This is a genomic window from Arthrobacter sp. Dra40, assembly GCF_059091905.1.
Genome location: NZ_JBNHHB010000009.1, coordinates 57,024 through 114,694, shown reverse-complemented (window position 1 = coordinate 114,694; position 57,671 = coordinate 57,024). Strand labels below are relative to the sequence as shown.

Sequence of the window (57,671 nt, the reverse complement as noted above, 5' to 3'; positions counted from 1 at the left end):
GAGTCGGTGGAGGAGGAGTAACTGTGTGTCGCGGATGGCGAGCTTCAATCGGCTGTCATCTGGACCGTAGAGGCCTCGGTCATACCCGAGTCGAGTAGATAGATCGAGTATCGACCGAGATGACCGGCAAACCGCTAGGCATCATGCTCACCATCTGGGTCTATTTGGGGCACGGGTCAGTTCGGCGCCTGCGGTGCCAGCCGGTAACCGACGCCGCGGACGGTCTCCAGCCAGCGAGGCGAGCGCGGATCGTCCCCCAGCTTGCGGCGAAGGTTGCCTATGTGGACCTCGACGGCGCGCTCGTCAGCCGCACTGACAAAGACGCCGGTGTCATAGTGTTGGTCCCTCAGCTTGTGGACCAGGTCCGGCTTGGTCCGGACCACGCGCCCGCTTTGCATCAACTCGTACAGCAGATCGAACTCGGTCCGGGTAAGTTCCACGTCCCGGCCGCCGAGTTGCGCTGTGCGGGTCGCCTGATCCACCACCAGACCATTGTGCATGAGTGCGCCGAGTTCCCCTGCAGCAGACGCCGCCTGTGCCGCCTCCGCAGCCGAGGTCCCGGATTCCGCCGGCTTTGGCACACCGGCGGCATCGGCTCCGGGCTGGCGCGGACGGCGTAGCATGGCAGAAATCCGGGCTCGCAGTTCACGAGGCCGGAACGGCTTGGTCAGGTAGTCGTCTGCCCCGGCCTCTAGCGCCAGCAAAGTGTCCAGCTCTTCGGTACGTGCCGACAACATCACGATGTAGCCGTCGCTGAACTTGCGTACTTGCCGCGCTACTTCGAAGCCGTCAAAATCCGGCAGTCCCAAGTCCAACGTAATGATGTCCGGTTTGTAGCGCCGGACCGCTTCGACGCCGTCGGCACCGTTGGCGGCGGCATGGGTTGCGAACCCTGACTGCTGTAAAACCGATTTCAGAAGGCTGCGGACGTCCCTGTCATCCTCAATAATGACTGCCACACGTTGACTATTCACGCCGCCCCCCGACTTTGCCTGAACTGAACCGTAATGCTGCACCAATAGAGTTATAAGGCCGGAGTATACCCGCCGCGGTGCAGGCAATATTGGGGCTCATCCAAGGCGGCATTGCGGGGTCGGGGGCTTGCCTCAAAGGGGGCAAAGGTTCCGGGAAAGGACAAGGTACGAAATGCCCGCATCCTATAGGCGCTGGCTGGCCCGTAGTGCCATGGGAAAACGCCGCGCCGCATGAACTTTGGCCATCAGCCGCTGGTGGCCTCCGTTGCGATGGTGGCGGCCGCGGCTGTGTTCCATCCTGGGCGGCTAGCTGTATTGACCTGAGAGGTTGAGTACGCGGCTGGCCGGTGGCCGACCTTGAGTGAGGTGTGCCCGCGGTGGAAATTGTAGTCGTGGAGCCAGCCGGCAAAGGCGGCCAGGCGTTCAGCCTCTGACCGGTACGGTTTGGCGTAGGCCCATTCCTCCAGAAGGGTGCGGTTGTAACGTTCGACCTTTCCGTTGGTCTGCGGCCGGTAGGGGCGCGTTCGTTTGTGTTTGGTGCCGGGACCGAGAGCTGCGGCGAAGGCGTGGGAGCGGTAGCAGGAGCCGTTGTCGGTCAGCACGCGTTGAACTTCGATGCCGAGGCCATCGAACCAGGCCGTGGCACGTTCCCAGAAGGCGGCCGCGGTCTCCTTCCGCTCGTCCTCGAGGATTTCGGTGTAGGCCAGGCGCGAGTGGTCATCGACCGCGTTGTGCAGGTAGGCGTAGCCGGGACGCCGGTTGGCGTCGGTGCCGGTCTTGTTCCTGTTCCCGGTTGCCTTCCCGACCATCCGGTGCCCGCCGCCGTCGGGGATCCGCCCGAGCTTCTTGACGTCCACGTGCACCAGATCCCCGGGCGCGGCATGCTCGTAGCGGCGGATCACCCGCCCGGTGGCACGGTCCAGCCAGGCCAGCTTCGCCAGCCCGTAGCGGGAGAGCACCCGGTGCACGGTCGAGGGATGTATGCCCAGCAGGTATCCGATCCGGGCAGGGCCCCAGCGCCGGTTGATCCGCAGCGCGATGATCCGCCGCTCCCGGCGCTTCGGAGTCCTGCGCGGGCTGCGGGCCGGCCGGCTGGACCGGTCCTGCATTCCAACCTCGCCGTGTTCCCGATAGCGATTGGCCCAGCGTGAGGCCGTCGTGACGCAGACCTGGAACCGCTCCGCAGCACGGCGCAGCGGCCAGCCGTCGCCAGTAGGGACAGGGAACACAGCCCGCTACTTAGGACACGATTCGCGTGCGGATCACGGATGCTGGCCTAGCGGCGCCTAGGCTGAAGAACAGGGAGCAGGAAATTCGCTTCCATTGTTTTCCGATGACGCACGGTCATCCACCAAGCCTCCCGCGCTACCCCCTGCACAGTAAACAACCTCGCCATCTGGGCTCATGCCCACCGATCGGCGAAGAGTGACATCGTCGACCAAGCCGCAGCACATTCAGCGGCCAACGAGGGTACGCATTCGAAAATGCATTCCGTTCGCGTTGACCCTGTCCGCAAGCCCCTCGCGACTGCCGATGTCAAGCTTGGAGTAAATCTTGGAGTAAATACAGTAGATGTGGCCCTCTACCGTGCGGACGGAGAGCCCCAGCCGCTCGGCGACCTGCTTTGACTACGTTGGCTACCAGGGCCGCTACGTCGCGTTCCGGATGAGTGAATTTTCGCCACTTGCCCCTGTTTGTAGGGACTGGGGGCGTAACGTCCGGCAGTTGTGCCCGCTGCTCATACAAGAGCGTCGCCGCTAGCTTGGCCAGTTTCTGGTTGCCGTCGCGGCTCGCGGGACCGGGCGCTGAGCCCCCCCCGGCTTCGGTTGCCATTAAATGGAACGGCGGGCTGCCAGGGCCGCCGCTTCAAGTAAGTTCCCGGCATGCCTCTCCCGGAGAGCGCAGGCGTAAGCCGGAGGACTTACGCTTCCGGCCCGTCGCATCGCCCTGCGCAGCGGATGGCCAGCTCCAGCATCTGCCGGGCGGACGCGGCGCAAAGCCCCGCGCGGCCCCATGCCGCCTAGGCTTCTGCGAGCAGCACCAGTGCCAGGATCCGCAGTTCGTTGCTCGCCGAGATGCGCGCCAGTTCCTCCAGTTCCCTTCCGGTCCGGGTGAACTGGCCTACTAGGTGGCGGGCGTTCAGGCGCAGGCGAAGACCCTGCCTGCTGGGGTCATGCCGGCCGCCGGTCTCCCCCCTCGATCCGCTCAAGCGCTCTCTCCCAGTTGTCGGCCAGACCAACAGCTCCGCGTCACCGCCGCCTTCGAGCATGATGAGCTGCCGGCTTACCATGACCGCTTCCGCGAGGACTGCAGGGTCCGTGGCGGCGTTGGGCACCGGCCTGACCGCTGCCGTGGCCAGTTCAAGGCGGCCCTGATACAGGTAGGCGCGCCCTTCCTGCACGGCGGCCCCGTGCCGGCACGCCGGATCTGGAACGACGCCGGCCAGCTGCAGCGCCGTGGAGTGGTCCTAGTTTGCGTTGGCGGGTTCGGGCGGCGGCCAACAGTTCCCCTGCCGGCACCGGTTCGCCGCTCTCCAGTCCCCAGCGGGCAGCCAGCATCCGCTGCTCACTCGACAGCCCGAACCCCTCCTTCCGCCCCCCTGAACTAGGAGTGGATCTTCCTTTTCAGCCGGAAGGTGCCCAACGGGCGGACGGAGTCCTCATTCAGGTGGGCCTTGAGGCGCACGGAACGTCCGCCCTGGCTCGGCTCCGTGTCCACGAGCCCGGCCGTCTCCAGGGTGTCGAGGACCGCGGGCTTGATAAGCGGCTCCGGTCCGGCGATCTCGATGGGTCCGGTAAGAGCCAGCGTCAGCACCCCGTTCCGCTCCGCAGCTGCAACGCGCTGCAACTCGGTTTTGGTCAGGTCCGCCAACGGCCGGCTGCAACGCGGCAGCTCACCGGCCAACAGCCACACGCCGTTGCGCTGGACCAGGAGGCCCAAACGCCGTCCCTCGGCAATCAGCGAAGTCAAGCCCTAAGGGGTCTCTGCGGGCAGCCTCGGCGAGCATCCGGCTGGTTCACGGCAGGACCGGGCCATCCAGCAGAACCTCGCACAGTTGGTCGTGCAGGTGCGCATTGTCCACGAAGCCGATGACTGGCCGACCGTCTGCGCGTTCCCGCAGCAGCTGACTGATTCCGGCAACCACCTGAATGGGATGCCCCAGCCGCTGATCCTCCATCTCGCTGATCAGGTACGTGATGGCGTCGTAGGGCATCGCCGAAACTAGGGCGCCACCGCGAACCGTCTCGATGTGGACGCGGCCCTTGAGCCGGGAAAGTACCCGCCGGGCCAGGGTGGTCTTGCCGTTGCCTACCTCGCCGAGGAGCATTGCGCCGGCGCTGTCCGGTCCGGTCAGGGCGCCGGCGAGCGCCTCGGCTGGGCACCCGCGCTTAGCAGGAAGTGCCCGTGGCGGACGCGCAGGGACGGATCGGAGTATTCTTCCATGTTCGAGACCTAACTAGGACCTTGAGGACTGAACCTGCAAGAAGCCCAGGTATCGACAGGGCACCGCGTCTTGGGTAATACGTACCGGCCAAACCCACTGAGTAACCGCCGGGTAGTCGCGGAACAGTGGAAACGATTTTGGGTACCACCGGAAACTGCGGACGTGGGGGCAGCACTACCCACCCGCCGGCCGTCCGGCGGGTGGGTAGTGGGTAGTGGGTAGTGCTCAAGAGCCGAACATGTCTGGAACCAGGTCCTCACGACGGCTGATGCCCAATTTGTTGAAGGCGCGGTAGATGTGGCCTTCAACCGTCCTCACCGACAGCGACAGTTCCCGGGCGACCTCAGCATTACGCCGGCCCTGGGCGACGAGATGGACGATTTCGCGTTCGCGCCGGGTCAGCCCGACGGCGCCCGGCGACACCGCATTGCCGGATACAGCGTCCGAGTCTGCTCCAGGGCCCGGGCGGTCTCCTCCGCCCGGCTGCTTTCCGCCGCCCCGTCGAAGCAGGGCCAGTTCCTGCAGGGCGGGCACCAGTTCCCGCCCCAGGGACGTGCACGCCAGCTGATCATCGGCCAGCAGTTCCGCGCGTTGCAACGCGTCCAGCGCCAGCATCAGGAGCCAGTCCCCTCCGGCGCCGGAACACAGCTCCCGGAGCCTGACGGAGTCCCCGGCCAGGAGCGCCCTGGCAAAATCGTTCAACCCGGCAGCCCAGTCGGAGTCAGCGTTGTCGGTCACCTTGAGCAGCGTGTCCAAGGCGTCCAGATCCCCGCTCCTCAGTGTCAGCAGCGCCAATTCGATCTCGGTGCTGGTCCACCCCATGCGCCCTGCCTCGTGCGCGGCCGCCCGCAGTTCGGTCAATTCCTCCGGATCCCCGCGAAGCCGGTAACCGGCTGCAGCCACATAGCCGCGACACAGCTGTTGGAGCTGAACTCCGGCTGAGTAGCCCGTTGCGGCGTAACGCTCCAGATAGCCTTCGGCCGTCCGTGCCTCCCCGGCCAGGGCCGCGGTGTACGCGCCCACGGCCAGGGCCAGGGGCAGCAACCGCTGCCTGTCCGACACGGCAAGCCCCTCGACGGACGCCCGCAACGTCAGCAGTCCGGCCTCCTGCCTGCCCTGACCCAGTTGGCTCAGCGCGGTGATGAGACCGACTGTTCCGCCGGTGTGTATCAAGGTCCTCGACCCCATCCGCGCATAATCATCCAGTACCTCAGGCAGTTGCTGCCAGGCACCGCATCGGATCAGTCCCAGCGCATGGATGGGCAGGACCAGCGCGGCATGCCTGCATAGGCGCTCGGGGTGGCGCCGCAGCAGGGCGGCAGACTGCCCGGTCAGCTTCACACCTTCTTCCAGGCGGGCTGTGTGGATCAGCAATTCGCCCAGCATCGCCTTGGCGGACAACTCGTCTTCGGGTGACAGATCGGCCCGGGCCACGAGCCGGCGCAGGTCAGCCTCTGCCTCCGCGTAACGCCCCTGGGCGACCAGGCCGTGCAGGCTCAGCAGCCGGACCCCGGCAAGTGCCGGTTCGAGGTCGACGGGGAGATCGCCGGAGGTGTCCGCGGCGAGGATCCGCTGCATCGTCGCCGCCCACCGTTCGGCGATCCCCGACAAATCCTGCGGATGACCGGCTTCCAGCCGCAAATCGGCCTCGAGCAACGCCGCCTCCCGGGCGACGTCGGAGTCGGCTGCGGCGTCGAGGATCCCCGCCACGGCCAGCCCTGCCTCGGCTTGGTCTCCCTGACTCAAGTGTGCCCGTCCGATTTCCACCTGCACGGCGTGAACGTAGCGGGCGTCCTTGACGGCAGCCGCCGCCCGCAGGGCTGTCCGGCCGTCGAAGAGGTTGTTGGCCAGGCTGGCGGCGCGCAGTAACTGCTGATCCGGGACGGGGAGTCCGCAGTCCAGGGACCAGGCGAGCAGCCTGAGCTGCCTGTCATCGGAAAAGGGTCCGTTACCGGTCAGGTCAAGGGTGCGCTCACGGATCCTTGCGCTGCGGCCCGCCGGAACCAGCTGCCGGACCACTTGCCCATAAAGCGGATGGGACATCCTGACGGTCTTCTGCGGCCCTTCCGAAATGATGATGAGTCCCTCTTCAGCCAGGATGTCCACGTCGGCCCCGGCCGCGGCCTGCAGCAGCACCTGCAGCGGCAGGGGGTCCGCGAGAGCGACGGTTTCGAGCACCTCGCGCACCCGCTCCGAGTGCCGGCCCAGCTGTCCGGCGACCAGGTCCCTGAGCCGGGGATCTGGCGATGGAAGCTCGCCCGTGAGCAGCCACATTCCGTTGCGCTCCACCAGCGCCGCCCTCCTGCGCGCCTGGGCCAGCAAAGCCAGGACGAATACCGGATTGCCACCGGACGCCCTGCTGATCGATTCACTGCTGCTGGGCAGGATGGGTGCGCCCAGAATTGTGCGGCAGAGCTGATCGACTTGGGCGTCGGTCAATGGACTGAGCACATGGCGCTGGAGGATTCTGTCGGTGACCAGCGAGTCGATCTCCTGGGGCGATTGTCGGCCGGCCTTCCCCAGCGCAAGGATCCGGGCAGCGCCGGATGAAACTAGCTGCGCTGCCAGGACTGCACTGTTTTCGTCGAGGTCATGCACGTCGTCGATGACCAGCAGCACCGGGCGGCCGTCTGCGGAGTACTGTCCCACAGTCGCCTTCAGCGAGCGCATCGCCGCCAGTACCGACCCTGACTCCTGCGGGGCCAGGGGTCCCAGATGCGGTGCCAGGGCGCCGAACGGGATCTGCGAGAGCGCCGGGCTCGCATAGATCCACACCGGGTGGACCAGCTCACCGAGCCGGCCGACAACTGACCGGGCAAGGGTGGTCTTGCCCATGCCGGGCTCGGCGACGAGCAGGACCCCTCCGCCCGACCCGCTGACGCTGTCGGCCACCAGGGCGGCGTCCTGCTCTCGGCCCACCAGTTCGTTGGAGCCAAATCCCTCCATCATGACGCCGCCCCGCCAGCCTGGCCCAGTACCTCGCGCAGTTCCGCGCGGCTGGAGACATGCAGTTTGTTGTAGATCCTGCCCAGATGCCAGTCCACCGTGCGGGGCGAGAGATGCAGTTCCCGCGCGAGGGAGGAACTGCTGCGTCCCTGCCCGGCGGCGTAGGCTAGCTTGCGTTCAAAATCGCTCAGCTCCCTCAGCCTCCGTGCTGCACCGTGATGGCGGTGCAGCCTGCGGAAACTCGCGTTCTTGAGGGCGCGGGCGTGACGGGAGCGGGATTGGTCCGAGGCCGTCTTCTCGATGGCAGCGGCAAGCTCGTAGGCGAACAGGTCATTGCCCTCCGCGCTGGCGATCTGTTCGGCCTGCAGGAGCAGCCGGTTGTCCTCACGCAAATGGCCCGCGGCATAGAGGTGATACATCCGCGCCAGCGGCCAGTCCTCGCCTTCGGTATCCGCAAGGAGGCGCCGGACAGCTGCCGGATCTCCGAGCCTGGCGGCTGCGCCCAGCAGCAGCACGCGTGGGCCGTGCGCCCGCCCGGCGGTGCTGTCGGCCAAGGCCTTCAGCTCCCCCAGCGACTCCTCCCGATGGCCGAGTCCCGCGGTGGCCAGCACACGGAAATAGTCCGTCAGGACGGGGCTGCCCCGGGGAGCCGTCCGGTCCAGCCGCTCGCCATCCATCAGGTACTGCTTAGCCCGGGCATAATCTTCCTGCAGTCCCGCCGCATAAGCCGCGGCTGACAGCGCCAGAGGCAGCATGCCGCGCGAATCGGAGACTTGGAGCTGGCCGACCGCGCCCGCCAACTCGTCACGTGCCAGCTGGGCGCGCCCGCTGGCGGCATGCAGGAGCCCCGCGGCCAACTGCCCCAGGGTGCCGGAGGCTGCGGGCAGCGGCTGCCCCGCTTCCGGCTGCAGCAGTTGCGTGCAGCGCTGCCACCTGCCGGCGGTGAAATGGATCTGCCAGATGCCGAAGAGGAATTCTTCGCCGCGGGCGGGCAGGAGGTCCACGGTCGAGAGGATTGCCTGAAGCTGCTCGGCGAGATCACGGGCAGCATCCATGCGCCCTGCTGCGGCATGCGAGTGTGCCAGCAGGCAGCCTGCCCGAAGCCGGGCGTCCACCGGCGCCGCCGGGTCGCCGAAGATCGGACCGACGGCGTCAGGCAACGGCATTGCGCTTCGTCCGGATACCGGGCTTCCGGTGCACACCGCGTTTTCGGCGGCCGCCAGCAGAATGTCCCGCCGCAGGGTGCGCAGGCCGGCGTCCGCCTCGTGCTCCTGTATTGCGGCCCCTGCAGCCTGAAGCTCCCGCAGGAGCGCGGCAGCCTCGCCTGCCCGGCGGGGAATGGCCCGCAGCGCCTGGTACCGGGCCAGGAGCAGGCGCCCCCGGAGCTGCCGGTTCCCCCGATTCCGGCGGCTGATTTGGTCCAGCAAATCCATTGCCCGGGACGGATCGCCCAGGCTAGTCAGGGCTTCGACCTCCGCCAGGCCCAGTTCGGCATGCCGGTTCTGCTCCGGCACACTGCGCGCAAATCGAAGAGCGGCGGCTGGCGCCGAGAGCCGGTTAGCCAGTCGTGCCGCGTTCATTATCGTCTCTGCGGAGACAGTACCGCCGCAGTCCAGGCTCCATGCCACAAACTGGACCAGGGTTTCAGCCGGAACCTGGGCAGCCTGGATGCCGGGTGCGACGGAAGCCCAGAGCTCTAGGCTCCTGCCCGGCTGAACGAGGTCGCGGACCACCCGGGCGACGAGCCGGTTCGAGAGCCGCATCACGGGCTCCCGCCCGGTGACCATTTCAACGACGCCGCGCTGCTCGAGGTCGTCCAAGACGTCGGCCGCCACGCCATTCTGCAGCAGGGCCAGGGGCAGTTCGGCGATGAACGCCAGCAGTTCCACCACCTGCCGCTGTTCAGGCGCGAGCCGGTCCACCCAGCCGCGAAAGACGTCGGCAATCTCGCCTGAATGCACGACGTCGCCAGTCAGCACCCAAACGCCGTCCCGATAAACCAGGGAGCCGGCACTGCGCTGTTCCACGGCGAGCAGCCGCAGGTACAGCGGGTTGCCGCCGGTCACTTGCCACAGCTCGTTGAGGGCGGCACCGGAGACCTGTCCGCCCAGGACACCGGCGAGAAACTGCTTCGCCTCTTCGCGGGTGAAGTTGCGGATGTCCAACCGCAGGAGGCGGCCTTCGGACCACAGATGAATGAACTCGTCGGTGGACCCGGTCGTTTCGGAGATGCCTGCGACGATCTTCGCCGCTCCGGTCCGGGCCAGCTGCGTGATCACCGTGGCAGTCATCGCATCCAGCTGCTGCGCGTTCTCCACCAGGAGGATGAGCATGCGCCCCGCCGCGCTGGCAGCGAGCAGCCGGGCGGCCTCCTGGAGCACCAGCAACGGGTGTCCTAATGCCTCCTCGCGCATGTCACTCAGTAGGAAGCCGAGTGCCCCATATGGTGTTTCCGCCGTGGCGGAGCTGCCTCGCACGGGGACCACGTGTGCTTCGCTGAAGTACTTGTCGAGCACGTGCCGCGCCAGGGTGGTCTTCCCCGCCCCCGGCTCCCCGACGAGCAACAGTCCGCTGCCCGTTTCCGCCTCCAGCCCTTCGCGCGCCATTTTCACATCGTCTGCGCGCCGGATGAAGCCAGGCGGGGAAGGCGCAAACCGGATTTCCGCGGGACCTGCCGCGACCTGCCGCCACTGATTCCGTGTCCCCTGAACTTTGCCAGGAAACATTGCAACATCCGCCATACCACTCCCCCAAGAACGGCTTCTGCACTGGAGATACCATTCAGCGAGGGGCAGCCAGGAAGCCCTGACCACTTAGTAGATTTGACTCATCACGCAGATCATTACGATCGGCGCGCCCCCTCAGTGAAGTCGCTGATCCCAATACCAGTATTGGTTGCCATCCGAGGGTTGGGCGCAAAGAAGACCGAAGTTTCGCTCAAGATTGCCTTCAAGAGGAATACTCGTGCGCTTTTCGCCCTTGAGGGCCCTGAGGCGAGCATCGCGCGTTTGAGGCGGGCAGGGTACTTCGAGACCCGGGAAAGTTGGTGCCATCGCGGAGGATTTCCTCGTCCGCCTCGATGCTCCCGCACAAACGCATGTGCGCGGAGAAGGCGACGAAGTCCACGTCCAGCGCCTTCACGTCCACCGGCAGGTGAGGCACGGACTGGCAGGCATCGAGCACGACTGCGGCGCCCTTCTCCCGGGCCATGCCCACCAGCTTCTACACCTGGTTGATGGTGCCGAGCAACTTCGAGGTGCGAGTGAACGCCAGGACCTTGGTTCGCGACCCGATCAGGCGCGCTGCCTCCTCGAGGCGCAGCGCGCGGTCGTCGTCCACGGGCATATTGCGCAGGGTGGCGCCGGTGCGGAAGGCGAGTTCCTGCCATGGAATCAGGTTGGCGTGGTCCTCCATGTCGGTGACCACGATCTCGTCTCCGGCCCTCAGGGCGAAGCGCTCCGCTGCCTCGCCGCCGCGGCTGGCACTGGCGTTGGAGAACGCGTAGGTGACGAGAGTGAGCGCCTGGGCGGCGTTGGATGTCCAGATGATCTCGTTGGTCCTGGCGCCCACGATGGCAGCTACGGACCCGCGGGCGGCCTTTAACACGTCGGTGACCCCCACGGCCCAGGGTATGGGCGCCGCGATGCACCGCGGCATTGTGCTGCTCGTAGAACTCCTGCTCGGCCTTCTGCACGCACTGCGAATTCTGGGATGTCGCGCCGGAGTCCAGGTAGACGAGCGGATGCAGTTGATCTTCTGGTCCAGAATGGGAAAGTCGTTGCGGATGCGGGTCTCGATACGGAGCAACCGTATCGACCAGCGGGGACTCTGGCGCCGCGGGGTTTGCCCGTCTCAACGGACCTCAGAAGCCAGGGGCCGGGAGTCGGTAGCAGCAAGCGCCTGGCGCAGTGCCGTACTGGAGGTATGAATTGTGTAGGGAAAATAGACCACTTCCACCCCCACGGTGGCAAAGCGGCGCTCCAAGTCCAGCCCTTTCGCAGTGCCGCGCCAGTCATCTCCCTTGAAGAAGACGTTGAACTGCACCTGCCGCCAAGTATCCAGCTTGTCCGGGAGCACTTCCGCAACCGCCTCGTCCACGCAGTTGATGCTGCCGACTATATCCAGCCGTTCGGCCAGTGGGATCACAGGCCGCGTGCCCTTTTTCTGCTCGCATAGTTCATCCGACACCACCCCGGCAATCAGGTAATCGCAGTTGGCCTTAGCCTGCCTGAGGATGTTGAGGTGGCCGATGTGGAATAGATCGTACGCTCCGGCGGCATAACCGATTGTCAATGACACAGTTCATCCTTTGTTAGTAGGTCTGGCTAGTAGGCTCCGACCGGTTTCACCAGCATCCTGGCGGTCCGGAATAGGATCATGAGGTCCATGGTCAGGGACCAGTTCTCCACGTAGTACAGGTCTAGGCGCACGCTCTCCTGCCAGCTCAGTTCCGAGCGGCCGTTGACCTGCCACATGCCGGTCAAGCCGGGTTTGATGTAGAGGCGGCGGTGGGTCGATTTGGTGTAGCCGCTGACTTCGCTTTCCAGCGGCGGCCGCGGCCCCACCAGGCTCATGTCCCCGATCAGGACGTTCCAGAACTGCGGCAGCTCATCCAGGGAGAATTTGCGCAGCCAGCGCCCGCTACGGGTGACCCGCGGGTCCTCCCGCATCTTGAACAGCGGGCCGTCCGCCTCATTGTGCTGGAGCAGGTTCACTAGTTCCGCCTCCGCCGTGACCACCATGGACCGGAACTTGTACATCCGGAAGGTGTGGCCGCCGCGGCCTACACGCTCCTGGCTGAAGAACACCGGACCCGGGCTGTCCAGTCTGATCACCAGGCCAAGCACGGCGAACACCGGCAGTAGCAGCAGCAGGGCGCCGGCGGAAAGCGTCACGTCCAGCAGCCGCTTAAGCAGGTGCTTTATGCCGCTGAACTGGGGCAGCTCCACGTGCATCAGCGGCAGCCCCTCCACCGGGCGGAAGTGGATCCGCGGGCCGGCCACATTGGTCAACCCTGTGGCCAGCACCAGCTCCGTGGCGGACTCTTCCAGCGCCCAGCCCAGATCACGGATGTAACTGCTGCCTCCGCGGACCGGACCGGCAACAATCACCGCCTCCACCTGCAGCCGGGGCAGTGCCTCCACCGCCCCTTCCAGCTCGGCGACAACAGGGACGCTGCGCCCCTTAACGGTCAGGGCCTGGTCCCGGTCCTTTGCCGGCAGGGCAGCGCCCACCACCTCGTAAGCCGTTCCAGGCTTCCTGTGAATTTGGCTGATGACGTACGTGACGTCCTCGAGACGCCCCAGCACCACCACGCGCCAACGGCAGCGCCCCCGGCTCCGTTCGCGTGTCAGTCCGTGGCGCAGTGTCCGCCGTGCGCCCATCAGGCCGGCAAGGCCAACAGGCAGGGCCAGGGCAAAGTAGCCCCGGGAAACGTCGACATCGGATGCCAGCACCACAACCGCCGCCAGACCGAAGGTCAGCAGCGTGGCACGGACAACTCGCTTGTATTCTTCGGAACCGGTACCCAGCACGCGGGTGTCCCGGCTGCGGTAGGCCGCCAGCATGAGGAGCCACGCCGCGCCCAGGCCCAGGGACATGAGGCTGTAACTAAGGTTCTGTCCGTCCCCCGCCAGATCCGACACGCCGAAGCGGACCGACTGCGACAGTAGCAACGCCGCGGCAACAACCAGCACATCGGCTGCGATGAGCATCCGGCGGTACCTGCTGGACCAGTGCGGGCCGGAATCGGTGCCGGCGCGCCGGACAGGCCGGCCGCGGAGGTAGCCAGCACGCGGATACCAGACCTCGGCGCGCAACGGTACCGCGGTAGATAGCTCACCGGCATGCAATTCAGTCACGACTGCGACCCTCCTAGGCAACATCACAACACCGTTCTAGGCGAAGGGGCCGACCGCGACTGGGGGCTGAAGTCCTGGTTTCAAGGGGACTTCGGCGCGGCCGGCCCCGCCTCGGATCCGGGTGGGGGCATCCCGAAACGGCCGCAAGCCGCGGCCCCTGCACGGCGACGGCCGTTCAAGCCCGGCCGGCGCCTAAGAAAACCCTAAGAGCCGCGCCGGTGGCGGGCACGAGTAGCCGCAACCCATCCTCCACCGTGAATACGTGCCCCGATCACCCGAAATACCTAAACCCGGGGCCGGCTACTTGGACCGCCCGAACGCCGGCACTCTACTTTGCCTGGGCGCCTGCTTGACCTGCGGTTTTGGCCGCGAAAAGCGTTGCCCGGCACCGTCTCCGAACCTAGAGTTTGGACCACTTCAGCCGCCTTGGCGGTCTGGAACTATGCCGAGGAGCGTCACCGTGTACGAACATGATTCCCCACCCGACGGACAGGCCGAGGACACGCAGTCCCGCCCCGAGCCGCGCCGCCGGCGACGCCGGGAGGTCATTGCGGGCGCGGCCGTGGTGGCTGTGCTGGCCGGCAGCTGGGCGGTGTCCGCCACTGCCGCGCCAACGCCTGCCCGTCCGGGCGGAGCCGGGCCGCAGGCAGCGCAGACCACCGCGGCCCCAGGTCCCGCAGCAGAAAAGACCGAACCAACAGCGGCGCCTAACCCGGCGCGTGTTCTCTCCTCCGAAAAGCCGGCGCCCAAGGCCACGCCGGAGCCCAAGCGTGCCAACTCTGCCAAGAAACCGGCTCGGGCCGGCGGACTGAAGACACCAGATTCCTGGCCCCGCAACGGCAAACCCATCAAAGCCACGGAGAAGACCGCCGTGGCCGCGTTCTTCAAGAAAGCGGCGGGCATTTCCGCCCCCGCGGAAGACCGCCGCGATGGAGCGCTGCCACCGAAAATCCCTGACTATTCGGCTATTGCCTTCGGCTCGGCCTTGGGCGAACTGGAGGCTCAATTCAACGAGTTCTCAGCCAACCAATGGACTCAGACCGGCACCGTGGCAATAGTCGGGGAACCGAAGGTCGAGCCGATGGACGCAGACGGAGTGCCCATCAAGCGTGTCTACATCTGCCTTGACTCCAGTTCCATAGAAGTCACCGACGCGGACGGCATCCCCGTCTTGGAGGCCGCGAAGCCCGGTACCCGGACCGCGCTGAATGTTTATGACTTGCAGGAACACGACGGCGAATGGCTCGTCAGCTCCCACAGTTTCCCCAACAATCCCGACTGCTAGTTCCTCGAGCAAGGATTTTCCATGAAAAGACACAGTGAGCGGCGGCGACCGCGCAAAACACCCTTCCTGGCCACACTGCTGAGCACCGCGGCCATGGCCGCCGGTTTCCTCACCGTAGCCGGCCCGGCTCCCGCGGCCGAGGCGGTACCGGTGACCTACAACGGGTCCTCCCAGGTCAACGCCGCGGCCTCCTGCTGGGAAATCAAGCAGACCGCGCCGCAGGCCCCCTCCGGCACCTATTGGCTGCTGACCCCGGCCATGCCCGCGCCCGAGCAGTTCCACTGCGACCAGGAAACCGACGGAGGCGGCTGGGTCCTGATCGGGCGCGGCCGTGAAGGCTGGAAGGAACTGTACGAGGGCCGCGGGACCACCGCCCAGGTCCGCAGTGCCGTGACCGGAACTGCAGCCTTCAGCCCTCGTCAGCTGCACTCCCGGATCATCGACCGGCTCCTGAACAACCAGGCACCGGACCAACTCCAGGACGGCGTCCGGCTGCGCCGGGCCATGGACGTGGCAGGCACCACGTGGCAGGAGGCCTCCTTCAAGATGAGCCGCAAGCCGCGCTGGTCCTGGGCCATCTCCGCGGCCACCCCCATTACTTCCTACACTTTCGGTGCCGGCGCCTTCAGCGGCGGCACCAATGCGAACTTCGGCCAGGACCAGCTCTTTAATCGGGTGGTGACGGCCGAGGCCTCCTCCCAGAACTGGACGCAGGGCTGGGCCTTCGGCAGCAGCGCCCGGGGCGAGACCAGCGCCTCCAGTTACCTCTGGTCGGCCAGCGCCACAGTCGGCAATCCCCGCCCGTTCACGCAGATGTTCCTGCGGCCCAGACTCACTCAGGCAACGGTGAGCTTCGCGGCCATCGCGGACCGGGGAAGCGCGGCCAAGGCGCAACGGTCCCTCCAGGAGACCGGGGCGATGCCGACGGTCTGGGGCGTCAACGGGCTGGCCAACGGCCGCGCCGGCGAGCTCAACACCGAGGTGCAGTCCTTCGCGCAGATCGGGAACACCGTGTTCGTCTCGGGTAATTTCCGCTACGTCCAACGGGATTCGGCCGGAACCGGGCGTGTGGAGCAGCCCTACGTCGCCGGCTTCGACGTCAGCACCGGCCAGTGGATCTCCACATTCCGTCCCGTGCTCAACGGGCAGGTCAAAGAGCTGACGGCGCTGCCTAGCGGCAAGCTCATTGCTGGCGGTGAGTTCACCACGGCCAACGGCAGCCCGGCGGTAGGCATAGTGGCCCTGGACCCCGTCACCGGCGCCACTGACAACACGTGGCGGGTGGGCATGGAGAACCGAATCACCGGCAACTCCGTCCAGGTCCGCGGCCTGTCAGTGCAGGGCAACTGGGTATACATCGGAGGCAACTTCACCCACCTCACCGGCGGGACGCTGACCACCCCCACGTATGCCCGGGCGGCGGCGCGGGTCTCGGTAGCCAACGGCACGCCTGACACCAACTGGAACCCGGCCTTCAACGGAACTGTGCTGGATGTGGATGCGAGCGCCGATGATTCCCGGCTGTACGCCTCCGGCTACTTCAATATGTCCAACGACGCGGCGGCGTTCCGGGTGGCCGCGGTCCAGACCACTGCGGGCGCGCCACTAGCCACTCCGGCTTGGAACTGGACGCCGAGTTCCAACGGGGCCAACTTCCAGTTCGGCATCGAGGAGCTGGGCGACAACGTCTACATCGGCGGCTCCGAGCACAGCCTGTTCAGCTTCAAGACAGCGAACTTCACTGCGCACAAGACGCACATCACCTACACAGGCGGGGACTTCCAGGATGTCACCGGAGCCAACGGCCTGATCTACGCCGGCTGCCACTGCGGCTACTGGAACTATACGGACGGGACTTTGTGGCCCAACTTGGGTCCCAGCTGGACCATGGCGGACAAAATCAACCTGACCGGCATCTGGGACGGCGCCACGGGCGAGTACATCCCTGATTTCAACCCCGTTATGAAGGGCCGGGGGGGCTACGGCACCTGGGGCTCCTTCGTGGACAGCCGCGGCGTGCTGTGGACCGGCGGCGACCTGGTTTCCTCGGTGAATTCCAACGGCGGCAGCCAGTGGTCCGGCGGCTTCGCCCGCTTTGCCCTCAACGACTCCACGCCTCCGGGAACACCGTCCAACCTCCGTGTTACCAGTGACGGGGTGACGGACACCCTTAGCTGGAATGCGGCCGGCGGTTCCCCCAGCGTCTACCACGTACTGCGCGGTGACCGGGTAGTGGCCACCGCCACGGGCACCTCTACCTCGGTTCCGGCGCTGCCCGGCGGACGCTACTTTGTCCGTGCAGCGGACGCATCCGGCAACTACTCGGCAAGCACTGCCGTCGTACTGGCTCCCAAGGCACAAGAGCCGGTGGCAACCGCTGAACTTATCGCCGCTGGCGCCCAGTGGCAGTACCGTTTTGACACCGCGGCGCCGGATGCCGAGTGGGCCTCCGCCGACTACAACGCCTCGACATGGCCCACGGGGGCTGCACCGCTGGGCTGGGGCAGTTCCGCGATCGCAACGGAAATGACGGCGGCGGGCACCAAACCACTCTCCAGCCACTACCGCAAATCCTTCTCGATCCCGGATGCGGGCACCATCGAGTCGGTGGAGCTGACCACCCGGGCCGATGACGGCATCGTGGTCTACGTCAATGGCGCGGAGGTGGGCCGGTCCAACATGCCCACCGGCACCATCACCAACAATTCCTACGCCACCGCCGCGCCGTCCACGGCCACCGCCGTGGCGAATCCGCTGACTATCACGGTTCCTGGCTGGGCTTTCCGGGACGGAGCAAATGTGATCAGCGCCGAGGTGCACTCCAACTACCGGAGCACTCCCAACGCCAGCTTCGAACTGACGGCCACCGCCAAGACCGGCACCCAGCCGGCCCCACCCGCGGCGGACCCGGAGCCGGCGGCACCGCTGATCGCGGAGGGAGCTAGCTGGAAGTACCGCTTTGAGGCGGCCGCACCGGCAGCTGACTGGCACGGCATCGCGTACGACGACGGCGCCTGGGCAGCCGGTGATGCACCCCTTGGGTTTGGCACGGCTTCCCTCGCCACCGCGCTGACTGCGGAAGGCACCAGGCCGCTTTCCAGCCACTATCGGAAGGCCGTCACCATTGCCGACACCGCCTCCATCCAGGAGTTAAACGTCACTACCCGGGCCGATGACGGAATTGTGGTTTACGTCAACGGCACAGAGGTGCTGCGCTCCAACATGCCGGCGGGTACCCTCACCAACAACACCTATGCGCTGTCCGCACCTTCAACGGCAAGTGCCGCGGCAAACCCCGTCAGCGTCACCGTACCCCGCGACCTGCTGGTGGACGGCGTCAACGTGATCAGCGCCGAGGTTTACTCCAACTACCGGACTACGTTCAATACCAGCTTCGAGCTGACGGCGGTGCCGGTGAGCGCGGAACAGGCGCAGCAGCAGCTGGGCCGAGCGCTTGCCGGCGAGGGGTGACGGACATGCCGATTGACGAAGCCGCGGCCGTGCGGTTGGCTACCAGCCGCACGGGCCGGCGGGCCTTAGCTTCTCTCCGGGGGGATTTCAGCACCATCCTGGGCGAGCTGAGGTCCGCACAGAAGCCCGGGGCCGGGGTCCCGGCCTATACCCGGTGGGTCAATCGGAGGCTGGCGCGCTTCGCCGCGGCGTTGGCGGCCAGCCTGGGCTGGTCCGCCAACGCCGTCTCGGCGCTGAGTGCGGCGTTCTCCCTCGCGGCGCTGGTACTGATGGTGAGCGTGGCTCCGTCACCCCTGCTGGGCATGACAGTCGCCGTGCTGTTCGCGGTGGGCTATGTCCTTGATTCGGCCGACGGCCAAGTGGCCAGGGTTACCGGGACGGGTAGTCCGGCGGGGGAATGGCTCGACCACGTCATTGACGCCGTCCGCGTCCCGGCCATCCATCTGGCGGTGCTGGTGGGCATCACGGCGTTCACCGGACTGCCCTCCTGGACGGCCTGGCTGCCGCTAGCGTACTGCCTCCTGGCTGTGGGGCATTTCATGAGCCAGATTCTGGCCGAGCAACTGCTGAGGGGCATGCCTGCGCAGCTTGATCCCGCGCAGGCCGGCGCCGCTCAGGCCAGCCCTGCGCCGGGTCCGCTGCGCTCATTTATCCTCCTGCCAACGGATTCAGGCACGATCTGCTGGGTGTTCATTTTCTGGGGGTTCCCGCAGTTGTTCATTGCGGCGTACTCCCTCCTGCTGCTCCTCAATGCAGTGGTCATTGCGGCCTCGGTGGGCAGAAAGTACTCAGCACTGACTAATCACCCGAAGACAAGGACGCAATCATGACTGACCTCGCCGCCAGCCACACGCCCATGGTGACTGTGGTGATCACCACCTGCGGACGCCCGGAGTTGCTGCGCAATGCGGTCCGATCCATTCTTAGCCAAGACTATGCAGGCCAAGTGGAGGTGATAGTGGTGTTCGACAGGATCAAGATCGACCCGCTCGCCGACATCGAGGTCCTGCCGCGACGGCGGCTGCGCCTGCTGAGCAACATGCGCACGCCCGGCCTCGCCGGCGGACGCAATACCGGCATCATGGCTGCCGGCGGCGACTACATCGGCTTTTGCGACGACGACGACGAATGGCGGCCGGGGAAACTGACCAAACAGCTGGCCGCCTGGTCCGCGGATCCCTCCGCGGTGGCCATGGCCAGTGGAATCAGCATTCAGACGGACGAACATAGCTACGACAGGCTGCCCCCGGACCGGGCCACTTTCACGGACTTCCTGGTTTCCCGGGTCACGGAGATCCACCCGTCCACCCTGCTGTACCGGTGGGCGGATCTGATGGGGCGGGTGGGGCTGGTGGACGAGGAGCTTCCGGCGTCCTACGGAGAGGACTACGATCTGCTCCTGCGCGCCACCCGTTACGGCGACGTCCGCTCGGTCCGCGAGCCGCTGGTCCTGGTGCGTTGGGACCGGCCCTCGTTCTTCGCCGGGCGGTGGGAAAACATTGCGGCCGGCCTGACCTACCTGCTCCGCAAGTTTCCCGAATTTGAGCGATCTGCCAAAGGCACCGCACGCGTCGCCGGGCAGGTGGCCTTCGCGCATGCCGCTCTGGGGCACGGCCCCCGCACCAGGGCATGGGCCCGCAGCGCGCTCCGCAGGGATCCGACGCAGCTGCGTGCCTACGCCGCCCTGCTGGTGGGTGCCGGGCTGATCCGCGCCGATGTCCTGCTCAACCTGGTCCAGCGTCACGGTCGCGGGCTATGACCTCTCCACCGTTGCTGCGCCAGGACGGACCCGCGGCCGAAGGCATTCTGAGAGCCGAACCGGGCACCCGGCCGCTCCCGGCCTGGCCGATGCAGGTGTTCCTGTGCGGCTTCCCGTTTTGGTGGGCCGCCGGGGCCGCGCCATTCGTGCCGATCCTCCTCGCGGTGGTCATGGCAGCGCTGATGTTCCTGCGCCGCGGCACGGTGACGGTGCCCGGAATACTTCCCTGGTTCGCGTTCCTGCTCTGGGCGGGCGCCGCCGCCGTGAATCTGCCATCCATCGGCGCGGCTGTGGGGTACGGCCAGAGGCTCGGCAGCCTGATCGCCGTCGGTGTCTTCATGCTCTACTACGTCAATGCACGCGAGCAGCTGACGCCTCAGCGCGTCATCTTCGGGCTCATGGCTGTCTGGGGCACAGTGGTGTGCCTGGGCCTGGTGGCCACCCAGCTGCCCGAATACCGCCTGACCACGCCGGTGGGCGCGTTACTCCCCGCGTTCCTGACCGGCAATGAGCTGGTCCATGATCTGGTCTTCCCGCCGATGGCCGAAATCCAGACCCCTTGGGGTGCGCCGGAGGCATTCATCAGGCCTTCAGCGCCTTTCCCCTACGCCAACAGCTGGGGTGTGGCCTTTGTGGTTTTGACTCCCGTGGCACTGGCGACCGCCGCGGCAACCCGGCGGCGTTGGCTGCGCGCCGCCATCGTGCTGTTCATCGCGCTGTCCTTCGGGCCAGCGCTGGAAACCAGCAACCGGGGCATGTTCATCGGACTCGCGGCCTCCGTGATCTACGTGCTCTTCCGCCTTGCCCTGCGCGGCGACTGGGCCAAGGTGGGTGCGGCACTCCTGGCTGTGGTTGTCGCGGCCTACGCAATGGTGGCCACCGGCGTCGTCGCGGAAATCCTCGGCCGGCAGGAATACAGCGACAGCACCGGCGGACGCCTGTCCCTGTATGACCAGACCTTTGAGGCTGTACTGCGGTCGCCGTTCCTGGGGTACGGGGCACCGCGGATGGAAGAAAGCATCGGCGTTTCCATGGGGACTCAAGGATACGTGTGGATGCTCATGTTCTCCTACGGCTTCGTGGGGTTGGGGCTGTTCACCGTTTTCCTGATCAGCGGCATCTGCCGCACCCTTCCGGTTGAGACCACTGCAGGACTGTGGCTGCACAGTATCCCCATTGCGGCCCTGAGCATCTTGCCGTTCTACAGCTTCGACGTCATGCAACTGAGCACCGTGGCACTGGTTCTGGCCATGCTGCTGAGGGCCCGTTATACCCAGGAAGAACTAGTATGAGCACCCAGCCCGGCCTCGCTCCGACAGGCCTCGCTTCAACCGCTGACTCCCGCCGCCCGTCCGGGAGCGGACGGCACGATGACGTCGGGCACCTGGCGAGGACCGGGCCCCTTACCTTTGCCTGCATTATGCTGGGCGCGGTGATCGCCTTCGGCACCACCATGTTTGTCAGCAACTCCTTGGGTGACGCTGGTGCCGGCGTGTTCTTCCAGATGGTCGCCGGTTTCGCCATCCTCACCAGCCTCTGCGCGTTCGGCGCGGACACCGGCTTGGTGAAGACACTCTCCGCGCAGGCGGCGCTGGGCAACCAGCGACTAATCCCGAAGCTGGTCCGAGTGGCGCTGCTTCCGGTCCTCACGGCAGCCGCGATTCTCTGCGTGGTGCTGTGGTTCGCCGCTCCTGCCGTTGAGGACGCACTGGGTGCCTCCGATGTGGCGGAAGCGGTGCGCATCGCGTCCCCGCTTGTTCTCTTCAGCGCCGCAGCAGCTGTCCTTTTCGGGGCCCTCCGCGGGCTCCACCGCGTGATTTCCTTCACAGTCCTCCAGAACGTCCTGCTTCCCGTCCTGAGACTGGCCGGCGTGGCGTCCGTCATCCTGTTTGGCGCGGGGTTAGCGGAGATGGCTGCCGCGTGGGCGGTGCCGGTGGCCGTGGTAACCGTGATTGCCGTCATCCTGCTGCGCAGGAGCATCGGAGCGGCATTGGACGGCGCCCGGGAGACCGGCGGCAGCCTTCCGCCGGGAACTGCACGGGAGTTTTGGTCATTTTCCTCCGCCCGCGGCGCCAGCGCCCTGGTCGAAGTGCTGCTTGAATGGATCGACGTCATTGCCGTGGCCGTTCTCCTGGGACCGGCGCAGGCTGGAATCTACGGCGTGGTCAACCGGTGTGTGCGCATGGGCGTGATGCTCGACCACACCGCGCGGATAGCCACCGGTCCGACCATCAGTGCAGCCCTGGCCGTGTGCGATACCGCCCGTGCGCGCGTGGTCTTCACCTCCGTCACCCAGGTCCTGGTCCTTGCGGCGTGGCCGTTCTACCTGCTGCTCGCCCTCTTCGGCGAGGCAGTCCTCGGCCTGTTCGGAGACGGTTTCAGCGCAGGCGCGTCGGCCCTTGCCGTCATCTCCGTGGCCATGATGCTTGCCGTTTCCGCCGGCGGAGTGCAGAGCATGCTGCTGATGGGCGGCCGCAGCCGCTGGCAGCTCATGAACAAAGGGGCATCGCTGGCGGTTGCGCTGACCCTGTGCCTTGTCCTGATTCCCGTGTGGGGCACCATCGGGGCGGCCGCGGCCTGGGCTGTATCTGTCCTGGTGGATTACGGGCTGGCAGCATTACAGGTGGGCTTTGCCATGAAGATCCGGAGCTCACCGAGCGCACTGCTGCTGCCGGTGATGCTCGCCGGTGGCGTGTTCGGTCTGGGCGGTGCGCTGGTCCGCATATTTGCCGGGCCGTCCCTGCCTGGGTTCCTGATAGCAGCCTTGGGAGGCGGCGCCCTTTACCTGGTGCTGGTGTTGGCGCTCCGAAAGTCCCTGGGGCTGGAGGCATTTCTACGCCGGCGGAATGGCCGCTGAAGATCTTCCCGCACGCACGCAGACAGGCTCAACGGTGAAAGGCCGTGGAAGGCCTTTGACAGGAGAGTGCTGTGACAGGGCAGGGTAGTGACAGGGCAGGAGCACCTGGAACCGTGCATCCACGGATCCGGGTGCCCCTGCCCCGGGAAGCCCTCTCTCGCAGGGCCTAGGCCAGCCTGCTCCCCTGCCGCTCGGCGCCCGGATGCTGCAGCAGCTGCCGAATCCGTCGGAAGGCGATAGCGCCTGTGGGCACCTTGTCTAAGTGATCGATCGCCTCGTTCAGCTTTGCCGCCGCGAGCCCTGCCTGGGACACCCGTGGCGCTGTCCGTACGCGTTCGGGATGGCGCAAGGCGGCGTCGATGGCCGCCGCCATGGCGTCCTGGCTGGTGGCCATGATAGCCTCGCCGCGCTGGACCATGATTTCGGTGAAGGCAATCTGGTGCGCGTCCACCACTTCGTGGAGTTCAGGGCGACGGGGTATGACGATCGGCAACATTCCCACCTGGCGGGCGTCCAGAATGGAGCCCGGCCCGCCCTGCACGATGACCACGGCGGCGGACTGGTAGAGGGCCAGGAGCTCTTCCCGGGGCATCCGCTCTACGCCCTGCGCATGCGACGGGGGGCGGCTCGCGCCATGCTGTATGAGGCACTCCGGCGGCGATGAGATGGACTCAAGCCACTCATCAACCCAGTCAACAAGGCGGTCGAATCTGTGGTGGTCGGTGCCCAGCGAGACGATGATCTGGGGTGCGGTCTCCTGCGTCCTCACAGCACTGGTCCAATGTTCACGGCATCCGGATAGTAGCGAAGCTGCTCCTCCCATTGGACGCAGAAGACCTTGGACAGCGGGTAGCAAATACGTCCGCTGAGGGTGGGCATATTGATGCGGTCAAAGCATTCGATGTAGACGGTGTGAATCTTCAGCAGCCGGGCTAGGATGAAAAACGGCACGCTCACGCCGGCTCCCACCGAGACGACCACGTCCGGCTTGAATCGTCGGAGTGTTGGCCACGCCAAAAACAGGTTCCGGATGGCGTTGGGAATGTTCCTGGTGGTTGGGTAGTGCGCCCAGGTGACCTCTTCGTCCTTGAGTGCCGCTTCGACCTCGGGCCTGCGGAACGTAACCCAGGACCTGGTGTGCTCTGCCCACCAGTCATCCAATGGCATCAGCTGGGCCAGGTGGCCACCAGCCGATGTCACAAACATGATCCTCATAGCGACTTTTCCTTTCGCGTAAATCAGGTCCCTTGTTGCTTACGCTGCTGTGTCTTTCACAAGTTGGTGCTGCCCGCTGCGGGCGGCACCAACTCAAGATTTTCTTCTGCCTGTTTCGCGCCGGCCTGACCGCTCCCGCCGTCCCATGCGCGCCAGGCAGGCCCATCTACGCCTGCTGACTCCTTGCGGCTCGGACTCCCAGGATTCACGTGCCTGGACCTGCCGTGCCGGAAGAAGCGGATACGGCTCCGGCTGTGGACGAACACGGGCACCAGGGCCTGGGGCGGTAGCGACGAGAGGTCCCGCAGCACCCTCAGGATTTCCTTCATGTCGCTGGACCTGTCTGCCACGAGGACCACGGCATCGAGACGATCCCCCAGCACCGCTATCCGTGCATCGGAGAGATGCCGTCCAACGTCTATCAGGACCAGGTCCTTGCCCTGCCAGCTCTCCCGTACCATTTGCGTGGGCCAACCGACGTCCACAGCTTCCGGGATCACCGACGTCGCCGGCACCGCGGCGACATCCATTCCCTGCGCGAGACCAATCTCGGCCAACGCCGGCATCAGGTCTGCTCCCCGCCTGCCGCACGCAGTAATGATGCCAGTAAGCATCGGTTTCTCCGCTGTCATGGGCCCGATCTGCCGCAGGGAACGTATAAGCCACCGCAGGGCCTCCGAATCCTGACGTCCCGCGGCTGGAAGGACGGCACGGTTAAAGTGCTCCGCCAGCCGGACCAGAAACCGCACCTTCCGGTCCAAACGTTCACGCGCCAGGGCGAGGACCACGCCCAATATGAGGCCCCCGGCAAGACCCGCGGCCAGGAAGGCGGCGAGGCGCAGCGAGGAGGGTTCTTCAGGCGGACTGGCGAATCCGATAATGCGTCCAGGGTTCTCGGCTACCAGGCTGAGTTGAGTTCGCTGCTGCTCCAAGTCCGCCAGGTGCTGCCGCTCCTGGTCCTGGAGACGGGGCTGTTCCCGCAATTGGGCGATTTTGGCATCAAGCTGCTTGAGGTAGCCCGCCGCCACATCCGCTGCTCCCTCGGCACGGAACTTCAGATATGCCTTGGCGACGGCATTGGCATGATTGGCGGCACGCTGCGGATCCGTATCCTTCACGCTGACACGAAGCACTTGTGAGCCTGTCGGTGCCACCGTTTCCACGCTCTGTTGCAGCACTCCTGGCGAGACAGACTCGCCGAGCTCCGCAGCTGCGAGGGCCGCCACCTCGCTCGAACCGAGAATGGCCCGTTCGGTGGTGATGTTGATCTGCTGGTTAACGGCCGCGCTGGAAAACGGGTTGGTGGTAATGGGAGATACCGTCAAGGCCGCTGTGGCCGTGAACTCTTTGGTGACCGTAGCGGCGTAGGCCGCGGACAACGCCAAAGTTATGACCGCAGTGGTCACCACGACAAGCCATCGGCGCCCTGCGCGACCTGCAAGGTCCGATAAGCGGACGGTGGAGCCCTTTGCTTGTTCTGGCACGTCAAAGCTCCTCGCATATTCGGCGGTTCCGTGGCGGAACCCGTTAGTGCTCTCTGACCTGCAACAATTCGTTGCCTTCTAAGGAGCCTAAAGACGGGGAGAATCAGGGACACGCGTAGCTCGAGCCCCCTTTGATGTCCAGCTACCTAGAAGGCTGCGCCCGCATACTCGGTCGTAGGGCAGAAATTACTTGTATCTATGGTTTCGGCCCCACGCCCCAGATGTTTGAGAGTTCTCGTTATAAATCTGTTACCGTTGCTGTTCGGGTCATCTGGACCATCGCACGAGCCGCCAGTCATTGACCCAGGTCTCCGTCTGGAATCGGTTGCGCCGGCTTGGGAGCGGCCCAGTTCCGGACACCGCTGCGCACGGGTTGTCATGTGGCACACACTTGTACGCGGTCAAAGCTTAATCCCGCTTCTCACCGGCAGCGGGCAAATCCGTCCTTGACGGACCATTCAATCCCGTGTGGGCTGCGCGGGGAGTCCAGGACACGGTAACGTGTTCCGAACATACTCCGAGGTATTGATGTGAATCACTGCAAGAAGCCGAAGAATTCCTCCTCCCGGTGTGCGGCGTCGCTGAAACTGGCTGTTGCTCCCGTCCTGCTCTCGCTCGGCATTACCGGGTGCAGCCCCGCACCCCATAATTCCTCCAGCGCTGCTGTGACCGCACCGTCGGCCACGTCGTCGCTCGGGCGGACTATGGAAGTCTCAAAGGCCGCCCGCGACACCGAACGTTTACTGAATCCGGAACTCGCCAGCGACGTCAGGAAGTCCTCGCGTGAAACCCGTGCCGAAAAGCGGTCGAAGATGAGGGTAGAGAGCCATATAAAGCGCGCGGCCCAGCGCAAGACAAGCGAACAGAAGAGCCCTGCGCGGTCCAACAGCTCGCCGGCCGTACTCGCTTCCAAGCAGGCAGTCGCACCGGCTCCTGCACGTCCGACACTCGCCGCAAAGCCTGCACCCGCCCCCGTACAGGCCTTGGCTCCCGCACAGCCCGTACAGGCGACAGCCGCACCCGCTGCCGCCGGCCAGGGTGAACTGGCCGGTTGGGGGAAGCCCGTTTTCCGGGACGAGTTCAATAGCGGCCTGAGCCAGTGGACTGTGCGCGACGACGCCGCACACGGTGTGCTCGCCTACGACCGGGCCATCATCAAGAAGGAACAGGCCCAGGTCAGCAACGGAACGCTCAAGCTGGTAGGCGAGCGGATGGCCAGCCCGGTCAAGAAGAGCGGAACGCGAGCTTTTAAGACCGCGTACCTCGACACAATCGGCAAGTTCTCACAGAAGTATGGCCGATGGGAGATGCGCGCCAAGGTACCGCTGTCGGCCGGTGATTCAAAGGGCGTCTGGCCGGCGTTCTGGATGCGTCCGGACGGCGCGGCTACCGGTGGCGAGATTGACATCATGGAGGGCTACGGAACGCCCAGCTCCGCTAACACCAATTTCAATCCTGCCAACCGCACGGAAGGTACCCTGCACTTCGATCAGACCGGCAAGAGCAAGACCAATTCCTGGATTCCGGTAACCTCCAAACTGGACGCCGGATTCCACACCTGGGCCTTCGAGTGGACCCCGCAGGGAATGATCTGGTTGTTTGATAACAAGCCGTACAAGAAGGTTAAGCGAAGCGATTATGCCGCCTACAACGCCGCCTTTGAAACTGCCGCGAAATTCCATATCCGAGTGAACTTGCAGTTCGGATCACCATACTGGGGCTACCCGGACAACAAGAACGCCAGAATCACCAAGGACCGTTCCGTGTACGAGATTGACTACATTCGCGCCTGGGCGTACCAGAAGTAGTCCAATGCTCCAATGCCCTCCCGTTGACCGGTCGGCGGGAGGGCACTTCTCCTCAGGCGGTCTGCATGTGCTCGGACACGCGAGGTCTGCGGAGTTCCTGACGGCGGGTAACACCCAATTTCCCGTAAATCCGGAACAGGTGACCTTCGACGGTCCGCTGGGACAGGGTGAAGAGGTTTGCTATGTCCTTGTTGCTGTAGCCCGCCTCGACCATCTCCACAATTTCCTGTTCCCGCGGCGTTAAGGCCGTGGCGGCGAGGGCTCCGGCAATGGACGGAATCGTGAGAGTGCCAAGGTCTGTTTGCAAACTCCGCAACTGGTGCAGGACAGAACTGCACTGGCGGTTCTCCCCGCGCTCCCTAAAGGCCCGCGCGGCGTAGGCAAGGCATTCGGCTGCAACCAGGTACTTTTGCGCCGTGCGGGCTTTCCGCGATGCCGCGCACATTTCTGCCGGGTCTTGGGAGGCCACCGCCTTGGCGAACTGGCTGATGACGCCGGCATCGGCCCCTTCCATGGAGGCCGCAAGCCTGGCCAGGCGATCCAACTGCCCGTGCTCGCCCAGCCTAACCAGGATTTCAAGGATGCCCTTCTCAGCAGTGAGTAGTCCCGCCGTATGGGCTTCGTCGCGCAGCTCCTGCAGCCGGTCCAAAGCAGCACTTTGAGCGCCGCGAGCCGCTATGACGTACGCTTTCGCCGTCAGCCATAGATGCGGCGGTCCCGCATAGGCGAGGGAGGCGAAGTCCACAGCGTAGGCAGTGGCGCGGTCCGGCTGTCCTAGCAGGGAGGAGGCATAAGCCGCCATGCCCAGGGCATAGGGCAACAGTTGCTGCGGATCCGAGACGTGCAACGCCTCGACTGCCGGAACAAGCTTTTCCAGGGCTGTCTGGATCCTGCCCTGCCTCCAGTTCACCGCGGCGTCGAAGAATGCCGCGGTACCGCCGACGTAGACCAGCATGTTGGAAGGAGCATCCGCATAGGAAGCGGTCTCTTCCAGGGCTTCCTCGTAGCGACCCGCACTAATGAGCAGGTCCAGGTGGCGGCTGAGAACAAAATCTGAGAGGAAAACCGGTCCGTTTATGTCCGCCGCGAGCCGCGCCACAGCCTCCCTGGTGAACCGGAGGGCTGCCTCTCCTCTGCCGGACGCCCCGAGACATTCCCCCAAAAGGGCCAGCGCCAGCACCTGTACGTCCCTGTCTACGCCAAGACTCGTAGCTAGGCCCCGCAACTCCTGTTCGAAATCGGCGGAACTGAAATCGCCCGTCAAGGACAAGGCAAGCAGCTGCACGAGCTGGACACCCTGCCGACCGCGCTGAATCCGTCTGCGGACCACCGCATCCTCCCCGGCTGCAGCTCCAATCCGCTCGATCGCAGTCAGCCATTCATCCGCCAGCCGGCGGAGGTCCTCGGGCCGCCGGCCGCCCCGCAACGCCAGCTCCGCAGATAAAAGGCCAGCCGCCTTGAGAGTCCCCAGATCAGGGGCGGAACCTAGGATGCCGTCCAGCAGTGACTGTGCCTGGGACGCATTGGACAGGCTGAGATGGGCGCGCGCCATTTCCACCCGCGCCTCGGTGACGTACGCCGGATCCCTCACCGCTGCTGCAAGGCGAAGGGCGAGCCTGGGATCAAATATCCCGTTAGCGGTTTTCGCGCTCTCCAGCAGCACGCTATCTGCGATCTTTTCGCCACAGTCCAATGCCCAGCCAACACGCAGCGGGTCGCCGCCTCCGGGCACCGCGAGGGTATTCATTGCACCCAACACCCGCTGCCGGATGCCTGCGCTTCGTCCCGCGGGGATCACAGTGCGCAGCACCTGGGCGTGAAGCGGGTGGACAAAGCGCACCCCGTCACTAGCATCTGCCGAAATTTCCAGCAGACCGGAGTCCCGCAGCGCGGAAATGCCCCCTTCGTCCACGAGCTGCTTGAGTACCCTGTGCGGAATAGGCTCCGCGAGGGAGACTATCTCCAAAGTTTCATGTTCACGGTCGGACCGCTGGAAAAGAAGGCCCTTGACGAGGTCGATGATCCTTTCATCCGGTTCACCCAGCCCCTCCTGGAGTAGCCAGACGCCCTTTCTCTGGACCAAACTCCCCGTCCTCTGTGCGTGACTGATCAACGCGCGCACGAAGAGCGGATTCCCACTGGACAGCCTTGAGAAGATCTCCGCGGTGGATCGAACAACATCCCCGTTCAGCACACGTCGGCATAGTTCGCCGACAGACGCAGAACTTAGTGGCTGCAATCGGATCTGTGCCAGCAGACCCTGGTCGAAGTACGCACGCAACTCGCTGCCCTGTAGGCCCGCCGTGCGGGCGAGGATCAGCAGACGGACGACGCCGGACATCCCCAGTTGAGCGATGACATGCCGACTCTGCTGATCCAACTCCTGGACGTCGTCGACCACCAGCAGGGCCGTTGATTCTGCCGGCGTCTGTCTGCGCAGCTGTGCAATCAGGGCCCGCAGAACAGCCATTTCGGTCCCCGGCCCCTCGGTTGCCGTGCCATCCAGGTAGCCGCCCAACGCCCCGTATGGCACTTTTGCCAGGACGGACCGCCCGTGAACGTGGAAGGGCTTGACCCTCTCACCGAACTGACGGATAACGGCCTGGGCTAGGGCGGATTTCCCCATCCCGGCTTCCCCGCTGATCATGGCTCCTGCCAGATCCGGATCAAGAACGCTTGCGCGCACGGCTTCCAGAGCATCGCTTCGTCCAACGAGGATCTCATCCGCGGGAAAACGGCTCATTGCGCCACGGCTTCCTGCGCCAAAATGCCCGACAGCTGGCGGCGGTTCTTGACGTTGAGTTTTGCATAGATCTGGTACAGATGACCTTCAACGGTCCGGACGGACACCCCCAGGCGTTCAGCGATCTGGCGGTTGCTGGCACCTTCGGCGGTCCAGCGGGTGACTTCGGCTTCGCGGGAGGTGAGCAGCCGTAGCCAGCCGGTGGATCCTGCGGCATCTTCGTCCCGTTCAGCGCGGTGCAAGGAGCGCCGGAGTATCCTCACCGCCGACCTGTCGCCGGAAGCGGACACGATTTCAAAAGCGGATTTGGCCGCCTCCTTCGCGAACAGGCGGTTGCCCAGAGCCGCAGCCGTTTCCACGGCCTGCATCAGCAGCTGGCTATCCTGTGACAGGATGCCTCGGGCATACACGGTACAGAGACCGGCGAGAGGTCCCTGCTGAGCAGCGGCAATCTGCGCCAGGCGTGGCGCAACCTGAGCATGTCCGTGCCTCAGGGCACCAGTGAGGACCAGCATCTCGTGAGTCAGCGAACCAGTCCTGCGGTCTTCCTCGGCGAGGGAAAGCAATTGGTCGATCGCTTTCGCTTTCGAGGCAGGTCCCAGGGCGCCTTTTGCCATTGCAGCAAAGTAAGCGGCGCCGCTGCCATCTTCCCAACTGCACGCGACTTGATGGTCTTCGGCAATTGCAAGGTATTCGGCAGCCTGCCCATCCTTGCCCTGCAAGCTACAGCAGTAGGCGGCCGCGGCAGCGGCCGCTCCCGCGGCCCCACGCGATTCCCAGGCCTGAAGCTGCCGCAGCGCGGGAACCAACCGTTCCAGTGCGGCCTCGGGTTCGCCAGCATGGGCGTGAAGAATCCCTTCCGCCATTTCAACCGAGCAAGCCTCGATCGCTGGTGACAAGGCCGCCAGCGAGATCCTGTAATCCAGCAGTTCATAGCTGTGCCGCCGTTTACCCGCGTAAAAGAAGACATTGGCAAGGCTTGCGGTCACTTTCAGCGCCGTCCCGATAGGCACCATGGATGACTTCACCTGAGCGAGCAGAGAAGTGGCGAGATCGAGGGCTTCCTGCTGCCGTCCTGTCATGGCCCAGCCTTCGCAAAGCCGGCCTGTGAGTTGCAGCTTCAAATCGGGCAGCCCGTCCCAATATTCTTGGCCCGAACGTTCAAGAAGTTCCGCTAGATCCCCATAGAAGCCCCGGTAAGCGGCGAGATCAGCCTGGGCCAGCAGCAACTCACATTCCAAAGCCTTCACTTCCGCAGCGGACAGCACCCTCTCTCCTGCCGCCCGCTCAGAGTTAAGCCGACTCAGGACGTCATCAAGAATTGACTGCGACCGGTGGCCTTGGCCAAGACGGCATTCAATGCGGCTTTCGCACAGGGCGAGGCGGATCGAGTCCCCAGTCGCGGGTTCCTCCTGTGTTTGGGCACGATAATACGCGAGGGCATCGGCCGCCTCTTCATTATGACCTCCGTTCAACAGCGCATGCACGGCCTCCAACACAAAGGAGGCCGACTCCCGGTAGGACGACAGCGCCGTCGAGAATCTCAGTGCAGCATCATACTGTGCGAGGTGATTGGCCAACCGGGCTGCGGCCAGCGCCCTCTGATCGTCCAGTTGGGCTTTACAATCCAGCGTCCAGGCCGCGAAGCCCAGCAGGCATTGGTCTGCGAGCTCGGCGGAGGACGATGCCTGGGCGACACTGTGATACAACTCGCTACTGCGGCCCTGCGTCAACTGGCCTCTGACCACGTCTTGAATCAGGCGGCTCTTGATCCGAACAGCATGCGGGATATCGGGGTCCCGCTCCAGCAGGCCACGCTCCTGCAAGACGTCGAGGTCGTCCGGATCCGCGAGGGCAAACAGCGCCTGCAGCGGCAGGGATTCGACCAGGGCCATGATTTCCAGCAGTTCCCGCTGGCTAAAAGACAAATTCGAAAGCCTCGTGGCAACCAATTCCGAGGTTTGCCGGCCAAACGGCAATTCGCCGGACGCCAGAACCCATACTTCGGCCCGCAACAGCAACTGGCCCGATTCGGTGAATTCGCGGCACAACGTTTGGAGGAATAAAGGATTGCCACCGGCCGCCCGCCATAGTGTGTGGGCCGCAGCACGTGAAACAACGCCACCGAGTTCAACTGATAGCAGCTCGCTGGCTTCTTGGGCGGTCAGGGGTTCGACGTCGAACCGTTCCAGGGAGCCGCTACGCCAGAGACTGATGAAATCATCCGATGTGCGCGTGAAGTCCTGGCAAAGCACAATAACCTTAGCCCGGCCTGTCAACGTCAGTTCGCTGATCACCATTGCGGACAGATCGTCCAGCTCTTCGGCATTGTCAACAACTAGGATGGTCTGCCGCCCCCCGGAGCGGCGGTCCAGTGCCTGGGCCAGCCCCTGCAGTACCGGCCCTGGCTGGTCGAAAGACTCGATTTCCAGCTCCGAAAGCAGAAAGTTCAAGGCCCCATAGGGCATGTTCCGCGAAAAATGCGTGCCCCGGATGGCTACCACATGGAAAGCGTGACCGGCCTTTTTCAACACATGGTGGGCCAAAGAGGTCTTACCAATACCTGGCTCACCGACGAGGACAGACCCCTTGGCGGGTGAGGAAACCAAGGCCTGCAAAAGGTCCTCCCCCACCTTCAGCCGGCCCACAAATGATTTCGCTCGAAATGAAGTCTGCACGGTTCCCCCAACCAGGCGCAATTTCAAAACTTCCCCACTAGAAGCACTCGCCCAAAGGTCTATTCCCCAATAGTCCCTTCATGAAGCCTAGGCCGGTGCGGCAGAACTGGCATGAGTACGTTATACCGGGGGTATTACTCGCATCGAGACCGTTCACATGGGACACTACCTGCAATTCCGGGGTGACTACTCGGATTACCACGATGAAATTGGCGTAACGAGCTGGTGAACTCCCAGCGGCGGGCGCAAAAAGGGGCCGACGGTGGAATGAGGCTGGCCGAGTCTCAGAGGCCGCCCATCGTCGGCCCCGTCTGTGTAGTTAATAAGGCTATGAGCACGCTCTTGAACGTGCCGCCCACGCGGCCGGCGAGCTCGTCGAGCACCATCTTTCCAACGTTGTGGCGCGTCTGGATGTAGCAAGTCCCAACAGGCCCCCATTTAAGGGGGCGACGTCAGTACTTTGATTAGACGAGCCAGGCTCAGCCGTCCAAGCGCCGGCAACGGATTCCCGCCGCAGCGGATACTCATGCCCACGTAGCCTTAGGAGACCTACGGCCCGCCTCATTCCACACCCGTGGTGCCGGGCGATCGCAGGGGCTGGAAAGGGGCCGACGATGGGATGGGGGTGGCCCAGTCTCATAAGCCGCCCATCGTCGGCCCCCGCTTAAGGAGCCACTGTGGCTAATCCGATTCTAGGCAATCGCGCTGAAACGATCCAATCGACGAGTCTGTGACGCCTTTGGGCTCACTCCTGCTTGGCGGTGCCATGGTATTTTTGCTGCGCGGTCAGCAGCCCCTCGCGCAGCAGAAGTTCCGCAGCATCTGCGGCCTCGTCCACGAGGAACGGCAGGTCTTTCTTTTCCGCCGTCGAAAAATCGCGCAGCACATGGTCGGCCGTATCCATGCGCCCAGGCGGCCGGCCCACACCAATGCGGACCCGGTAGTAGTCCTTGGTGCCCAGTGCCTTGGACATGTCGCGAAGGCCGTTGTGCCCGCCTTCTCCCCCGCCGATCTTAAGCTTGATCGTGTTGAAGGGAATGTCGATCTCGTCATGCATGGCAATCACATGGTCTGGTGCAATCGAGAAGAAATTGCACAGCGCCGCCGTCGGCCCTCCTGAAAGGTTCATAAACGTTAGCGGTTTGGCCAGCACCACCCGGGGACCTCCGATACCCATACGCCCTTCCAAAACCTGGGCGTGGGTCTTGTGCGACTTGAACGAACCGCCGATCCGAGCGGCAAGCTGGTCGAGGGCCATCTGGCCGACGTTGTGCCGATTGCCGCTGTACGCAGGGCCGGGGTTACCCAGACCGATTATCAGCCAGGTGTCGCTGCTCACGGGGAAGGTGCTCCTTGGTCGGTGGAGGAGGTTAACGATTTTCCTAAGGAAAGACCAAAGCCCCCGGCGAATGCGAAAAGCAGTCACCGGGGGCTTTGACGAAGCGTTGTTACTCAGCCGGGGTTTCGGCGGTCGGTGCTGCGGCTTCGGCCGTCTCAGCTTCAGGCTCGGCCACAGCGGGCGCGGAAACCGCGGCAATCACGGTGTCTTCCGGAATCAGCAGGCTGACGCCGGAGGGCAGTTCGATGTCGGTGGCGTGGACGTGCTCGCCGACGTCGCGGCCCTCAACGTTGATGGTCAGCGTCTCCGGCAGCGCGGTCGCATCGGCTTCCACCAGGACGGTGAACTCTTCCAGATCCAAGACGGCGCCCGGGGCAACTTCGCCGGCAACGTGGATGTTGACGTCGACGTGCACCTTTTCGCCCTTGCGGACGGTCAGCAGGTCAACGTGCTCGATGATCTGGGCGATCGGATCCCGCTGGATGTCCTTGGCCAGGGCCAGGTGCTCTTTACCGTCAACGTCAAGGGTTAGCAGCGCGTTGGAGGTCCGCAGCGCCAGGGTGGTGGCCTTCTGCGGCAGCAGAACGTGCAGCGGCTCTGCGCCGTGGCCGTAGATAACGGCGGGGATCTGTGCGTTGCGGCGAGCGCGGCGAGCCGCGCCCTTGCCGAATTCGTTGCGGACTTCAGCTGCGAGCTTCTGCTCGGACATGGTGTTCTCCTTGTGCTGGATGATTCAGGGCGGGTGTCTAGAGACCGACCCACCGCACTGAAACCAGTGCAGAGAAGCGAAGCTGCTAGCCACCGTCGATAACGGAGAGTCGGTTCCGGCTCTCCCTCGCCTAGGCAATGCTTCAACTTTACCAGCCGGGATCTCGCATCAAAAAATCACGGCGGCGACCTGAGTTCGTCCGGGGTTCGATCCTTGCCCGCAGACTCCGCGCAAAGCCCTGACATGGCAAAAGGGCCGACGATGGCAGAGGCTGGCCCACATCTCTTCAGGCGTCCCATCGTCGGCCCCTCTCAGAGAGCCTTGCCGGCCGGGTGGAACTCAGCCAGCCGCAACGTCCGTCATCCGGCCTTGCCGTCGAAGAGGCTGGTGACCGAGCCGTCCTCGAAGACCTCCCGGACCGCGCGGGCGATCAACGGGGCAATCGACAGGACCGTCAGCTCCTTGAAGTTCTTCTCCGGCGGGATCGGCAACGTGTTGGTGACCACCACTTCCCTGGCTCCGCTTTCGGACAGCCTGCGGGCGGCCGGATCGGAGAACACTGCATGAGTGGCCGCGATGATGACGTCCTTGGCACCGGCGTTCATCAGGACCTGGACGGCACCGGAAATGGTTCCGCCGGTGTCGATCATGTCGTCGATCAAAACGCAGGTGCGCCCCTCAACCAGGCCCACGACCTGCTTGGACACCGCCTGGTTGGGCACGGTGACGTCGCGGGACTTGTGCACGAAGGCCAGCGGCGCCCCGCCAAGGCGTTCGGCCCACTGTTCGGCGACGCGCACGCGGCCGGTATCGGGGGAAACCACCGTCACGTTGTCCAGGTCCACCCGGGTGCGGACATATTCGGCCAGCAGCGGAATGGCCATCAGGTGGTCGACGGGTCCGTTGAAGAATCCCTGAATCTGCGCGGTGTGCAGGTCCACGGAGATCAACCGGTCAGCGCCGGCCGTTTTGTACATATCCGCCACCAGGCGTGCCGAGATGGGCTCGCGGCCGCGGTGCTTCTTATCCTGACGGGCATACGGGTAAAACGGAGCCACCACGGTGATCCGCTTCGCCGAGGCCCGCTTGAGGGTGTCCACCATGATCAGGTGCTCCATCAGCCACTCGTTGATCGGGGCCGGGTGCGCCTGCAGGACGAAGGCGTCGGTGCCGCGAACGCTTTCCTCGAACCGCACGTAGATCTCGCCGTTTGCGAAGTCGTAGGCGGACGTGGGCAGCAGTTCGATGTCCAGTTCTTTGGCGATCTGCTGCGCCAGTTCAGGATGTGCACGTCCAGAAGCCAGTACCAGCCTCTTTTCGCCCTGTGCCTTGATTCCGCTCATGAAGGATCACTTTCTACAGTTGGAGATTGCGTGGAGGAGGTTCGTGAGGCGGCTTCCGCTGAGGAGCTGCGGGGGCGGTTCTTCTGTACCCACCCTTCCAGGTTCCGCTGCGGCGCAACGTTGATGGCGAGCGCACCGGCCGGGACGTCCTTGCGGATGACGGCACCGGCACCGGAATAGGCGCCGTCACCCACCTGCACGGGGGCTACGAAAACCGTGTTGGAGCCGGTGCGCACGTTGGAGCCGATGACGGTGCGGTGCTTCTTTTCGCCGTCGTAATTGGCAGTGATGTTGCCACAGCCGATGTTCGCATTCTCACCAATTTCTGCATCCCCGGCGTAGCCGAGATGGGACAGCTTGGCGCCCTTGCCGATGGTCACATTCTTGGTTTCGTAGAACGCACCGATCTTGCCCTTCTCACCCAGCACGGTGCCGGGGCGCAGGTAGGTAAAGGGGCCAACCGTCGCGCCGGGCCCGATCTCGGAGTCGGAGCCGTGCGTCCGGACCACGGAGGCGCCCTCGCCCACGGTCACGTTCTTCAGCGTCGTGTCCGGACCCACCACGGCATCCGAGGCCACATGCGTTCTCCCGTGCAGTTGGGTCCCGGGCAGCAGCGTCACATCTGTCCCGAACGTCACCGTCGAATCGATCCAAGTGGTCGCCGGATCCACGATGCTGACGCCGGAGCGCATGGCAGCATCCAGGATCCGCCGGTTGTGCTCTGCGCCCAGGGCTGCCAACTGAACCCGGTCATTGGCGCCCTCCACCTGCCACCGGTCTGCGGTGACGACGGCGGCAACCCGCCCGCCGTCGGCCCGCGCCAGGGACAGCACATCGGTGAGGTACTTCTCGCCCTGGACGTTGTCCGTGGTGATTTTGGACAGTGCACCGCGAAGCACCGTCGCGTCGAAGGCATAGATGCCGGAATTGACTTCGCGGATGGCCCGCTGATCCTCGGTGGCGTCCTTGTGTTCCACAATCCCCTGGACGCTGCCGTCCGCGGCCCGGACAATCCGGCCGTACCCGCCCGCATCATCGAGGACCGCAGTCAGCACGGTGACGGCGTTGCCGCTGGAGGCATGCTCGGCGACCAGGTTCCGGAGCAATTCGCTGGCTAGGAGCGGAACGTCCCCGTACGTGACCACCACGGTCCCATCCAGCCCTGCCGGCAGGGCCTCCAAGGCCACCTCCACCGCCCGGCCTGTTCCGGGGATTTCGTCCTGATCAACAATCAGGACGTCCGGGTCCAGTGCGGCAATGTGTTCTGCCACACGGTCCCGCTCGTGGCGTACGACGGCGGCCAGCACCGTGGGTGCCAGCCCGCGGGCTGCGGCGAGCGCATGGCCCACCATGGAAATACCGCCGATCTCATGCAGGATCTTCGGTTTCTTGGACTTCATTCGGGTGCCCGCCCCCGCGGCCAGAACGATGACCGCTGCCGGCGATAAAGCTGATTTGACGTTTTTTTCGTGGACGTCTTGGGGGCTCACTAAGTGGCACTCCTCGCTGCGCTGATTCCGGTGTAGCCGGAAAATGGGGGTTACGGCATCTTATCTGCCACAACACCGCACGTTCACCGGCCGGTGATCGTTCCGCCCATAGGATTCGAACCTATACTCCACAGCTCCAAAGGCTGGGGTGCTGCCATTACACCAGGGCGGAATGTGCCGCGCAGGATTGCCCCCTCGGCACAAGTGTCCATTTTGCCACGACTTTCGACCCCGATGCGACTTGGCGTCGGACGGGTGTCGTCTGGGTGTAACCGCTTGCGACGCTTAGCCGGCGGCAAGCGGTTGTCATCGCGCGGCGGGCTGGTTCACGCAGCGGGACTTCCATCAGCCATGAGGCGTCAGGCGAGTACGCAGGAGTGGCTTATTCGGGAAGCGATGACGCCATACTGGTGAGGTCGGCGTCCACTTCATCTGCGGCAGCGGGGAGTCGTGCCCCACTCTGCAGGAGTTGGGCGATCCGCTTCGCTGACACGGGTTTGCTGAAGTAGAACCCTTGGCCCCCTGCACAGCCCAAATCACGAAGCTGTTCGGCCTGCTCCTGCGTCTCGATTCCTTCGAAGATCGCATCGAGCCCGGCAGCACGGATGAGCTGGAGCACCGCGGCGATAAACTCCTGCTGCGACCCGTCGGCTGAATGCGTGGCAATGATGGAACGGTCGACTTTGACCAGATCCACTGGCAACTCGCGCAGGTAGCTGATCGATGAGTAGCCGGTGCCGAAGTCATCGATTTCGATACCAATGCCGAGCTTACGTAGGGCCAGCAACGAGTAGGTCTCAACTTCTCCGCCGGTTACCAGGCCGGTTTCGGTGATTTCCAGGACCAGTGACTCGGCGGCTATCCCGGAATCCCTCAAGACGCCGCGGACATGATCCACCAGATCGATCCGCTGCAGCTCGGCGACGGACAGATTGACGCGAATTTGGAACCCGGGGTCCAAATCCAATTCGGCCGACCACTCGGCAAACTGATGCGCAGCGGCCGAGAGAGTCCAGCGGCCGAGGTCAATGATCAGGCCGGTCTGCTCGGCCATGGGAATGAAGTCGCTGGGCATGACGCGGCCCCGCACCGGGTGGTTCCACCTGACCAGTGCTTCCACTCCGAGTAGACGCCCAGTGCACAGATCCACCACTGGCTGGTACTCAAGCTCAAAGCCCCCGGTGGCTATGGCCCCGCGGAGTTCGGACGCTATCTGATTGTGCAACTGCCGCGCTTGCAGCATGTGCGACTGGAAGACCTTGATGCGGTTCTGCGGATCCTTCTTCGCCTCATACATGGCTGTATCCGCGTCGAGCAACAAGCTTTGCGCGCTCTGCCCGGTATCGGCCACTCGGACGCCAATGCTGGCTTGCGGCCAGACTGTCAGTTCGTCGAGCCGAACATCGTCGTTAAGGACTCCCACAATCCGGTGGGCAACCTGAAGCGCAAGATCTGTTGTGGCACGCGGCAACAGGATGGCGAATTCATCTCCCCCCAACCGCGCCACTGTGTCTACGTCGCGCACAATGGACCGAAGCCTGTTCCCCACCACCGTCAGCACGCGGTCTCCGGCGTCGTGGCCAAAACTGTCGTTGACCTGCTTGAAAGAATCCAGATCCAGCAGAAGCAACGCCGGCGTCCGCTGGCCGGACCGTGCGTCCTCGAGGGCAGCGGCCATTTCATTAGCCAAGGCGGTTCGGTTGGCCAGACCCGTCAGGGCGTCGGTCAAGGCCATACGGCTCATGTCCCGATGAGCCTGCCGCAGCTCCGCCGTGCGAGTTTCTACCCGCCGTTCCAGCTCTGAGTAGCTAAGCTCCAGTTCTTCAGCCAGGAGATTAACCCCGGTGATCACCGCGTCGATCTCGTCCCGTGCTGGCGAGGGCTCAACTCGTGTGGTCAGGTCACCGCCAGCCAAGCTAACCATGCCGTCGACCAGCCGCTGGAGCCGCGGGTCAGGATTATGCGGCATTATCCCGTTCCAGCCACTCAAGGGCCTGGGGTTCGGAGTCGAAATAGCGGACGGGGCATTCAGTGGGTTCGGTGCCCAGCACGAAATTAGCTATCACCCGGTCCACGGGCGACTCGCCGACCAAGGCAATCGCGGACGCGTTCGTCTGCCGGCCGAGCATGGACCGTGCCATCCGCGAAATGGAAGCCACGCCCTTCAATCGCATGAGTACGCGGCAGGGCTGCCCGCCTGAAAGCACCTGAAGCCGTGACGAGGTAGTGTCGGCAACTTCGTCGGTAAACGCAACACCCCTGGGAAGGTCGACACTGATGATGCCGTCTCCAGAACGACTGATGTCAGCAGCAGCGGCAGTGGCCGCACCGACTACGCCGCCCATACAGCCGCGTCGTCGTTAGATACCGCTCCTACAACCCTTTCGGGCCAGTCATGACCTAACACGTGCATCCGCTCCCCAACGATTCGAAGGGAGCGTACGCTCCCATCCAACAAATTCAGAACTACTGCTTCAACACCGCAACGGCTTCCGCCCTTTGTTCATAGCGTAAACGAACGATGTTCACGACACACCCAATGACACGACGAATAATACATTCATGAGGCTTGCGGAAACCCTGCGATTTCCGCCGCGACCTGAGCTGCACGGTCCTTCGCCCCCGCTTGACTGAAGTAAGCCTGGCTGTCCTTCAAATGGCGCAGCGCAGCTTCGCAATCACCTTGTTTACGGAGTGCCCTGGCGAGCAGCATGTTTGCCTCGCCAGCGGATTGATGCGCCATCTTAACCGGCGCGGCGCAAATTGAGGTAAGCAGTCGAACCGCGCCACCCATGTCACCATTCAAGTAGTACCAATGGGCACGATTGAGAACGTTCGTTGAACTATCTCCGTCGTCCGTCCCGATGATCGTCGATGCCAACTCGGCACGCTCCATACAATCGGCCGTTTCGGCATCAGCTATGCCGGCAGTCAGCCGCATCGCTGCCGAGGCTCGGTTGAACCACGCCCACAAGGCCAGATCATTAGAAGGCGAAAGGCGCTCGGCTGCTAATTGGTGATACTTCACGCCGACGTTCGGCTGCTGCCGCAGGAAGGCGACGTTACCTGCAACCCAGTAGCACTTTCCCGTCGTTTGAGTATCGATATTTGAGTCAACCAGCTGAAGCAGTTTTTCACTCTCCTGCCAAGCGCGATTTAATTGGTCACTCTCAGCTAAGGCTGCGATCAAAGCAAGCATTGAGCCAATACGCAGGTCTTGAGCAACTTCGCCATCCCTCGCCGTTTCAACGGCCCTGGCACCGTACGCAAGGGCTTGTTCTAGCTCACCTACAGCCTGACTCACGTCTGACAGGAGATTCAGCACTCGACACTGCAGTTCGCTGGATCCAACTGTCAGCGAATGTTTCAAGAGCAGTTCGGCTGTTTCAATGCATGAACGGTTATGACCCATCTCGCGCTGGCATTCAGCTTGGAACATTGTCATCTGCCACCATGTTGAGTCATCGCCCGCGGTCGACGCCTTGGAAGAAATTTCCTTCGCGATCCTCAATGCTTGTGCATATTCTCTCCGGCGGAATGCCTCGCGTGCCCTCAGTTCAGCAAGGACACCGCTTCCCTCAGGAACGACGGATACCATTTGCGAATCCTCCAAGCATAAGCGGCAAGGCCGACAGATCAGACTTCTAGTCTCTGATCATATTCTGCCGAGGCGTCACAATGCGGGAAGGGATAGATGTGTCGTTTAAGTCATGGCTATTCGTACTCCTGGCTGTACACTAAGGATGTCACCGTTGCTTGCACAGATTTGCGAATCAGTGCATAAAAAGAGGGAGCCCGCCCGATGAAGAAGTTCTCGGCATCAGTACTCGTTGCTGCAGTTCTGGCCATTACAGGGGCAACAGCTGCCTCAGCCGCCGACGCCGATTATCAGGCGATCACTATCGTCAAGTCGGCTCCGCTTGGCGGCGGTGCAACGACTCAGAGTGGCAACTGGCCGCACTAATTAGTTGACAGAGCGGAATACGTTCCGCTCACCGGCTGAGGCCGTGGCATGCATCTTCGGATGCGTGTCACGGCCTTTGTGCTTTTAAGAAACGGTGACAGTGCTGGTGGACTCGGCCGCGTGATGCTGGCCGTCGTCGGCTGACAGCGGCAGGGTGATGGTGAAGGTGGTGCCGACTCCGACGGTTGATTCGACGGAAACGCTGCCGCCGTGCTGGTCCACCATCCCCTTGACGATCGCCAGGCCCAAGCCGGTGCCTTGAATGGCGTGCGCGTTGGACGCGCGGTAGAAGCGGGAAAATAGTTGCGGCAAATCGTCGTCCGGGATGCCGATCCCGCTGTCGGCGACCGTCACGATGGCGCAGGGAACACCGCCGTCGTGATCAGTGCCGGAACCGACGGTGACACGCACTGTCCCATCCTGCGGGGTGAACTTGACGGCGTTGGACATGATGTTGGCAAAGACCTGTTCGAGCATCTTGGCATCACCGTCGGCGGCGAGCCGGGTGTCCAGCCCCTCGCCTACGACATTGACGTTCTTGGCTTGAGCCGCCGGCTCCAGAGCGGTGACCACCATGCGCAGCAACTGCGGCAGGTCCACCGGCTCCGTCTTTAATCCGCTGCTCTGGAAATCCATCCTCGACAGCGTCAGCATGTCTTCGATCAGCTCACGCAGGCGTGTGGCATTCCGTCCCACCACCTTGAGCATCCGGGCAACGGACTCCGGGATTTCACCGGCGTCCCCGTCCAGCACCAGTTCCAAGTAGCCGGTGATTGACGTCAGCGGGGTCCGGAGCTCGTGGTTGACCGTCGCCACGAAGTTCGACTTTGCTTGGTCCAGTTCGCGGAGCTTTTCCACGACTTCTTGCTGCGCCGTGATGAGGTGCCCTTGGATGAGCCCGTGGGCCAAGTTTCCGGCCACATGTTGCAGCAGCGAAATTTCGGCCGGGGCCCACGACCGTGGCTGCCCATGGCGGACGAGGCAAATCAGTCCGAACGCTTTCGACCCCTGTCCCAGCGGGGCCAGCATTGACGCCTTTCCCCGCGCGGTGGCAAACCATTCGGTGATACCGGGGTGCTCTGCGAAGTCGATCCTGCCATTGTCAGCCGAGGTGAGTACGCTGCCCTTGGTCCAGAGAGCGGAGGCCAGGTGCAGCACCTGCTCGTCGGTTCGATGCGGCATCGCCGTGGTGTCTTGAGCGGATTCGCTGGCCCACTCTGCGTCCGTGTGCGGCACCCTTTCGTCGTCCAAGGTGCGGATCCAGACCTGGTCGGCTTCGAAGGCCGCCCCGATCCCGCGCAGCGCGAGGGTGATCATCTCGTTCGGGTCGTTGGTGCTGCGGATCCCCTCGGATACGCCCCGGATTTGGTCCCGCAGGACAGCCACGCCGTTGCGCTCACGGCGCCGGTGTTCCGATCTGGCGAGGGTCACGCGCACGCGGTTGACCACGTTGGATGAGGACAGCGGTTTGATCAGATAGTCCGAGACGCCCATCTCATAGCCGCGTTCGACCAGCGGCAGTTCGTCTTCGGTGGCCATCAGCATCACCCGCCATTGGGCCCCGGCCTGGCGGTCGGAAAGCCGGCGCACGGCTTCCATCCCTGCCAGTGACATATCGCCGGCGTCCACCAAGAGGATATCCGGTGGATTGCGCTGCAGTTCGTCCAAGACCAAGGCTGCCGTGGCAAGGGCCGTCACGTTCATTCCGGCAGCTTCCAGGACGGTGCTAAGGAAGTCACGGCTCGCGGCATCGGATGCCCCGATCAGTACCGTTGGGCGAACTGCTGTCCCGAGTTCACCTGCAACGGTCCGCACTGCGATTCCTCCTGCGTTGAATGCGGCCCGGCGTCGTCCGGCCCCCTGACATTATGAATGAAGACTAGCAGTGCCCTCGGAAGGGAAACGGCAGATTACGGCAGGAGTTTCCAAGCCGACGCGAAGACACCGGGCGTCGGCCAGCGGACACCGGTTGGGGCGCTGGCGGTTCAGCCGGCGGCGCCCACGCCACCGAGGGTGCGCAGCCGGCTGGCAATCCGGGAGACGTCCACCGCGGACGGGCTGGTTGACGGCCCCAGGTCCAGCGGCTCGGCACTGATGAGCGTCAGCGGAACATCGGCGTCATAGAGGATGTCCACGATATTGCTCAAGCGTTGCCAGCCGTTCATGCTGATGTCCCCGCGGCGCGGCACGCCGGAAATGATCCAGTGTGCGGAGTGCGGCAGCAGCGCCAAATAGTCGGAGGCGGCGGTGGGACCTTCGCACAGGTCTTGGAAATCAAACCACACTTCGTCCGCGGTGCACCGGAGGACTGGAAGCGGCTGGCTCCCCGGTCGTAGCTCCTGGGCCTCGGTTGTGGTTGGCCACTCAAGACCGGCCTCGGTGACCCGTGGGTCATTGGGACCGTGCGGGGCGATCACCAAGGCACCGTCGCTGAATCCCCCAGGGCGTGCACCGCCGTCGTCATCCTGCCCGCCGGGCCGTCCGGTAGACAGCGTGCGGTAGTCCAGGGGGCCGGCGATGGAGGCCACGTGCATGGTGCGGCGGATCAACGCAATGGTCGGCTCGAACAGGGAGTGGAAGACCTCACTGGGCATGAGCTGCTCGGGCGGATAGTTGGATGTGGCCACCAGCGTGATGCCGCGGCGGTGGATCTCACGCAGCAGCCGCGCCAGCAACTGGCCGTCGCCGGGATCGTGTACATGGAATTCGTCCACGACCAGCAGGGTGCAGTCCTGCAGCAGGGCCTCAATGGCCATGTCGACGGCGCTGGTACCCGGTGGCCGGGTGGCCGGGTCCTGCGCGTCGCGCCGGTGGGCGTGCAGTTGGCGGAAAAGGTCGTGGAAATGTCAGCGCTTCTTATCCGGGAGGTCCAGTGCGTCGAAAAACTGTCGGGCCAGCCAACTCTTGCCGCGTCCCACCGGACCCCACAGATAGAGCCCGCGGCGCTTGCCCGAAAGCGGCAGTGCACTCGCCGCCAGTCTGGCGCCGGCATCGGCCAGCAACCGCGCTGCCTGCTGCTGGTCTTCATCCATCCGGAAGCGTGCTGTGGAGGCTGCGTGTTCGAAATGGTCGAGCAGCCGCTGGCGCGTGCGAGCTTTGCTCTGCCTTCCGGCCGCCGTGTTTCCTGCGTCCACGCAGGCCCTCCTTCTCCCGGTCGCCACATCGCTTGGCCTGTCGCCACATCATTTGGCCGCTGGCCGCCAGTCCGCCGAGGCCGGGAACCAGCTTAACAGCGGCAGGGCGCCCCGGCTTCCCTTCTGGGAAGCACAGAGCGCCCTGCCGTGCGGAGTGTCAAGCGGCGAATGGCCGCCGGGACCCCAGGTTAGTTGGCAGCGACAGCAGCAGCGCGGACAGACTCCATGGCCTTGGTCCACGGGATGAGCTGGTCGATCATCGGAGCCAGGGTGCCGGCGTTCTGCTCGGTCGGCTTGAAGTCGGAGAAGTTCTCGAAATCGGTGAACAGGGAGAACATGACCTGGTTGCGCACGTGGGCGATCTGCAGTTCGGAGAGGATGTTGCGCAGGTGCTCGGCGGCGCGGGCGCCACCCATGGAACCGTAGGAAACGATGCCGGCGGCCTTGTTGTTGAACTCGACGTTCAGGTAGGACAGGGCGTTGGTCAGGGCCGGCGTGACGGTGTGGTTGTACTCGCCGGTGACGAAGATGAAGCCGTCGAACTCGTTGATCTTGGCCGACCAGGTCTTGGTGTGGTCGTTCTGGTAGTTCTGGTAGGCGGCCGGGTATGCTTCGTCCAGCAGCGGCAGGTTGAAGTCGGCGATGTCGACAACCTCGAACTCGGCGTTGGCGTTGCCGGCGGCCTGGGCGAGAACCCAATCGGCAACCTGCTTGTTGACTCGACCCGGACGGGTGCTGCCGGTAACGATAGCGATCTTGGTCATGAATAAACCCCTTCGAGGTCTGGTCCCGACGTGCCCCTACTGATGACACGTCATCGTTTTGTTGACACGTCAATCATGCAACAGGGAAACTTGATATGTCAACCAAAGAACTGAGAGGCGCACCGTGAACTCCGAAACCCGCTGGCTGAACGATCACGAGCAGGAGGTCTGGCGCGCCTTCCGGGAACTGCTGTGGGGATTTGAGTCGGCGATGGACCGCCAACTCCTGCGGGACTCCGACCTTTCGGGCGTGGAATATTCGGTGCTGGCCTCCCTCTCGGAGGCTGACGAGGGCGTCATGCGGGCGCGGGACATTGCGCAGCAACTGGACTGGGAACGCAGCCGGCTCTCCCACCTGCTCAAACGCATGGAAGCCCGCGGATTGGTGGAGCGGGTCACGTGCGCCACGGACGCACGCGGTTTCAACATCTCGATGACCCCGGCAGGCTGGGATGCCATCAGGCAGGCTGCACCCGGGCACGTGACCTTTGTGCGGGAGAACGTCTTCGACCCGCTGTCGGATGCCGAACGCGAGGCGCTGTTGTCCGCCACCACCAAGATGCAGCAGTCCATCCGCAATGCCGGCCTCTGGGGGAACACCGGAAAGTCCTCCTGAGCGGCAGGCTCACTCCACTATTTCGGAGACTTCCAGCCACTCCAATTCCAGGGCTTCCTTCTCCTCGGCGATCTCCTGGAGCTTCCGGTTCATCTCCGCCAGCCCGGAAAAGTCGACGTCGGCCTTGGCGCCGGCCGCGTGCATCTGCTCCTTGAGCTTGTCCTCCTGCTGGCCCAGCTTGCCCAGCTGGCGTTCAATCCGGTTGAGGTCCTTCTTGGCCTGGCGTTTGTCGGCCTCGCTATGGACGGTGCCGGAAGCCGTCTCGGCGGCGCCGCCGCTGGTCGGAGCCGGCGAGGATTTACCGGCGAGCGAGGCTTCGCGCAGGTCAAGGTACTGGTCCACTCCCCCGGGCAGGCTGCGGAGCTTGCCGTCGCCCAGCAGCGCCATCTGGTGGTCGGTCACCCGTTCCAGCAAGTAGCGGTCGTGCGAGACCACCACCAGCGTGCCCGGCCATCCGTCCAGCACGTCTTCCACCGCGGCCAGCGTGTCCGTATCCAGGTCGTTGGTGGGCTCGTCCAGCATCAGCACGTTTGGCTCGCCGACCAACAGCCGCAGCAGCTGCAGCCGCCGCCGCTCGCCACCTGAGAGGTCGCGCACCGGCGTCCACTGTTTCTCTTTGGAAAAGCCGAGCTGTTCCACCAGTTGGCCGGCTGACACCTCGCGTCCGCCGATGTTGAAGACCTGGCGTTCGCGCTGGATCACTTCCACCACGCGCAGATCCAAGACGTCGTCGAGTTCGCGCACCTCCTGGGTCAGCATGGCGGTCTGCACCGTCTTGCCCCGCTTGACCTTGCCGATCGTGGGCTGGATCTCGCCGTTCAGCAGCCGCAGCAAAGTGGTCTTGCCCGCACCATTGACGCCCACCAGGCCGAGCCGTTCACCCGGCGCCAGCCGCAAGGTGATGTTCTCGAAGAGAGGACCGGCTCCGCCGTCGCCGTCCGTTGGCCGGGGCGGCGGGGTGTAGGAGACATGCTCCAGGTCAAGCACGTCCTTACCGAGCCGCGCGGTGGCCATCTTGTTCAACGCCACCGCATCCCGGGGCTCGGGGACATCGGCGATGAGTTCATTGGCTGCTTCGATCCGGAACTTCGGCTTCGCGGTCCGGGCCGGGGCCCCGCGGCGCAGCCAGGCCAGCTCCTTCTTGACCAGCTGCTGCCGCTTTCCTTCGACGACGGCGGCCGTGCGGTTGCGTTCGGCGCGGGCCAGGACGTAGGCCGCATAGCCGCCGTCGAACGGGTCCACGACGCCGTCATGGACTTCCCAGGTCCGGGTACACACTTCGTCCAGAAACCAGCGGTCGTGGGTGATCACCAGGAAGGCGCCCTCATTCGGGCGCCACCGGGTCTTGAGGTGCCGGGCCAGCCAGGCCACGCCCTCGACGTCGAGGTGGTTGGTCGGCTCATCGAGCATGATCACGTCATGCGGCTCGATCAGCAGCTTGGCGAGGGCAACCCGGCGCCGCTGCCCGCCGGACAACGACGACACCGTGGCCTGCCAGTCGACATCGCCCACCAGGCCTTCCATGATTTCGCGGATCCGCGGGTTGGAGGCCCACTCGTGCTCGGCCGCCTCGCCAACGATCGCGATGCCGACCGGCAGGTCTCCGTTGAGCACGTCCTGCTGGTCCAGGTAGCCCACGTTGACGTCGCCGCGTTTGGTGACCCGGCCGTCGTCGGGCGTGCTGCGCTGCGATAGCAGCCGCATCAAGGTGGACTTGCCGTCGCCGTTGCGCCCCACCATGCCGATCCGGTCGCCCTCGTTCAGGCCGAGGGACACCGAATCCAGGATGGTGCGGGTGGCAAAGGAGACGCTGACGTTTTCTGCGCCGAGCAAGTGGACCAAGGGTGCTGCTTTCTGTTGCTTTGAGGTAGTGCGGGGCGGACCGTTGGCCGGCCTTCGTGGAACCGGCCGTCAGGCCATGATGCGGGCGCCGTGCACCGGTCCGCGGACCGGCAGGGCAACCACGCCGGCGACGTCGGAGAGCCGCTGCCCCAGTTCTGCCGCTTCCTGCCGCCCTGCGGTCAGGAACGCCACGGTGGGGCCGGAACCGGACACGAGGCCGGCCAGTGCGCCTTCCGCCCGGCCCAGTTCAAGGATATCGGCAAGCTCGGGCGCCAGTTCGATGGCCGCCTCCTGCAGATCATTATGCAGATAACCTGCCAATTGGTGGACGTCGCCGGACTGCATTGCCTGCAGGATCGCCGGCTCCACCTGCTCAGGCTCGGCCGGCACGTGGCCGCGGCGGGCCCGCAGGTCGTCGGCCACGGCGTAGACCTTGGGCGTCGACAGGCCGAACGAGGCCGGGACCAGCACCCAGTGCATTTCGCTGCGCGCCAGCGCCGGCGTCAACCGGTCCCCGACCCCGAGCCCGACGGCAACCCCGCCGTGGAGCGCGAACGGCACGTCAGCGCCGAGTCCGCCGGCCAGCCCGATCAGTTCATCGCGCGAGTAGCCGGTGTTCCAGAGCGCGCTGCAGGCCACCAGGGCGGCAGCGGCGTCGGCCGAACCGCCACCCATCCCGCCGGCAATGGGGACCCGTTTGGTGATGTCCAAGTGCACACCCTGCGGGTGGCCGGAGGTTTCGCGGATCAGTTCCGCGGCCTGCACCGCCAGATTGGAGGCATCCAGCGGAATGCCGTCCAGGTCGAAGTCCAGTCCGGATCCATTGCGCACACTCACCGTGACGGCCTCGTCGTCGCGGGCCGTGGCGGTGACTTCCTCGTACAGGGAGAGCGCCAGATACACGCTGGCCACCGAGTGATAGCCATCCGGCCGGGGACCGCCCACGCGGAAGGAGACGTTGATCTTTCCCGGCGCCATCACGCGGACCGGACGTGTTCTGCTCATCACCGTGCCACCCTCTTCCTAGCCGACGAGCGGATGGTTGAATTCCGCGATCCGGGCAAAGGCAGCAATGTCCAGCACTTCCCCACGGGCGCTGGGGTCCACGTTGGCTTGGCGCAGCGCTTCCTCCGCCCGTGCCGCGCTGCCTGCCCAACCGGCCAGGGCCGCCCGCAGCGTCTTGCGGCGCTGCGCGAAGGCGGCATCGATGACGGCGAACACCTCGCGGCGCGGGGCGCGGGTCACCGGCGGCTCGCCGCGGGTGAACTCCACCAGGCCGGAGGCGATCTTGGGTGCCGGCCAAAACACGTTCATGCCGATCACCCCTGCCTTGCGCATGCTGCCGTACCACGCGGCCTTGACGCTGGGCACGCCATAGATCTTGGAACCGGGCTTGGCCGCAAGCCGGTCGGCCACCTCGTCCTGAACCATGACCAAGCCGTGGCGCAGCGACGGGAAGTGCTCCAACAGGTGCAGGACCACCGGGACGGCAACGTTGTAGGGCAGGTTCGCGACCAGTGCGTCCGGCGCCTTCGGCAGCTCGGTGACCTGCAGCGCATCCGCCAGCACCACGTCCAGCCGGCCGGCGGCGTCGGGACGCAATTCGGATACTGTCTGCTGAAGACGGGCGGCTAGCTTGGGATCGATTTCGACGGCGACCACATGCCCCGCTGCGTCCAGCAGTCCGAGCGTGAGCGAGCCGAGCCCGGGACCAACCTCCAGCACTGTCTCGCCGGGAACAACGTCGGCGGTGGCCACGATCCTGCGGATCGTGTTGCCGTCGATCACGAAGTTCTGGCCGAGGGTCTTGGTCGGACGCACGTCCAGTTCAGCCGCGAGCCTGCGGATGTCGGCAGCCCCGAGCAACGGCCTGATGGGTGCGGCCGTGGCTTCCCCGTTGTTCTGCCGGGATCCGGTGCCGGGTGTGGAATGTGGTTCTGTCACTGTGCCATCGTATCGGGCCAGCGCCCGCTGCCGCGGCGGCCCCGCCCCACCCGCCTCACGCACCTCGGGCCCGGGCAGTGATGCCCGGGCCCGAGGTAGGCGGAGTAACTGATGGGGATGCTTAGAGCAGTCCCAGCTTGGAGGCGCAGGCGGGCCAGTGGCCCCACCCGCCGTTGCCGCGCAGCACTTCGGCGGTCGCGATCTGCTCCGAGGGGGTGGCCATGTACGCGTACGGCGCATACTTGCCCCCGCCGGCGCCCAGCCAGGAGCTGGCGCTGAACTGCAGGCCTCCGGAGTAGCCGTTGCCCGTGTTGATGGACCAGTTGCCGCCGGACTCGCATTCTGCGAGCGCCTGCCAGGTGCCGCCTACGTTGGCGTTGTTGACCTTGGCCGGGCGCTTCTTCGTGCCAACGGTGATCTTCTGGCTGACGGGTTCGCGGGTGACCTTTTCCCTGACCAGCTTCCGGCTGGTTTCCTTGCCGTCGGTCAGCACGATCTCGTAGACCTTGACCCGTTCGCCAGCCTCTCCGGCCCGGGTGACCTTTTCTTCGTCGCTGAACATGGAGGAGTTGGTCGTCTCGTCCGTGCCAAACGCAATGGACTCAGTCTCTTCGACCTGCTCGCGGTCGATCCGGGTGACCTTGAGCTTGGTACCGTCCTCGACCGGCTCCTTGGCAGCAACGGAGAGCTTGTCGTCCTTGCGGACCTTGATGTCGTGTTCCTGCAGCAGGTCGCCGATGGTCGTCGCGGTGGAAACTTCCTTGCGGGTCTTGCCGTCGACGGCGATGGTGACGCGCTTCGGCGTCGAGATGGTCACCCCGCCCACCGAAGCCAGCTCGGCGGTCAGCGGCGCCGACAGGGCGGACTTGTCGGTGACTTCCAGTTCGTCCAGCAGCTCCTGGACGGTTGCGGCAGTGGTGTGGACCGTGGAACTGTCGCCGTCCACGTTCACGTTCACCGGCTTGGCCGTGACCACCTCGATGTTGGCGCCGTCGGAGATTTCCTCACTGACCGCCGGTGTCACGTCGTCGCGTTCGCCCACCTCAACCTCGGATTCGGCGAGTACATCCGCCACCGTGGTGCCGAACGTGGAAACAGTGCTCGCCTGCCCGTCCACGGTCAGCGTCACGGACTTGTTGTTGCCCACGAAGGCAACCAGTCCAAGGACCAGTGCGGTCATGACGACGACCTGGCCGGCGATCTTCACCCAGCGGTTCTTCAGCGCGTTTGTCACGGTTCCCGAATCTGTTGCAGCTTCCGGGCACGGGGACATGAAGACACACGCCAAGAGCGCGCCGATTCCCACGGCACGATGCGAGTGCAGGCAGCACCTGCAGCGGCTGATTGGGCGTACGAACGGAACGTCCAACTGCAACCGCTACCGGTGTGACAATGTCCGGATGCCTTCCCCGACCCCGGCCATTAGCTACCTACCGTAATCGAAACGTGACATGGCGACAAGCCGGGCTACCCGCGGGTAGCCCCGGGGATCACCGCGCGGACCCCGGCCCCGGGGGCCACCCTTTCCGGCTTCCCCGGGCTGGCTAGGAAAAAGACCGCCGTGTCATTCGCTCTGCCACGAGCCGTAAACATGCTCCGTGTTCTGCGCCACCTCTGTGCATAACGTGGCCAGGTCCTTGTCCAGCACCTGCGCCATCGAACGCACCGTGTACGGCACCAGGTAGCTGGCGTTGGGTCGCCCCCGGTACGGGTGCGGGGTCAGGAACGGCGCATCGGTTTCGGCCAGCACCAGTGCCGGTTCGGCGGCGGCCAGCGCCTCGCGCAGGCCGGCTGCGTTCTTGAAGCTGACGGTGCCCGCGAAGGACATGTGCCAGCCGTTGTCATTGCAGATCCTGGCCAGCGCGGCATCGCCGGAAAAGCAGTGGAAGACCACCTTCTCCGGCGCGCCCTCCTCGCGCAGCACCCGCACCACGTCCTCGTGGGCGTCGCGGTCGTGGATCTGCAGGGCCAGGCCCAGCCGCTTGGCCATGTCGATGTGGCGGCGGAAGGATTCCTGCTGGGCTCCCCGGCCTCCGGCTTCCGTCCGGTAGTAGTCCAGGCCGGTCTCACCGATGGCCCGAATGCGCGGATGCCTGGCTATGGCCTCGATCTCCGCCAGGGCCTGCTCCAACGTGCCGGCTTCGGCCAGCGGCGGCGCGTCATTGGGATGGATGGCCACCGCGCCCAGCAGCCGGGGCTCGGCCTGCACGGCCTGGAGCGTGAAGCGCGAGGACTCGAGATCGCAGCCGACTTGGACCGCGCCCGCGACGCCGACCGCCTCGGCAGCGTCCATCGCCTGCCGGACCGTGACCGACACCAGCCCGTCGCGAAAGTCCAGATGGGTGTGGTTATCCATCACCGGCACCGGCAGCGGCTCGGGCGCCGGCGGATAGCTCAGATGACGACGGCGGCCGTCGCCCTCGGTGGGGCTGCGCACCGCAGACGTCTGGGCCGCTGTGCTGTCAACGGTGTAAGCGGGGGGCGTTTCGCCGGTGACGGCGGCGGGAAAAGTGGCCATGGTTCAAGCCTACTGAAGCATGGGCAGCGGTCCCGCGGGCGCCTGGGGACGTATCAAACAAACGTTTCATGTGTCTACCGCATCACACAGGCAGCAAGTAGGGTTGAGACACCGGCCCTCGGGGAAGGCATACCGGAAGGTACTTTCATGGATACGCAGCAGGACATGGCAGAGGCCGGGACTATCCGCTCCGACAGCGCTGGGCTGGGACAGGGTGAAGGACTCGCACTGGCCGAGTTTCACGACGCCTGCGGGCGGATCAGGGCTGCGATCGAGACCGTCATCGACGGCAAGTCGGAGGCGGCACGACTGGCGTTGACGGTGCTGCTGGCCCAGGGGCATCTGCTCTTGGAGGACGTGCCCGGCGTCGGCAAAACCATGCTGGCGAAGACACTGGCCAAGACCATCGACTGCAGCGTGCACCGGATCCAGTTCACGCCGGACCTGCTGCCCTCGGACGTCACCGGCGTCTCCATCTACAACCAGGACAAGCACCGCTTCGAATTCCGGCCGGGGCCGGTGTTCGCCAACATCGTCATCGGCGACGAGATCAACCGCGCCTCGGCCAAGACGCAGTCGGCACTGCTTGAATGCATGGAGGAACACCAGGTCACGGTGGACGGCACCTCCTACCCGCTGGACACCCCGTTCATGGTGATCGCCACGCAGAACCCGATCGAGATGGAAGGCACCTACCCGCTGCCGGAGGCCCAACGCGACCGCTTTATGGCCCGGATCTCCATGGGCTACCCGGACCTGCGTGCGGAAATGGACATGCTGGAGACCCATCAGTCGGTCTCGCCACTGGTGGCCGTCCGTCCCGTCGTCACCGTGGACGAGGTGCGCAGCATGGTCGCCACGGTCCGGGATGTCTATGTCTCGCCCGCGGTGAAGGAATACACGGTGAACATCGGCCGGGCCACCCGAGACCATCCGCATCTGCGGCTGGGGGCAAGCCCGCGCGCCATGCTCCAGCTGCTGCGGGCAGCCAAGGCGACCGCGGCCCTGAACGGCCGCGACTTCGTCCTTCCCGACGACGTGGCCAGCGTCGCCGAGGCCGTGCTGGCCCACCGGTTGATCCTTGACCGAAAAGCCGTGACGGCCGGTGAAGACGCTTCCAGCGTGGTGGCGTCGGTGGTGGCCAAGGTCCCGGTCGGCGGCGAGTCCCGCCGCGTATCCCGCTGACGGCCATGGACGCGTTCAGCTGGCTGCCCACCCGGTACATCACGCTGCGCGGCTGGGGGTTCTTGGCGGCCGGCACGCTGGCGCTGCTGCTGGCACAGGTGCTGGGACGCCGCGACCTGCTCACGCTGGGGGTGTTCCTGATCGGACTGCCGCTGCTGGCCGCGGCGGCGATGGTGCTGCTCAAGCCGCAGTTCATTGTGGAGCGGAAGTTCCGGCCCGCCGCCGTCGAAACCGGAGTGGTGGCCCAGGTCGAGTTGACGGTGCGGCGCAGCGGAGGCCTGTCGGGACTCGTGTACATGGAGGAACAACTGGCCCCGCGTTTCGGCAAGGCTCCGTCGTTCCGGTTCCCGGCGCGGCACCCGTCCCGGTCCGGCGCGAGCATCTATGAATACAAGCTCCGCTCCAACCAGCGCGGGCTGTTCGCCATCGGCCCGGTCACAGCCGATTTTACCGACCCGTTTGGACTGGCCAATCACCGGCACCATCTGGGCGAAACCAGTCCGCTGGTGGTGACGCCGGCCCCCGTGCAACTGCCCGCCACCTCGCTGACCGGAGCGCGCGGTTCCGACGGAACCGCAAGCACCAGGCGGCAAGCCAATCCCAGCGACGACGACGTGATGACCCGCGAATACCGCTATGGCGATCCGATGCGCCGGGTCCACTGGGCAGCGACCGCCCGGCACGGCGAGCTCATGGTCCGCCAGGAAGAATCAGTGACCACGCCACAGGCGACGATCGTGCTGGACCGGCGGGCGTCGGCCTTCGGCACCGGACTCCTGCCCTCCTTCGGCGACGGCGGCAGCCATCACGGCGACCTGCTGCACACCTCGCCTTCCTTTGAGTGGGCCGTCACGGCCGTGGCCTCGGCCGCCAACGACTTCCTCCAGCGCAACTACACGGTCCGACTCCTCGACGTCCACGCCGCCGCAGCCGTCCTGGAGTCCCCGTCTGCGCCGTCGCCCGGTCAGGAGCAATTCGACGGACCCGCAGGCTACCAGGATCTGGCCGAAGGGCTGGCCGCGCTGGGCCTGGCCGATGACCACCGTAAGTCCGACCGGCATCCGGCGGCGCCTGCCTTCGGGGACCAGCTAATGGACAAACTGGCGGCGCACAAATACAAGGGGCCGCTGGTCGCGGTCCTGGGCCAGATCAGCAGCGACGAAGCGCGTTTGCTGGCCCCCGCTGCCGAATTCGGCTCGCATGCCTTCGCCCTGATCGTTACCGACCGGCCACAGCTCGCGCGAGCGTCAATGGACCTGCTGCGCGCCGGTGGCTGGCGGACCGTGGCGGTCAGTCCCAAAGCCTCCGTGTCCGCCGCCTGGGCACACTTCGATCTGCGCGACCGGATCGAACCGGTGGGAACAGGGGCGGCGCCGTGACCGTCACGCTGGACCGGCCCGCCGACCGCCGCACGCCCGGAGCATCCGGTCGCGGTGGCAGCCTGCCCCCCTCCCCCGGCTTCGCGCCGTGGTTGATGAGCACCGCCGTCGCCGTTGCAGTCCTGCTTACCGCCGCCAGCCTGCACGGTGTCCTTGAAGGCTGGAGCTGGCTGTTCCAAGTCGCCGTGACGGTATGTTCCATCGAAGCTGCCACCGGCTTGGCCCGCCGGTTGGACTGGCCCCCGCTGACCGGGGCGCTGCTGGGCCTTGCCGCGCTGGTGATGTCGGTGAATGCAATGTTCCTGGCGCCGTCCAGTTTCCTGGGCGTCATCCCCGGACCCGGCACCTTCGCGGCCCTGGATCCCATGTTGGAGGAAGCCCGGGACACGGTGGTCTCGCAGGTGGCTCCGGTGCTGGTCAACCCCGGCATTGCCCTGGCGGCCTGCGTGGGAGTCGGGCTGATCGCCCTCCTGGTGGACACCCTCGCCGTTCCGCTGCAGATGCCTGCTATCAGCGGCGTGGGCCTGCTCGGTTTGTCCTCTGTTCCGGCCATGATCAAACCGAACAGCATCGGGGCGGCAGGCTTCCTGGCGGCCGCCGCCGGTTATTTGCTGCTGCTGGGATGCGCCCACTGGTTGGCCACCGACGGCAGGGGCAGGGGCCGCTTGGCATCGGCCGAGCAGCTCCACCGCGCATCGGGCATTGCGGCAGCCGCACTGGCGGCAGCGCTGGTGCTCCCGCTGGCCATCCCGGGTTTCTCCTCCGGGTTGTTCCCGGAGGGTTCGCGGCTGAATTGGGGCTCGCCAACCGGACTGAATCCGGTGGTCAGCCTGGGCGATAACCTCCGGCGGCCCGGCGCTTTTGGGCGGATGACCTATGCGACCGATGCCCAGGAGCCGCTTTACCTGCGCTCGGTTACGCTGGAGAACCTGACCGGTGCGCGCTGGAGCCCCAGCGCGTTTGGGGGCAACAAACGAACGGGGATCGACGAACTGGACGTGCCCGGTGTTCAAAACTTGCTGGCAGCCGGCGAGGTGACCACCACGCTGATCAGCACGGCGTCATTCACCAGCCCGTGGCTGCTGGCTCCTTACGCCCCGGCACAGGTCTCCGGCGCCCGCGGCCAGTGGAGCTGGGATCCGAGCACGCTTAACATCCGCGGAGAATCCGGCACCACCACCGCGAACCAAGACTATGAAGTGCGCAGCGTCAAACCCCAGCTGACCCGGGACGTGCTGCGGGCCGCCGAGCCGGTGAACAATGCGGTTGTTGATCCGATCTTCTCCGAGCTTCCGGACAGCATGCCTGCCATCATCACCGATACGGCCGCGACGGTACTGGACGGACTGGACAGCCCGTACGAGCAGGCCATGGCCATCCAGACGTATCTGCGGGCTCCCGGCTTCGTGTACTCCGAACAGGCGCCCGTTGACGGCGGCTACGACCAGAGCGGCTTCGACGTGGTGGCGGCCTTCTTGGAGGAGAAGTCCGGCTACTGCATCCACTACGCCGCAACCATGGCCATCATGGCCCGATTCGCGGGCATCCCGAGCCGGATGGCGGTGGGCTACGCACCGGGGCGCCCCACCGGAACCGTTATCGATGATGGCCCGGGTGGGGACCTAAAGGAGTTCGAGGTCGATTCCCGGGACGCCCACGCCTGGCCTGAGCTCTTCTTCAGCGGCGTCGGCTGGGTCGCCTTCGAGCCGACCCCGTCACGCGGCGTGCTGCCGGCCTACGCGCAGGCGCAAACTGCCCCCGCCTCCCCCACGCAGGCGGACGACGTCCTTCGGCCCACAGGCCAGCCCCAGCCGGCCACAGGCGCCGCTGGAGAGTCAGCGGAATCTAGCTCGCCGGCTGCGGCGGAGGATGATGTGCTGTCACGCCAACTGTGGTCGGCGGCGGCCGCGGCCGTCGTGCTGGGCCTTCTGCTGGCGCCGTTGGTGCTGCGCCGCCGTCGCACCACGCGCCGCCGGACGGCGCTGGCGGCCGGCGGAACCGGGCGCAGGGCCGCCGTCGCCGCGTGGGTCGAAGCCGTGGATACTGCACAGGACCTGGGCTGGGCGGCCGCGGCAACGGAGACTCCGCGGGCTTTCCAGCAGCGCCTTGACGACGCCGGGGTGGTCGCCGGCCAGTCTTCCGCCGCCTTGTCCCGGCTGCGGGCCGGCTACGAGCGGGCGGCATATGCGGCTCCGGAGACTCCGGCACCGGACGGCGACAACGCCGCCCGGTGGACGGATGTGGAAACCGTTAAGGGCAGGCTCCAAGAGCGGGCCGGTTGGCGGCGGCGCCTGGCGGGGCTGTTCTGGCCGGCCTCGCTGTTCAGCCGCCGGCCGTCCGGAGCGGACGGCCGGCGGGACGATCCAAGCTACTTGGCGTAGGGATCCGCGATGCCGATGTACTGGACGGTGGTGTACTCGTCCAGTCCCTCTGCGCCACCCTCGCGGCCCATACCGGACTGCTTCACTCCGCCGAACGGTGCGGCGGCATTGGAGATCACCCCGGCGTTGTAGCCCACCAGGCCGAATTCGATCTGCTCGGAGACGCGGAACATGCGGTTCACGTCGCGCGAGTAGATGTAGGAGGCCAGGCCGTACTCGCTGGCGTTGGCCAAGGCGATGGCCTGCTCCTCGGTTTCGAACGTGGTCACCGGTGCGACCGGGCCGAAGATCTCGCTGCGCAGGATGTCGGCGTCGTTCGGAACGTTGGCCAGCACGGTCGGCTGGTAGAAGTAGCCGTCTCCGTCCACGGGTGCGCCGCCGGTGCTGACGGACGCGCCGGCTTCCACTGCTGCGGTGACCAGCGCGTGCACATCGTCGCGGGCGCCGCCATCGATCAGCGGGCCCACCGTGGTGTCCGCCTCGGTGCCGCGCCCGGTCTTGAGGGCCTTCATGGCGTCGGCAAACTTGGTGGTGAAT

The 57,671-nt window shown here is 65.1% G+C and carries 41 protein-coding genes, 1 tRNA gene and 4 pseudogenes (2 of these 46 cut by a window edge); 13 read left to right on the top strand and 33 right to left on the bottom strand.

The annotated features are described in order from the left end of the window. Positions 1–21, top strand: partial view of a RecQ family ATP-dependent DNA helicase gene (locus AC5RWT_RS07110; RefSeq protein ID WP_494079703.1) — the 3' portion only. It extends 1,638 nt beyond the left edge of the window; only the last 21 of its 1,659 coding nucleotides appear in the window; its start codon lies off the left edge, out of view; its stop codon occupies positions 19–21. A gap of 155 nt (positions 22–176) precedes the next feature. Here AC5RWT_RS07110 and AC5RWT_RS07105 read toward each other — a convergent pair whose 3' ends face one another. The 11 genes and pseudogenes from AC5RWT_RS07105 to AC5RWT_RS07055 form a co-directional block, all read right to left on the bottom strand. Continuing rightward, complete coding sequence (locus AC5RWT_RS07105; protein WP_494079702.1) at positions 177–974, bottom strand: response regulator transcription factor; 798 nt, start codon at positions 972–974, stop codon at positions 177–179. A gap of 306 nt (positions 975–1,280) precedes the next feature. Continuing rightward, positions 1,281–2,182 (bottom strand): annotated as a pseudogene (locus AC5RWT_RS07100) (IS481 family transposase); the annotation flags it as partial. A 246-nt stretch (positions 2,183–2,428) separates the two neighbouring features. After that, positions 2,429–2,590, bottom strand: a pseudogene (locus AC5RWT_RS07095) (hypothetical protein); the annotation flags it as partial. A gap of 404 nt (positions 2,591–2,994) precedes the next feature. Then, on the bottom strand, positions 2,995–3,375 hold the full coding sequence (locus AC5RWT_RS07090; RefSeq protein WP_494079701.1) for a hypothetical protein: 381 nt from the start codon (positions 3,373–3,375) through the stop codon (positions 2,995–2,997). A 203-nt stretch (positions 3,376–3,578) separates the two neighbouring features. Further along, on the bottom strand, positions 3,579–3,944 hold the full coding sequence (locus AC5RWT_RS07085; protein WP_494079700.1) for a hypothetical protein: 366 nt from the start codon (positions 3,942–3,944) through the stop codon (positions 3,579–3,581). Between the two features lie 46 nt (positions 3,945–3,990). Next, the gene (locus tag AC5RWT_RS07080; protein WP_494079699.1) at positions 3,991–4,302 is read right to left on the bottom strand and encodes a hypothetical protein; all 312 of its coding nucleotides are present in this window, start codon (positions 4,300–4,302) and stop codon (positions 3,991–3,993) included. A gap of 342 nt (positions 4,303–4,644) precedes the next feature. Then, positions 4,645–7,368, bottom strand: a complete 2,724-nt coding sequence (locus tag AC5RWT_RS07075; protein ID WP_494079698.1) for a helix-turn-helix transcriptional regulator — start codon at positions 7,366–7,368, stop codon at positions 4,645–4,647. Beyond that, positions 7,365–9,971, bottom strand: a complete 2,607-nt coding sequence (locus AC5RWT_RS07070; protein ID WP_494079697.1) for a helix-turn-helix transcriptional regulator — start codon at positions 9,969–9,971, stop codon at positions 7,365–7,367. The genes AC5RWT_RS07075 and AC5RWT_RS07070 overlap by 4 nt, the downstream gene beginning before the upstream one ends. 484 nt (positions 9,972–10,455) lie before the next feature. Next, positions 10,456–11,178, bottom strand: a pseudogene (locus AC5RWT_RS07065) (aminotransferase class V-fold PLP-dependent enzyme); the annotation flags it as partial. A 39-nt stretch (positions 11,179–11,217) separates the two neighbouring features. Next, a complete protein-coding gene (locus AC5RWT_RS07060; protein WP_494079696.1) occupies positions 11,218–11,664 on the bottom strand; it encodes an FAD synthase family protein in 447 nt (148 codons plus the stop codon). A gap of 26 nt (positions 11,665–11,690) precedes the next feature. Continuing rightward, positions 11,691–13,226 carry a sugar transferase gene (locus AC5RWT_RS07055; protein WP_494079695.1) on the bottom strand — a complete coding sequence of 512 codons (1,536 nt, stop codon included), beginning with the start codon at positions 13,224–13,226 and terminating at the stop codon, positions 11,691–11,693. A 460-nt stretch (positions 13,227–13,686) separates the two neighbouring features. Here AC5RWT_RS07055 and AC5RWT_RS07050 point away from each other — a divergent pair, with 460 nt between their 5' ends. The 6 genes from AC5RWT_RS07050 to AC5RWT_RS07025 are packed head-to-tail and all read left to right on the top strand — an operon-like array spanning position 13,687 to position 22,598. Beyond that, positions 13,687–14,511, top strand: coding sequence for a hypothetical protein (locus AC5RWT_RS07050; RefSeq protein ID WP_494079694.1), 825 nt, complete (start codon positions 13,687–13,689; stop codon positions 14,509–14,511). A gap of 21 nt (positions 14,512–14,532) precedes the next feature. After that, entirely contained in the window at positions 14,533–17,982 is a 3,450-nt protein-coding gene (locus tag AC5RWT_RS07045; protein ID WP_494079693.1) for a fibrinogen-like YCDxxxxGGGW domain-containing protein, read from the top strand. Between the two features lie 5 nt (positions 17,983–17,987). Next, complete coding sequence (locus AC5RWT_RS07040; protein WP_494079692.1) at positions 17,988–18,812, top strand: CDP-alcohol phosphatidyltransferase family protein; 825 nt, start codon at positions 17,988–17,990, stop codon at positions 18,810–18,812. Beyond that, positions 18,809–19,741, top strand: a complete 933-nt coding sequence (locus tag AC5RWT_RS07035; RefSeq protein WP_494079691.1) for a glycosyltransferase family 2 protein — start codon at positions 18,809–18,811, stop codon at positions 19,739–19,741. The genes AC5RWT_RS07040 and AC5RWT_RS07035 overlap by 4 nt, the downstream gene beginning before the upstream one ends. Continuing rightward, a complete protein-coding gene (locus tag AC5RWT_RS07030) occupies positions 19,738–21,033 on the top strand; it encodes an O-antigen ligase family protein (protein WP_494079690.1) in 1,296 nt (431 codons plus the stop codon). The genes AC5RWT_RS07035 and AC5RWT_RS07030 overlap by 4 nt, the downstream gene beginning before the upstream one ends. Then, the gene (locus AC5RWT_RS07025) at positions 21,030–22,598 is read left to right on the top strand and encodes a lipopolysaccharide biosynthesis protein (protein WP_494079689.1); all 1,569 of its coding nucleotides are present in this window, start codon (positions 21,030–21,032) and stop codon (positions 22,596–22,598) included. Before AC5RWT_RS07030 ends, AC5RWT_RS07025 begins: the two co-directional genes overlap by 4 nt. A gap of 166 nt (positions 22,599–22,764) precedes the next feature. Here the strand turns inward: AC5RWT_RS07025 and AC5RWT_RS07020 are convergent, their stop codons facing one another. Genes AC5RWT_RS07020 through AC5RWT_RS07010 form a run of 3 tightly spaced genes read right to left on the bottom strand, consistent with a single transcriptional unit; the run spans position 22,765 to position 25,297 of the window. After that, entirely contained in the window at positions 22,765–23,367 is a 603-nt protein-coding gene (locus tag AC5RWT_RS07020; protein ID WP_494079688.1) for a glycosyltransferase, read from the bottom strand. Then, on the bottom strand, positions 23,364–23,813 hold the full coding sequence (gene pssD, locus AC5RWT_RS07015; protein ID WP_494079687.1) for a PssD/Cps14F family polysaccharide biosynthesis glycosyltransferase: 450 nt from the start codon (positions 23,811–23,813) through the stop codon (positions 23,364–23,366). Before pssD ends, AC5RWT_RS07020 begins: the two co-directional genes overlap by 4 nt. Before the next feature lie 56 nt (positions 23,814–23,869). Further along, complete coding sequence (locus AC5RWT_RS07010) at positions 23,870–25,297, bottom strand: YveK family protein (RefSeq protein WP_494079686.1); 1,428 nt, start codon at positions 25,295–25,297, stop codon at positions 23,870–23,872. Positions 25,298–25,827: 530 nt separating this feature from the next. On the opposite strand from AC5RWT_RS07010, the gene AC5RWT_RS07005 reads away from it, so the two are divergent. Next, on the top strand, positions 25,828–27,105 hold the full coding sequence (locus AC5RWT_RS07005; protein ID WP_494079685.1) for a glycoside hydrolase family 16 protein: 1,278 nt from the start codon (positions 25,828–25,830) through the stop codon (positions 27,103–27,105). Positions 27,106–27,157: 52 nt separating this feature from the next. Here AC5RWT_RS07005 and AC5RWT_RS07000 read toward each other — a convergent pair whose 3' ends face one another. The 10 genes from AC5RWT_RS07000 to AC5RWT_RS06955 all read right to left on the bottom strand — a co-directional run bounded on the left by AC5RWT_RS07000 (position 27,158) and on the right by AC5RWT_RS06955 (position 41,005). Beyond that, positions 27,158–29,848 carry a helix-turn-helix transcriptional regulator gene (locus tag AC5RWT_RS07000; protein ID WP_494079684.1) on the bottom strand — a complete coding sequence of 897 codons (2,691 nt, stop codon included), beginning with the start codon at positions 29,846–29,848 and terminating at the stop codon, positions 27,158–27,160. Further along, positions 29,845–32,526, bottom strand: a complete 2,682-nt coding sequence (locus tag AC5RWT_RS06995) for a helix-turn-helix transcriptional regulator (protein WP_494079683.1) — start codon at positions 32,524–32,526, stop codon at positions 29,845–29,847. The genes AC5RWT_RS07000 and AC5RWT_RS06995 overlap by 4 nt, the downstream gene beginning before the upstream one ends. 745 nt (positions 32,527–33,271) lie before the next feature. Further along, positions 33,272–33,865, bottom strand: a complete 594-nt coding sequence (gene pth, locus AC5RWT_RS06990; RefSeq protein ID WP_494079682.1) for an aminoacyl-tRNA hydrolase — start codon at positions 33,863–33,865, stop codon at positions 33,272–33,274. A gap of 109 nt (positions 33,866–33,974) precedes the next feature. After that, a complete protein-coding gene (locus AC5RWT_RS06985) occupies positions 33,975–34,574 on the bottom strand; it encodes a 50S ribosomal protein L25/general stress protein Ctc (RefSeq protein ID WP_494079681.1) in 600 nt (199 codons plus the stop codon). A gap of 359 nt (positions 34,575–34,933) precedes the next feature. Then, entirely contained in the window at positions 34,934–35,917 is a 984-nt protein-coding gene (locus tag AC5RWT_RS06980; protein ID WP_494044656.1) for a ribose-phosphate diphosphokinase, read from the bottom strand. Then, positions 35,914–37,407 carry a bifunctional UDP-N-acetylglucosamine diphosphorylase/glucosamine-1-phosphate N-acetyltransferase GlmU gene (gene glmU / locus AC5RWT_RS06975; protein ID WP_494079680.1) on the bottom strand — a complete coding sequence of 498 codons (1,494 nt, stop codon included), beginning with the start codon at positions 37,405–37,407 and terminating at the stop codon, positions 35,914–35,916. Before glmU ends, AC5RWT_RS06980 begins: the two co-directional genes overlap by 4 nt. Before the next feature lie 100 nt (positions 37,408–37,507). Beyond that, positions 37,508–37,579 (bottom strand) — tRNA-Gln (locus AC5RWT_RS06970). A gap of 210 nt (positions 37,580–37,789) precedes the next feature. Next, entirely contained in the window at positions 37,790–39,376 is a 1,587-nt protein-coding gene (locus tag AC5RWT_RS06965; RefSeq protein WP_494079679.1) for a putative bifunctional diguanylate cyclase/phosphodiesterase, read from the bottom strand. Beyond that, complete coding sequence (locus AC5RWT_RS06960) at positions 39,366–39,752, bottom strand: SpoIIAA family protein (protein ID WP_494079678.1); 387 nt, start codon at positions 39,750–39,752, stop codon at positions 39,366–39,368. The genes AC5RWT_RS06965 and AC5RWT_RS06960 overlap by 11 nt, the downstream gene beginning before the upstream one ends. Before the next feature lie 215 nt (positions 39,753–39,967). After that, positions 39,968–41,005: a hypothetical protein gene (locus AC5RWT_RS06955; protein WP_494079677.1), complete on the bottom strand. Its 1,038-nt coding sequence runs from the start codon at positions 41,003–41,005 to the stop codon at positions 39,968–39,970. 204 nt (positions 41,006–41,209) lie between these two features. On the opposite strand from AC5RWT_RS06955, the gene AC5RWT_RS06950 reads away from it, so the two are divergent. Beyond that, positions 41,210–41,371, top strand: coding sequence for a hypothetical protein (locus AC5RWT_RS06950; protein WP_494079676.1), 162 nt, complete (start codon positions 41,210–41,212; stop codon positions 41,369–41,371). An 84-nt stretch (positions 41,372–41,455) separates the two neighbouring features. Here AC5RWT_RS06950 and AC5RWT_RS06945 read toward each other — a convergent pair whose 3' ends face one another. From AC5RWT_RS06945 to AC5RWT_RS06935, 3 genes and pseudogenes are all read right to left on the bottom strand, one after another. Further along, the gene (locus AC5RWT_RS06945) at positions 41,456–43,186 is read right to left on the bottom strand and encodes an ATP-binding protein (protein WP_494079675.1); all 1,731 of its coding nucleotides are present in this window, start codon (positions 43,184–43,186) and stop codon (positions 41,456–41,458) included. Positions 43,187–43,356: 170 nt separating this feature from the next. Continuing rightward, positions 43,357–44,403 (bottom strand): annotated as a pseudogene (gene zapE / locus AC5RWT_RS06940) (cell division protein ZapE). A 290-nt stretch (positions 44,404–44,693) separates the two neighbouring features. Next, the gene (locus AC5RWT_RS06935; RefSeq protein WP_494044648.1) at positions 44,694–45,269 is read right to left on the bottom strand and encodes an NADPH-dependent FMN reductase; all 576 of its coding nucleotides are present in this window, start codon (positions 45,267–45,269) and stop codon (positions 44,694–44,696) included. Between the two features lie 124 nt (positions 45,270–45,393). Between AC5RWT_RS06935 and AC5RWT_RS06930 the strand changes: the two genes are divergently transcribed. After that, positions 45,394–45,885, top strand: coding sequence for a MarR family winged helix-turn-helix transcriptional regulator (locus tag AC5RWT_RS06930; protein ID WP_494079674.1), 492 nt, complete (start codon positions 45,394–45,396; stop codon positions 45,883–45,885). Positions 45,886–45,894: 9 nt separating this feature from the next. On the opposite strand, the gene AC5RWT_RS06925 is transcribed toward AC5RWT_RS06930, so the two are convergent. The 5 genes from AC5RWT_RS06925 to AC5RWT_RS06905 all read right to left on the bottom strand — a co-directional run bounded on the left by AC5RWT_RS06925 (position 45,895) and on the right by AC5RWT_RS06905 (position 52,189). Further along, positions 45,895–47,727 (bottom strand): ABC-F family ATP-binding cassette domain-containing protein, encoded by a 1,833-nt coding sequence (locus AC5RWT_RS06925; protein WP_494079673.1) that lies wholly within the window; start codon positions 47,725–47,727, stop codon positions 45,895–45,897. A 69-nt stretch (positions 47,728–47,796) separates the two neighbouring features. Further along, positions 47,797–48,732: a 4-(cytidine 5'-diphospho)-2-C-methyl-D-erythritol kinase gene (locus AC5RWT_RS06920; protein WP_494079672.1), complete on the bottom strand. Its 936-nt coding sequence runs from the start codon at positions 48,730–48,732 to the stop codon at positions 47,797–47,799. 18 nt (positions 48,733–48,750) lie between these two features. Beyond that, positions 48,751–49,671 (bottom strand): 16S rRNA (adenine(1518)-N(6)/adenine(1519)-N(6))-dimethyltransferase RsmA, encoded by a 921-nt coding sequence (rsmA, locus tag AC5RWT_RS06915; RefSeq protein WP_494079671.1) that lies wholly within the window; start codon positions 49,669–49,671, stop codon positions 48,751–48,753. Positions 49,672–49,792: 121 nt separating this feature from the next. Continuing rightward, positions 49,793–50,905: a resuscitation-promoting factor gene (locus AC5RWT_RS06910; RefSeq protein ID WP_494079670.1), complete on the bottom strand. Its 1,113-nt coding sequence runs from the start codon at positions 50,903–50,905 to the stop codon at positions 49,793–49,795. Positions 50,906–51,235: 330 nt separating this feature from the next. Further along, on the bottom strand, positions 51,236–52,189 hold the full coding sequence (locus AC5RWT_RS06905; RefSeq protein ID WP_494079669.1) for a TatD family hydrolase: 954 nt from the start codon (positions 52,187–52,189) through the stop codon (positions 51,236–51,238). Between the two features lie 147 nt (positions 52,190–52,336). Here AC5RWT_RS06905 and AC5RWT_RS06900 point away from each other — a divergent pair, with 147 nt between their 5' ends. The 3 genes from AC5RWT_RS06900 to AC5RWT_RS06890 are packed head-to-tail and all read left to right on the top strand — an operon-like array spanning position 52,337 to position 57,134. Then, on the top strand, positions 52,337–53,374 hold the full coding sequence (locus AC5RWT_RS06900; RefSeq protein ID WP_494044641.1) for an AAA family ATPase: 1,038 nt from the start codon (positions 52,337–52,339) through the stop codon (positions 53,372–53,374). Between the two features lie 5 nt (positions 53,375–53,379). Beyond that, positions 53,380–54,753, top strand: a complete 1,374-nt coding sequence (locus AC5RWT_RS06895) for a DUF58 domain-containing protein (protein WP_494079668.1) — start codon at positions 53,380–53,382, stop codon at positions 54,751–54,753. Beyond that, the gene (locus AC5RWT_RS06890) at positions 54,750–57,134 is read left to right on the top strand and encodes a transglutaminase TgpA family protein (RefSeq protein WP_494079667.1); all 2,385 of its coding nucleotides are present in this window, start codon (positions 54,750–54,752) and stop codon (positions 57,132–57,134) included. The genes AC5RWT_RS06895 and AC5RWT_RS06890 overlap by 4 nt, the downstream gene beginning before the upstream one ends. Here the strand turns inward: AC5RWT_RS06890 and AC5RWT_RS06885 are convergent. Continuing rightward, positions 57,122–57,671, bottom strand: partial view of an NAD-dependent succinate-semialdehyde dehydrogenase gene (locus AC5RWT_RS06885; RefSeq protein WP_241913306.1) — the end only. The gene runs 932 nt beyond the window's last position; the window shows 550 of its 1,482 coding nt (coding positions 933–1,482); its start codon lies off the right edge, out of view; its stop codon occupies positions 57,122–57,124. The two genes, AC5RWT_RS06890 and AC5RWT_RS06885, sit on opposite strands and share 13 nt — an antisense overlap.

What these genes read in the sequence shown, in the direction of transcription:
- AC5RWT_RS06895 (WP_494079668.1), top strand. Translation starts at nt 53,380, where the DNA reads ATGGACGCGTTCAGCTGGCTGCCCACCCGGTACATCACGCTGCGCGGC.
- AC5RWT_RS06920 (WP_494079672.1), bottom strand. Translation starts at nt 48,732, where the DNA reads ATGAGCAGAACACGTCCGGTCCGCGTGATGGCGCCGGGAAAGATCAAC.
- pssD (WP_494079687.1), bottom strand. Translation starts at nt 23,813, where the DNA reads ATGAGGATCATGTTTGTGACATCGGCTGGTGGCCACCTGGCCCAGCTG.
- AC5RWT_RS06965 (WP_494079679.1), bottom strand. Translation starts at nt 39,376, where the DNA reads ATGCCGCATAATCCTGACCCGCGGCTCCAGCGGCTGGTCGACGGCATG.
- AC5RWT_RS06960 (WP_494079678.1), bottom strand. Translation starts at nt 39,752, where the DNA reads ATGGGCGGCGTAGTCGGTGCGGCCACTGCCGCTGCTGCTGACATCAGT.
- AC5RWT_RS07025 (WP_494079689.1), top strand. Translation starts at nt 21,030, where the DNA reads ATGAGCACCCAGCCCGGCCTCGCTCCGACAGGCCTCGCTTCAACCGCT.
- AC5RWT_RS07045 (WP_494079693.1), top strand. Translation starts at nt 14,533, where the DNA reads ATGAAAAGACACAGTGAGCGGCGGCGACCGCGCAAAACACCCTTCCTG.
- AC5RWT_RS06980 (WP_494044656.1), bottom strand. Translation starts at nt 35,917, where the DNA reads ATGAGCGGAATCAAGGCACAGGGCGAAAAGAGGCTGGTACTGGCTTCT.
- AC5RWT_RS07035 (WP_494079691.1), top strand. Translation starts at nt 18,809, where the DNA reads ATGACTGACCTCGCCGCCAGCCACACGCCCATGGTGACTGTGGTGATC.
- AC5RWT_RS06905 (WP_494079669.1), bottom strand. Translation starts at nt 52,189, where the DNA reads ATGGCCACTTTTCCCGCCGCCGTCACCGGCGAAACGCCCCCCGCTTAC.
- AC5RWT_RS06900 (WP_494044641.1), top strand. Translation starts at nt 52,337, where the DNA reads ATGGATACGCAGCAGGACATGGCAGAGGCCGGGACTATCCGCTCCGAC.
- AC5RWT_RS07040 (WP_494079692.1), top strand. Translation starts at nt 17,988, where the DNA reads ATGCCGATTGACGAAGCCGCGGCCGTGCGGTTGGCTACCAGCCGCACG.
- AC5RWT_RS07075 (WP_494079698.1), bottom strand. Translation starts at nt 7,368, where the DNA reads ATGATGGAGGGATTTGGCTCCAACGAACTGGTGGGCCGAGAGCAGGAC.
- AC5RWT_RS07080 (WP_494079699.1), bottom strand. Translation starts at nt 4,302, where the DNA reads ATGCTCCTCGGCGAGGTAGGCAACGGCAAGACCACCCTGGCCCGGCGG.
- AC5RWT_RS06955 (WP_494079677.1), bottom strand. Translation starts at nt 41,005, where the DNA reads ATGGTATCCGTCGTTCCTGAGGGAAGCGGTGTCCTTGCTGAACTGAGG.
- AC5RWT_RS06950 (WP_494079676.1), top strand. Translation starts at nt 41,210, where the DNA reads ATGAAGAAGTTCTCGGCATCAGTACTCGTTGCTGCAGTTCTGGCCATT.
- AC5RWT_RS06935 (WP_494044648.1), bottom strand. Translation starts at nt 45,269, where the DNA reads ATGACCAAGATCGCTATCGTTACCGGCAGCACCCGTCCGGGTCGAGTC.
- AC5RWT_RS07030 (WP_494079690.1), top strand. Translation starts at nt 19,738, where the DNA reads ATGACCTCTCCACCGTTGCTGCGCCAGGACGGACCCGCGGCCGAAGGC.
- AC5RWT_RS07070 (WP_494079697.1), bottom strand. Translation starts at nt 9,971, where the DNA reads ATGGCGCGCGAAGGGCTGGAGGCGGAAACGGGCAGCGGACTGTTGCTC.
- AC5RWT_RS07000 (WP_494079684.1), bottom strand. Translation starts at nt 29,848, where the DNA reads ATGAGCCGTTTTCCCGCGGATGAGATCCTCGTTGGACGAAGCGATGCT.
- AC5RWT_RS06985 (WP_494079681.1), bottom strand. Translation starts at nt 34,574, where the DNA reads ATGTCCGAGCAGAAGCTCGCAGCTGAAGTCCGCAACGAATTCGGCAAG.